41 protein-coding genes and 1 pseudogene (2 of these 42 running past the window's edge) are annotated in these 57,671 nt (G+C 73.8%); 18 read left to right on the top strand and 24 right to left on the bottom strand.

Annotated elements, in window-relative coordinates:
• On the bottom strand, positions 1–124 hold the 5' portion of the coding sequence (locus ACRAS8_RS07785; protein WP_438485137.1) for a pyridoxamine 5'-phosphate oxidase family protein. It extends 332 nt beyond the left edge of the window; only the first 124 of its 456 coding nucleotides appear in the window; it begins with the start codon at positions 122–124; the stop codon falls past the left edge of the window.
• Between the two features lie 73 nt (positions 125–197).
• Positions 198–1,823, bottom strand: a complete 1,626-nt coding sequence (locus tag ACRAS8_RS07780) for an alpha/beta fold hydrolase (protein WP_438485135.1) — start codon at positions 1,821–1,823, stop codon at positions 198–200.
• Positions 1,824–2,069: 246 nt separating this feature from the next.
• Here ACRAS8_RS07780 and ACRAS8_RS07775 point away from each other — a divergent pair, with 246 nt between their 5' ends.
• The gene (locus ACRAS8_RS07775) at positions 2,070–2,936 is read left to right on the top strand and encodes a class I SAM-dependent methyltransferase (protein ID WP_438485133.1); all 867 of its coding nucleotides are present in this window, start codon (positions 2,070–2,072) and stop codon (positions 2,934–2,936) included.
• 79 nt (positions 2,937–3,015) lie between these two features.
• On the opposite strand, the gene ACRAS8_RS07770 is transcribed toward ACRAS8_RS07775, so the two are convergent.
• A complete protein-coding gene (locus ACRAS8_RS07770) occupies positions 3,016–3,837 on the bottom strand; it encodes an alpha/beta fold hydrolase (RefSeq protein ID WP_438485131.1) in 822 nt (273 codons plus the stop codon).
• Positions 3,838–4,050: 213 nt separating this feature from the next.
• Between ACRAS8_RS07770 and ACRAS8_RS07765 the strand changes: the two genes are divergently transcribed.
• Positions 4,051–5,391, top strand: a complete 1,341-nt coding sequence (locus ACRAS8_RS07765) for a PLP-dependent aminotransferase family protein (RefSeq protein ID WP_438485129.1) — start codon at positions 4,051–4,053, stop codon at positions 5,389–5,391.
• A gap of 89 nt (positions 5,392–5,480) precedes the next feature.
• On the opposite strand, the gene ACRAS8_RS07760 is transcribed toward ACRAS8_RS07765, so the two are convergent.
• The 5 genes from ACRAS8_RS07760 to ACRAS8_RS07740 form a co-directional block, all read right to left on the bottom strand.
• Positions 5,481–6,524: a glutathione S-transferase family protein gene (locus tag ACRAS8_RS07760; RefSeq protein WP_438485127.1), complete on the bottom strand. Its 1,044-nt coding sequence runs from the start codon at positions 6,522–6,524 to the stop codon at positions 5,481–5,483.
• A 138-nt stretch (positions 6,525–6,662) separates the two neighbouring features.
• Positions 6,663–7,643, bottom strand: coding sequence for a non-homologous end-joining DNA ligase (gene ligD, locus ACRAS8_RS07755; RefSeq protein ID WP_438485125.1), 981 nt, complete (start codon positions 7,641–7,643; stop codon positions 6,663–6,665).
• Positions 7,644–7,787: 144 nt separating this feature from the next.
• A complete protein-coding gene (locus tag ACRAS8_RS07750; RefSeq protein ID WP_438485124.1) occupies positions 7,788–10,103 on the bottom strand; it encodes an MMPL family transporter in 2,316 nt (771 codons plus the stop codon).
• A gap of 315 nt (positions 10,104–10,418) precedes the next feature.
• Positions 10,419–11,519: a calcium:proton antiporter gene (locus ACRAS8_RS07745; RefSeq protein WP_438485122.1), complete on the bottom strand. Its 1,101-nt coding sequence runs from the start codon at positions 11,517–11,519 to the stop codon at positions 10,419–10,421.
• A gap of 50 nt (positions 11,520–11,569) precedes the next feature.
• Entirely contained in the window at positions 11,570–12,316 is a 747-nt protein-coding gene (locus tag ACRAS8_RS07740; protein WP_438485120.1) for a hypothetical protein, read from the bottom strand.
• 243 nt (positions 12,317–12,559) lie between these two features.
• On the opposite strand from ACRAS8_RS07740, the gene ggt reads away from it, so the two are divergent.
• A complete protein-coding gene (gene ggt, locus ACRAS8_RS07735) occupies positions 12,560–14,371 on the top strand; it encodes a gamma-glutamyltransferase (protein WP_438485118.1) in 1,812 nt (603 codons plus the stop codon).
• Between the two features lie 190 nt (positions 14,372–14,561).
• Entirely contained in the window at positions 14,562–16,082 is a 1,521-nt protein-coding gene (locus tag ACRAS8_RS07730; RefSeq protein ID WP_438485116.1) for an amidase, read from the top strand.
• On the opposite strand, the gene ACRAS8_RS07725 is transcribed toward ACRAS8_RS07730, so the two are convergent.
• The 3 genes from ACRAS8_RS07725 to ACRAS8_RS07715 form a co-directional block, all read right to left on the bottom strand.
• Positions 16,063–16,620: an isochorismatase family protein gene (locus tag ACRAS8_RS07725; protein WP_438485114.1), complete on the bottom strand. Its 558-nt coding sequence runs from the start codon at positions 16,618–16,620 to the stop codon at positions 16,063–16,065. The two genes, ACRAS8_RS07730 and ACRAS8_RS07725, sit on opposite strands and share 20 nt — an antisense overlap.
• Before the next feature lie 85 nt (positions 16,621–16,705).
• Positions 16,706–18,193, bottom strand: coding sequence for an MFS transporter (locus tag ACRAS8_RS07720; protein ID WP_438485112.1), 1,488 nt, complete (start codon positions 18,191–18,193; stop codon positions 16,706–16,708).
• Positions 18,190–18,621 (bottom strand): MarR family winged helix-turn-helix transcriptional regulator, encoded by a 432-nt coding sequence (locus ACRAS8_RS07715; protein WP_438485110.1) that lies wholly within the window; start codon positions 18,619–18,621, stop codon positions 18,190–18,192. The genes ACRAS8_RS07720 and ACRAS8_RS07715 overlap by 4 nt, the downstream gene beginning before the upstream one ends.
• A gap of 292 nt (positions 18,622–18,913) precedes the next feature.
• Here ACRAS8_RS07715 and ACRAS8_RS07710 point away from each other — a divergent pair, with 292 nt between their 5' ends.
• From ACRAS8_RS07710 to ACRAS8_RS07700, 3 genes are all read left to right on the top strand, one after another.
• Entirely contained in the window at positions 18,914–20,410 is a 1,497-nt protein-coding gene (locus ACRAS8_RS07710) for a hypothetical protein (protein ID WP_438485108.1), read from the top strand.
• Between the two features lie 127 nt (positions 20,411–20,537).
• Entirely contained in the window at positions 20,538–21,380 is an 843-nt protein-coding gene (locus ACRAS8_RS07705) for a nitrilase-related carbon-nitrogen hydrolase (RefSeq protein WP_438485106.1), read from the top strand.
• A gap of 41 nt (positions 21,381–21,421) precedes the next feature.
• Complete coding sequence (locus ACRAS8_RS07700; RefSeq protein WP_438490376.1) at positions 21,422–22,690, top strand: aspartate aminotransferase family protein; 1,269 nt, start codon at positions 21,422–21,424, stop codon at positions 22,688–22,690.
• Between the two features lie 119 nt (positions 22,691–22,809).
• Here ACRAS8_RS07700 and ACRAS8_RS07695 read toward each other — a convergent pair whose 3' ends face one another.
• Positions 22,810–23,694, bottom strand: coding sequence for an ABC transporter substrate-binding protein (locus ACRAS8_RS07695; RefSeq protein WP_438485104.1), 885 nt, complete (start codon positions 23,692–23,694; stop codon positions 22,810–22,812).
• Positions 23,695–24,026: 332 nt separating this feature from the next.
• Here ACRAS8_RS07695 and hydA point away from each other — a divergent pair, with 332 nt between their 5' ends.
• The 5 genes from hydA to trpS all read left to right on the top strand — a co-directional run bounded on the left by hydA (position 24,027) and on the right by trpS (position 29,600).
• Entirely contained in the window at positions 24,027–25,418 is a 1,392-nt protein-coding gene (hydA, locus tag ACRAS8_RS07690; RefSeq protein ID WP_438485102.1) for a dihydropyrimidinase, read from the top strand.
• A gap of 11 nt (positions 25,419–25,429) precedes the next feature.
• Positions 25,430–26,446: a TIGR03842 family LLM class F420-dependent oxidoreductase gene (locus ACRAS8_RS07685; protein WP_438485100.1), complete on the top strand. Its 1,017-nt coding sequence runs from the start codon at positions 25,430–25,432 to the stop codon at positions 26,444–26,446.
• A gap of 110 nt (positions 26,447–26,556) precedes the next feature.
• A complete protein-coding gene (locus ACRAS8_RS07680) occupies positions 26,557–27,204 on the top strand; it encodes an endonuclease (protein ID WP_438485098.1) in 648 nt (215 codons plus the stop codon).
• A gap of 159 nt (positions 27,205–27,363) precedes the next feature.
• Positions 27,364–28,290, top strand: coding sequence for an RNA polymerase sigma-70 factor (locus tag ACRAS8_RS07675; RefSeq protein WP_438485096.1), 927 nt, complete (start codon positions 27,364–27,366; stop codon positions 28,288–28,290).
• Positions 28,291–28,457: 167 nt separating this feature from the next.
• Positions 28,458–29,600 (top strand): tryptophan--tRNA ligase, encoded by a 1,143-nt coding sequence (trpS, locus tag ACRAS8_RS07670; protein ID WP_438485094.1) that lies wholly within the window; start codon positions 28,458–28,460, stop codon positions 29,598–29,600.
• A gap of 46 nt (positions 29,601–29,646) precedes the next feature.
• On the opposite strand, the gene ACRAS8_RS07665 is transcribed toward trpS, so the two are convergent.
• Entirely contained in the window at positions 29,647–30,147 is a 501-nt protein-coding gene (locus ACRAS8_RS07665; protein WP_438485092.1) for a hypothetical protein, read from the bottom strand.
• Positions 30,144–32,480, bottom strand: a complete 2,337-nt coding sequence (locus ACRAS8_RS07660; RefSeq protein ID WP_438485090.1) for a molybdopterin oxidoreductase family protein — start codon at positions 32,478–32,480, stop codon at positions 30,144–30,146. Before ACRAS8_RS07660 ends, ACRAS8_RS07665 begins: the two co-directional genes overlap by 4 nt.
• 538 nt (positions 32,481–33,018) lie before the next feature.
• Here ACRAS8_RS07660 and ACRAS8_RS07655 point away from each other — a divergent pair.
• Positions 33,019–33,738 (top strand): DUF5701 family protein, encoded by a 720-nt coding sequence (locus ACRAS8_RS07655; RefSeq protein WP_438485088.1) that lies wholly within the window; start codon positions 33,019–33,021, stop codon positions 33,736–33,738.
• Positions 33,739–33,794: 56 nt separating this feature from the next.
• Here the strand turns inward: ACRAS8_RS07655 and ACRAS8_RS07650 are convergent, their stop codons facing one another.
• Together ACRAS8_RS07650 and ACRAS8_RS07645 are read right to left on the bottom strand one after the other, a co-directional pair.
• Positions 33,795–34,859 (bottom strand): lipoate--protein ligase family protein, encoded by a 1,065-nt coding sequence (locus ACRAS8_RS07650; protein ID WP_438485086.1) that lies wholly within the window; start codon positions 34,857–34,859, stop codon positions 33,795–33,797.
• A gap of 127 nt (positions 34,860–34,986) precedes the next feature.
• Positions 34,987–35,862, bottom strand: coding sequence for a helix-turn-helix transcriptional regulator (locus ACRAS8_RS07645; RefSeq protein ID WP_438485084.1), 876 nt, complete (start codon positions 35,860–35,862; stop codon positions 34,987–34,989).
• A 152-nt stretch (positions 35,863–36,014) separates the two neighbouring features.
• Here ACRAS8_RS07645 and ACRAS8_RS07640 point away from each other — a divergent pair, with 152 nt between their 5' ends.
• Complete coding sequence (locus ACRAS8_RS07640) at positions 36,015–36,776, top strand: SDR family oxidoreductase (RefSeq protein WP_438485083.1); 762 nt, start codon at positions 36,015–36,017, stop codon at positions 36,774–36,776.
• 5 nt (positions 36,777–36,781) lie between these two features.
• Here the strand turns inward: ACRAS8_RS07640 and ACRAS8_RS07635 are convergent, their stop codons facing one another.
• Positions 36,782–37,528 (bottom strand): SIR2 family NAD-dependent protein deacylase, encoded by a 747-nt coding sequence (locus ACRAS8_RS07635; protein WP_438485081.1) that lies wholly within the window; start codon positions 37,526–37,528, stop codon positions 36,782–36,784.
• A 313-nt stretch (positions 37,529–37,841) separates the two neighbouring features.
• Between ACRAS8_RS07635 and ACRAS8_RS07630 the strand changes: the two genes are divergently transcribed.
• The 4 genes from ACRAS8_RS07630 (at position 37,842) to ACRAS8_RS07615 (ending at position 42,928) form a co-directional block, all read left to right on the top strand.
• Positions 37,842–39,707, top strand: coding sequence for a gamma-glutamyltransferase family protein (locus tag ACRAS8_RS07630; protein ID WP_438485079.1), 1,866 nt, complete (start codon positions 37,842–37,844; stop codon positions 39,705–39,707).
• 202 nt (positions 39,708–39,909) lie between these two features.
• Complete coding sequence (locus tag ACRAS8_RS07625) at positions 39,910–40,908, top strand: inositol monophosphatase family protein (protein ID WP_438485077.1); 999 nt, start codon at positions 39,910–39,912, stop codon at positions 40,906–40,908.
• 40 nt (positions 40,909–40,948) lie between these two features.
• Positions 40,949–42,370 (top strand): phytoene desaturase family protein, encoded by a 1,422-nt coding sequence (locus ACRAS8_RS07620; RefSeq protein ID WP_438485075.1) that lies wholly within the window; start codon positions 40,949–40,951, stop codon positions 42,368–42,370.
• Between the two features lie 45 nt (positions 42,371–42,415).
• Positions 42,416–42,928 carry an O-acetyl-ADP-ribose deacetylase gene (locus tag ACRAS8_RS07615; RefSeq protein ID WP_438485073.1) on the top strand — a complete coding sequence of 171 codons (513 nt, stop codon included), beginning with the start codon at positions 42,416–42,418 and terminating at the stop codon, positions 42,926–42,928.
• 158 nt (positions 42,929–43,086) lie between these two features.
• On the opposite strand, the pseudogene ACRAS8_RS07610 reads toward ACRAS8_RS07615, so the two are convergent.
• The 7 genes and pseudogenes from ACRAS8_RS07610 to ACRAS8_RS07580 form a co-directional block, all read right to left on the bottom strand.
• Positions 43,087–43,323 (bottom strand): annotated as a pseudogene (locus ACRAS8_RS07610) (multinuclear nonheme iron-dependent oxidase); the annotation flags it as partial.
• Between the two features lie 161 nt (positions 43,324–43,484).
• The gene (gene valS, locus ACRAS8_RS07605; RefSeq protein WP_438490375.1) at positions 43,485–46,010 is read right to left on the bottom strand and encodes a valine--tRNA ligase; all 2,526 of its coding nucleotides are present in this window, start codon (positions 46,008–46,010) and stop codon (positions 43,485–43,487) included.
• A 204-nt stretch (positions 46,011–46,214) separates the two neighbouring features.
• The gene (locus ACRAS8_RS07600; RefSeq protein ID WP_438490374.1) at positions 46,215–46,724 is read right to left on the bottom strand and encodes a flavin reductase family protein; all 510 of its coding nucleotides are present in this window, start codon (positions 46,722–46,724) and stop codon (positions 46,215–46,217) included.
• Positions 46,725–46,857: 133 nt separating this feature from the next.
• Positions 46,858–48,531: an NAD(P)/FAD-dependent oxidoreductase gene (locus ACRAS8_RS07595; protein ID WP_438485071.1), complete on the bottom strand. Its 1,674-nt coding sequence runs from the start codon at positions 48,529–48,531 to the stop codon at positions 46,858–46,860.
• A complete protein-coding gene (locus ACRAS8_RS07590; protein WP_438485069.1) occupies positions 48,531–49,271 on the bottom strand; it encodes a methyltransferase in 741 nt (246 codons plus the stop codon). The genes ACRAS8_RS07595 and ACRAS8_RS07590 overlap by 1 nt, the downstream gene beginning before the upstream one ends.
• A gap of 85 nt (positions 49,272–49,356) precedes the next feature.
• Positions 49,357–57,642 (bottom strand): SDR family NAD(P)-dependent oxidoreductase, encoded by an 8,286-nt coding sequence (locus tag ACRAS8_RS07585; RefSeq protein WP_438485067.1) that lies wholly within the window; start codon positions 57,640–57,642, stop codon positions 49,357–49,359.
• Positions 57,642–57,671, bottom strand: partial view of an amino acid adenylation domain-containing protein gene (locus tag ACRAS8_RS07580; protein WP_438485065.1) — the end only. 3,222 nt of this gene lie beyond the right edge of the window; the window shows 30 of its 3,252 coding nt (coding positions 3,223–3,252); its start codon lies off the right edge, out of view; the stop codon is at positions 57,642–57,644. The genes ACRAS8_RS07585 and ACRAS8_RS07580 overlap by 1 nt, the downstream gene beginning before the upstream one ends.

Raw genomic sequence — 57,671 nt, 5'->3', positions numbered from 1 at the left:
GCACCAGGGTGGGCGCGCCGTCGGCGGAGGCGGAGGAGACCCAGGCGTCCTCCTCCGTCTCCAGCAGCCGGAGCATGTCCCTTTTGCGTTGCCCGGCGTCGCGGGGCGGGGGGAGAGTCCTCATGGTGGGGAGCGTAACGAGCCTCTCCCGCCTGGCGCTTCGGGCGCGGGCCGTAAGGCGATGGACCTAGGGCGTCTCAGTCGCGGACCGGCACCGACACATACGACGGGTCGTCCGCGGGCGAGGAGAACGACAGCCGGGCGCCAGCGGGGTTCTGGGCGATGTAGAGCGGGTCGACGGTGTCCACGACCACCGCGAGCCGGTGGCCGGCGGGCACGTCGTAGGCGGTGGCGAAGAGGTCCAGGTCCAGGGGGAACGGCTTGCCGGGCGTCCGGCCGTGGAAGGTGACCGGCGCGTGGGTGACCAGTCTGCCCAGGCCCAGCGGGCCGACGTCGTAGAGGTAGGCGACGGCGGTGCCGTCGGCGGCGGTGGGCGTCACGGTGGTGTGCAGCCGGGTGGTGCCGCGCACCCGCTGCCCGCTCTCGTACGGCGCGGACTGCCAGACCGCGGCGGCCGAGCGCGGCAGCAGCGGGATCGACGCCATCGGGGGCAGCCGGAAGAACTGGTCGAGGATGCTGGAGAGGAAGATCAGTCCGCCGTCGGCTCCGGAGTCGGTGCCGGTGCGGATGCGCCGGGTGCCGTTGAGCGCGATCCGGCGGTGTGCGGAGGGGACGTCCCGCCAGCTCTCGTAGCCCTCGTAGGTGCCGGTGGAGCGGGACTTGAGGAGGACCGGCGACTCGCGGTCGATGCCGTTGTCGGTGCCCTTGAGGTAGTGGTCGAGCCACCGTCTGGTGTCGTTCCAGGTGTCGTTGGGCAGGCCGAGCAGGCCCAGTCCCTCGGCGGTGGCGTGGTCGCCGGGGCGGAACTCCAGCCGCTTGGGGCCCTTGAGCTGCTCGAAGAACGCCGCGTACTGGTCGGGCGGGAAGAGGGAGTCGCCCCAGGCGTTGCCGAGCAGGATCGCGGCTCCGTTGGCGTTGATCCGGTCGAGGTAGGTGGCCGGGGAGCGCTTGCGGCCCCAGGCGATCATGTCCTTCTCCTTGGCCATGTTCGCGCTGAGGAAGTCCTTGAGCACCTGCCGGAGTTCGGGGCTGGGCCGGCCGGTCAGCGCGCCGGCGCCGCCGAGCATCGCGGCCGCCTGGAGGTGCGGGGTACGGCCGCTGTAGATCGAGCCGATGAGGTCGGCCCAGCCGCTGAGCGCCGCGACCGCCCTGATCCGTTTGTCGGCGCCGGCGGCCAGCAGGCTGATGCCGGCGCCGTAGGAGACCCCGGCCATGCCGATCTTCCGCGGGTCGGCGGGGGTGTGCGCCAGTGCCCAGTCGATGACCTTGGAGGCGTCGGCGACGTCCGGCGGCCCGGCGGTCTCTATCTGCCCGCCGGACTGCCAGAAGCCGCGCGAGTTGTAGCCGACGACGACATAGCCCGAGGCGGCCAGCTTCCGGGCCTGCGCGAGGTATTCGACCTGCGGCATCGCCCAGCTGGTGGGCAGCACGACGAGCGGGTACCGGCGGGTGCCGTCGGCTCCGGCCGGGGTGAAGACGTTCGCCTTGAGGGTGATTCCGCCGGCTCCGGTGATGTCGACGAACCGCAGGGCGGGGGAGTCCGCGGCGGCGGGCCGGGCGGCGGCCGCGGTGCGGGCCGGGGCCTGCGCGGCCTGGGCCGGGGCGCCGGTGAGGGCCGTGGTGGCGAGCACCGCCGCGGAGACGGTGCCGATGGCGGCGCGCACAGTGGTGCGGGAGGGCACAGTGGTGCGGGGAGGCGTCATCTTCTGCTCCAGATCTCGACGCGAGCCGCACGGGACGCTGTCCCGCGGACCTGGGACAGGAGGGGCGCCCGGCGGCTCGAAGGTGACTGGAGAGTAAGGTCCGTTGCTTACCGTTGGTAACCCATCGGTAGGTTACGGCTGGGTAACGCCGGGGTGTGAGGGGAGAGTTCGGTGCACCCCAGGGCGTTGACGTGGTGAACGTGGCGGAGCGAGGCGTGTGGGACGCATGGGGCGGGAGGGGTGGGCGTGACGAACACCGGAGAGGCGCCGGAAGAGTCATCGGCGCAGGTCGCGGCGGAGACGCCGTTCGACGCCAGTGAACGGCGGGCATGGGCCGGGCGGGCCGCGGCGTACGCGGTGGGCTTCGGGCGGCTGTGCGCGTATACGGTGCCGCGGCTGCTGGACGCCGCCGGCGTCACCGAGGGCAGCCGGGTGCTGGACGCCGGCACCGGGACCGGCACCGCCGCGGCGGCGGCCTGCGTCCGCGGGGCCCGGGTGGCCGCCGTGGACGCCGAACCCGACATGGTGCGCAGCGCCGCGGCCGCCGCCCCCGGGGCCGCCGTCCGGCTCGCCGCCCTCCCGCAACTGCCCTTCGGTGACGGCACGTTCGATGCCGTCGTCGGCAACTTCGTGCTCAACCACGTCGGACGGCCGCGGGCGGCCCTCGCGGAATTGCGCCGGGTGACCCGCCCCGGCGGCCGGATCGCGCTGACCGTCTGGGCGGCGCCGCCCGCGCCGGGTCAGGCGCTGCTCGGCCGCGCGGTGCGGGCGGCCGGCGTGCCCCGGCCGCCGGACCTCCCCACTCTCGCGCCCGAGGAGGACTTCCCGCGCACCGAGCAGGGCCTCGCGGAACTGCTGCGCACCGCGGGCCGCCTGACCGAGGTGACGTGCTCCGCGGTCTCCTGGGAGCACCGCACCACGCCGGAGGAGTGGTGGCACGGCCCGGCGTCCGGCGTGGCCACCATCGGCCGGGTCGTGATCTCGCAAGGTCCGGCGGCGACCGAGCGCATCCGGCGTCATTTCCTGGACCTGGCCGCCGAGTTCACCGCGACGGACGGGCAACTTGTGCTGCCGCACACGGCGTTGATGGCTTCGGGGCAGGTCGCTGGGTAGCCGGGTAGCCGGGTAGCCGGGTGGCCGGGCGCGGGCGGTGCTCGGGCGGTGCTCGGGCGGTGCCCGGACGGTGCTTTGCTCAGCCCTCCGCGGCGGCGGCCGGGGCCGGCAGCGCGGCCAGGAACTCCGTCAGCGCCGCGTTGAACTCCTCCGGGCACTCCAGGTTCGGCATATGGCCGGCGTCCCGGATGATCGTCAACTGCGCGCCGGGCACCGCCTCGTGGATCACCCGGGCGTCGGCGACCGGCGTGAACTCGTCCTCCGTGCCCACCACGACCAGGGTGGGCACGGAGATCCGCGGCAGCATCCCGGTGTAGTCCCGCCGCTCCGCCCGGCCGCGCAGGGCGGCCGCGGCGCCTTCGGGGGAGGTGTTCCGCATCATCCCCAGGACGTGCTCGGCGACCGCCGGCAGCGCCGTGACATGGGCCGGCGCGATCATCTTGGGCAGCACCTCCCGCGCGTACCCGTCCATCCCCTCCGTGAGCAGCCGCTCCGCGGTCCGCAGCCGCACCGACCGGCCCTCGGCGGTGTCCGCCGCCGCGACGGTGTCGGCGAGTAGCAGCGCCCGGATCCGTTCCGGGAACCGGCGGTAGCACTCCATGACGATCTGCCCGCCCATGGACAGCCCGCCCAGTACACACCGCTCGATCCCGAGGTGGTCGAACAGCGCGGCGACGTCCCCGGCGAAGGTCTCCAGCGGGGTCTTGCCGGGCACCACCGTGCTCTCGCCGTAGCCGCGCAGGTCCGGGGTGATCACCCGCATCCCGGCGCGGCTGAAGTGCTCCGCCTGCGGGCGCCACATCGAGCGGTCGAAGGGGTTCCCGTGGATCAGCACCAGCGGCTCGCCGCTGCCCTCGTCCTCGTACGCGAGCGAGACCTCGCCGCATTGCACCGATGCCATGGCACACCTCTCCTGGCCGCATCGCCTGCGGCCTTGCTGTGTGGGGGAGTTGACGGCTCGATGCTATGAGGGGCATTGTCTCGGCACAATAGGAATAATGTGCTCGGTGCAATGTCGGTAGTTGCGAGGTCAACAGGGCAATGCCGATGGCGCAATGCCGGCGGGGCAATGCCGACGGCGCCGGCGGCGCAATGTCAGGGAGGGGAGTGCACAGTGCCGGGGGACGACTACCGCGCCATCGCGGACGAACTGGCCGCGGCCATCGCGGAGGGCCGGCTCCGGCCGGGGGACCGGCTGCCGCCGCTGCGCCGGTTCGCGCGCCGACGGCGGATCGCGGACTCCACCGCGGCCCGGGTCTACCGCGAACTGGGCCGCCGCGGCTTGACGGTGGGCGAGGTCGGCCGCGGCACCTTCGTCCGCACGGCGCCGCCGGCGGCCGAGCCCGCGCTGGCCGAGCCGGGCGGCCACCGGATCGACCTGGAGCTCAACTTCCCCGTCCTGCCCGGGCAGCCCGCGCTGCTCGCCCGCAGCCTCGGCCGGCTGCTCCAGCAGGACGACGCGAGGGCGGCGGCGCTCCGCCCGGGCACCGCGGCCGGCACCCTGGCCGCCCGCCGGGTCGCCGCCGCGCATCTCGCCCGGGCCGGCTGGACGCCCGACGCCGGCCGGCTGCTCTTCGCCGGCAGCGGCCGCCAGGCCCTCGCCGCGGCCTTCGCCGCCCTGGTCCCGCCGGGCGAGCGCCTGGGCGTCGAAGCGCTCACCTTCCCCGTCGTCAAGGGCATCGCGGCCCGTCTCGGCATCACCCTCGTCCCGCTGGCCATGGACGAGCACGGCGTCACTCCCGACGCGCTGCGGGCCGCCGCGCCGCTGCGCGCGGTCTATCTGCAACCCGCGCTGCACAACCCGCTCGGCATCACCATGCCCGACGCCCGCCGGGTCGAACTCGCCGACGTGCTACGGGAGTTGGACCTCTTCGCGGTCGAGGACGCCGTCTACGGTTTCCTCCGCCCCGACCTGCCGCCGCTCGCCGCCCTGGCGCCGGAGCGCACGGTGCTCGTCGACAGCCTCTCCAAACGGCTCGCCCCCGGACTGACGCTCGGCTTCCTGGTGCCCCCGGTCCGCGACGCCGGCCCCGACTTCGCCGCGGCGCTCCGCTCCGGCGCCTGGACCGCGTCCGGCTTCGCGCTGGAGGCGGCGGTCCGCTGGCTGGGCGACGGCACCGCGGCCGCCGTCGAGGCGGAGAAGCGCGCCGACGCGGCGGCCCGCCAGCGGATCGCCGCGGACCGCCTCGCCGGCCAGCGGCTCCGCACCGACCCGCACTCCTACCACTGCTGGTGGGAGCTGCCCGAGCCCTGGCGGGCGGACACCTTCGTGGCCGCGGCGGCCCGCCACGGCATCGCGGTCACCCCGTCCGGCGCCTTCGCCGCTGGCAGCGGGCACGTCCCCAACGCGGTACGGCTGGCGCTGTCCGCCCCGCCCGTCGACGTCCTCGTGGACGCCCTCGACGTGCTGGCCGGACTGGCCCGCCGGGCTCCGGAGGACGCCGGGGCGGAGTAGCGCGCCGGAGCCCGATGTGGCGCAACTCGCCATAGGGCCAATTCGCCGTAGGGTCCATGACTTTGGGCGCCCGCCTCGACCGCGGGTGGTCAGGGGCGCCCGGCCGGCGGGACCTCCTCGGTCCGCGGGACCGAGCCGGGCGGGGTGCCGTCGCCGAACGGGCGGCCGCCCAGCTCCTCGCGGTGGTGCGGGGTCAGCCAGCCGGACAGGTCCGGGCCGAGCGGGACGATGCCGGTGGGGTTGATGCCGGTGTGCACGCGGTAGTAGTGCTGCTTGATGTGGTGGAAGTCCACCGTGTCGCCGAAACCGGGCGTCTGGAACAGGTCCTTGGCGTACGCCCACAGCACCGGGTCCTCGGCCAGTTTGAAGCGGTTGCACTTGAAGTGGCCGTGGTAGACGGCGTCGAAGCGGACCAGCGTGGTGAACAGCCGGATGTCCGCCTCGGTGAGCGTGTCGCCGACCAGGTAGCGGCGCCCCGTCAGCCGGTCGGCGAGCTGGTCCAGCCGCCGGAAGAGCGGGCCGAACGCCGCCTCGTACTCGTCCTGGCCGGTGGCGAAACCGGCCCGGTAGACACCGTTGTTGACGTCCCGGTAGACGTCCGCCATCACCTCGTCGATCTCCGCGCGGTGTGCCTCGGGGTAGAGATCGGGCGCCCCGGGCCGGTGCAGCGCGGTCCACTCGGTCGCGAAGTCCAGGGTGATCTGCTGGAAGTCGTTGGTGACGAGCTGCCCGCTGGGGACGTCGACGATCGCGGGGACGCTGACGCCGCCGGGGTAGCCGGCCTCGCGGGCGTCGTACGCCTCGCTGAGGAAACGGATGCCGAGGACCGGGTCCCGGCCGTCCGGGTCGAGGGTGAAGCGCCAGCTGCGGTCGTCCTGGAGGGGGTCGGCGATCGCCATCGGCAGCGCGTCCTCCAGGCCGAGCAGCCGCCGGGAGATCACCGCGCGGCTCGCCCAGGGGCAGGCGCGGCTGATCACCAGCCGGTAGCGGCCGGCCGCCACCGGCCAGCCGTCGCGGCCGTCGGCGGTGATGCGGTCGGCGAAGTGGCTGCGGGAGCGCCGGAAGGGCCGGTGGCCGTAGGCGCGGTTGGGGTCGTCGCCGGGAGGCGCGGCGGCGGGGTCGGAGTCGGGCATGGCCGTTCCTTCTGTGGGGTGCCGGGTGCGTCCCCGGGAGCCTTCCCGCGGCGGCCGGGAGACGCTGTCGGCGGCCGGGTGGATTCCGGCGGACGGCTCCTTCGGGAAGCCGGTTTCCGCGCGCCGCCCCCGCCCCGGTCAGCCCAGCCGGGTCAGATCGGGCCGCAGTCGGTGCCAGACCGGGTGCCGGAGCCGGCCCGCCGACGTCCAGCCGGTGAAGGCGATCTCGGCCACGAGCCGGGGCTCCGCCCAGTGCACCCCCGTCAGCTCGACGGCGTTGACGAACGGCGAGCGGTCCAGCGGGATCACGCTGAAGTACCGTGCCAGCTCCCGCCGTTCGTGGTCGGAGAGCCCCGAGCCCACCGCGCCCACGAACCGCAGCCCGCCCGGCTCCGCGATCCCCGCCAGCACCGATCCCGGCAGTCCGCCGAGTGCGCCGCGTCCCTCTGTCCAGCCGCCGAGGACGACGTCCAGCGTCTCCAGGTACTTGGTCTTCACCCAGTCGTCCGAGCGCACCCCGGGCAGGTACGGCGAGGACAGCCGCTTGGCCATCACGCCCTCCAGGCCGCCGTGCAGCGCCGCGTCCCAGGCCCGCCGGCCGTGGCCCGCCACATACCCGGGCACCGACCAGTTCGGGCCGGCCAGCCCCAGCCCCTCCAGGACCGCCCGCCGCTCCTGGTACGGCGCGTCCAGCAGCGGCCCGCCCAGATACATCACGTCGAAGAGCAGCAGCTGGACGGGGAGTTCCATCGCCAGCCGGGCGGTGCGGCGCGGGTTGAGCACGCCCATCCGGCGTTGCAGCAGCCCGAAGTCGGGGCGCCCGGCGGGGTCCAGGACCACCACCTCGCCGTCCAGCACCGCGGGCCGGCCGCGCAGCTGCTCGCCGAGCGGGCCCAGCTCGGGGTAGGTCGCGGTGGCGTCGTTGCCGGCCCGGGTGACCAGCCGGACGGTGCCGTCGCCCGGCGTGTTCACGACGCACCGGGCCCCGTCCCACTTGGCCTCGAACCCCCAGGCCGCCTGCTCGTGGTCGGGCGGCAGCGGCCCGAGCACGGCGAGCATCGGCCGGATCACGGGATACGGGTGCGGGGCCGCGGCGCCGCCCCCGGGGGTCGGGGCCATACTCCGATGATCGGCGGAGGCGCGGCTGCCCGCAGGACGGGCGGTGGGGTGGGCAGGGCGCCCGCCCCCGGTGACCGACCCCGGCTCGCGACCACTGGTCCGCCGGCCCCGGCAGCCGGCCGGACCGCGGTCGGTGGCTCGCGGTCAGTGGTCCGCCGCCTCCTGCTGACCCACCGGCTCCGCGGGCGGCAGCGGTTCCGCGGGCGGCACCGGTTCCGCCGGCCGCAGCGGCCGCGGCCACGCCCGCGCCGCCCCCCGGTACGCCGCGTCCAGCCACCAGGGTGCCCACCACGCCCGCCGGCCCAGCAGCGCCAGCATCGCGGGCATCAGCAGGGGCCGCACCACCGCCGCTTCGAGCAGCACGCTCACCGCCAGGCCGAGGCCGAGCATCTTCACCACCACGACGTCGCTGAGCAGGAAGGCGGCGAAGACGCCGGCCGTGATCAGCGCGGCGCAGGTGAGCACCCGGGCGGTGTCGGCCAGGGCGTGCGCCGCGCCCTCCGCCGGGTCGACGTACCGCGGCCGGTTCGCCCGGACCCGGGAGAGCAGGAAGGAGTCGCAGCCGGTGCCCAGCCCGAAGCCGATCGCGCACAGCACCGGCGGCACCCAGCCCTCCACCGGCACCGGGCCCGCGACGCCCAGCGCCGGGCCGCCCCACCCCCACTGGAAGACCGCCACCACCACCCCGTACGACGCCGCGACCGACAGCGTGGTGAGCACCGCGGACTGCACCGCGGCCAGCACGCCCCGGCACACGGCCAGCGCGGTCAGGAACGCGAGGCAGACGAGCAGGGCGATCAGCGACGGCAGACGGTCGGCGACCCGGTCCAGGAAGTCCACCTGGGTCGCGGTGGCGCCGGTGACATAGCCGCGGGCCTCGTAGCCCTCCAGGGCACGGGGGAGCACCGAGTCCGCCAGGCGGTGGACGAGCGCGGTGGTGGCCGCGTCCCGCGGGGCCCGCGCGGGGTAGGCGGTGGCGGTCAGCACCGCGCCGTCCGGGGCGGCCGTGAGCGGGGTGACCGCGGCGGTGCCGGGGATCCGCCCGAGCACCTGCCGGGCCTGCCGCGCCAGCGCCGGGCGGTCCGCCTCCGGTACCGCGCTCCGGTCGACGACCAGCGTCAGCGGCCCGGGCGCGCCGGGGCCGAAGGCCGCCGTCAGCAGGTCGAAGGCGCGCCGTGCGGTGGACGACGGCGGATCCGTGCCGGCGTCGAGGTGCGCCGGCCGCGCCGAGAGGGCCGGGACGGCGAGCACCGTCAGGACCAGCACCCCGCCCGCCAGGAACGGCCCGGGGCGGCGGGTCACCCGCCGGGCACAGCGGAGGCCGCGGCGCGGCCCGGCGGCCGGTTCCGGGCCCGCGTCGGCGGCCGCCGCCCCGCGTACCCGGAACCGGTCGAACCGCCGGCCCAGCAGCCCGAGGAGCGCCGGGACGAGGGTGAGCGCCCCGAGCACCGCGGTGGCCGTGGTGAGCGCGGCAGCGGCGGCCAGTCCGGTGAGGAGGCCGACGCGGGCGGCGGACAGCCCCAGCAGCGCGACGAGCACCGCGGCTCCGGAGACCAGGACGGCCCGGCCGCCGCCGGCCGTGGCCCGGCCCGCGGCGGTGGCCGGGTCCGCGCCGTCCCGCAGCAGCTGCCGGTGACGGACGATCAGGATCGGTGCGTAGGCGATGCCCAGGCCGAGGCCGAGGAGGGTGGCGAGGGTGGGGGAGACGGGGGCGAAGGGGAAGGCGGCGGTCAGCAGGCCCAGGCAGCCCGTCCCGCAGACCACGGCGATCAGCGCGGTCAGCAGCGGCAGGCCGGCCGCCAGTACGCCGCCGAACACGGCCAGCAGCACGGCCGCGGCCACCGCGAACCCGAGCAGCTCGCCGGGCCGGTCGTCGGTCCCCGGCCGCGCCAGGTGGCCCAGCGCGCCGCCGAACTCCACCTGGACGCCGGCCGCGCGCAGCGGCGCCACCGCCCGGTCCGCGCCCGGCAGGACGTCCGGCCCCAGGCGCCCCGGCGGATCCCGGAACCGCACGGTGAGATATCCGGTCCGGCCGTCGGCGGAGAGCGGCCGGGTGGGTGCGGCGCCGGACGGCGGGGACGCGGTCCGGGCTCCCGGCGGCGGCAGCGGCCCCTGCGCGGACAGCGCCGCGGGAAGCTTCGCCAGGGCGGCGGTGGCGCCGTCGATCGGGCCGGCGTAGGCGGTCAGCGGCCGGCCGGCGTGCAGCACGACCTGGCCGGCGTAGCCCCCGGCGGCGGGATGGTGGGCGGTGAGCACCTCCCGGCCCTGGACGGACGGGGCGCCGGGCAGCGAGAAGTCGTCGGCGTAGACCCCGCCGAACGTCCGCTGGAGCACCTGCACGCCGGCCAGTCCCACCAGCCACAGCACCAGGACGAGCACCGCGTGCCGGGCGCACCACTCCCCGAGGCGCCGCAGGGTCCCCTCGGGCCGCCGGCGGACCGGCGCAGATGGCAACGACATGTCTCGCATTCAAGGCGCGTTCGGGCGCGGCGGCATGCGGGAGGAGCGAGACGGGTGGTCCGGCCGCGGGCGTACAGCGCACATCGGGCCGTACCGGGCGGGGAGGGGGAAGCCCCGGCCGGACGGGGGAACCCAGCCGGGGCGGTTCGCGGGGCGCGGCCCATGGGGCACGCTGCCAATTGAACGGTAAACCACTGGCGGGCGCTCCGGCGCACAGGGTGACCACTCTCACGTGCCGGCCACGCTGGGTGAGCCGCCCGTTGCGGGACGGGCCCCGACCGGCCCGGATTCCCCCGCCGGGCGCCGGCCGCACCGTCAGGGACTGACCGCCAGCACCAGGTACGCCGCGAACAGCGTCAGATGGACGCCGCCCTGCAACAGCGTGGCCCGGCCCGGCACCACCGTCAGGGTGCCGACGACGACGGTCAGCGCCAGCAGCACCATGTGGCTGGCGCCCAGCCCCAGGACGAGCGGGCCCTTGAGCCAGATCGTGGCCAGCGCGACCGCCGGAATGGTCAGGCCGATGCTGGCCATCGCCGAGCCCAGGCCGAGGTTGATGCTGGTCTGCATCCGGTCCCGGCGGGCCGCCCGGACCGCCGCGATCGTCTCCGGCAGCAGCACCAGCAGCGCGATCACCACGCCCACCACGGACGACGGCAGGCCGGCCGAGGCCACCGCGGACTCGATGGTGGGCGAGACCGCCTTGGCCAGCCCCACCACCGCGACCAGTGCCACCACCAGCAGCGCCAGGCTGCTCAGCGCGACCCTCAGGGACGGCGGATCGGCGTGGTCCTCGGCGTCGATCACCTCGCCGGCCGTGGTGACCGGCAGGAAGTAGTCCCGGTGCCGGATGGTCTGGGTCGTCACGAACAGCCCGTACAGCGCCAGCGCGGCGATCGCCGCGAAGACCAGCTGCGGTCCTGAGAACCGCGGGCCGGGCGTGGTGGTGGTGAACGTCGGCAGCACCAGGCTGAGCCCGGCCACCGTGGCGACCGAGGCCAGCGCCGCCCCGGTGCCCTCGGCGTTGAAGACCGTCACCCTCCGTTTGAGCGCACCGATCAGGAGGCAGAGGCCGACGATGCCGTTGCAGGTGATCATCACGGCCGCGAAGACCGTGTCCCGGGCCAGCCCGGCGCTCTTCGCCCCGCCGTCCACCATCAGCGTGACGATCAGCGCCACCTCGATGATGGTCACCGCGACCGCCAGCACCAGTGATCCGAACGGCTCGCCCACCCGGTGCGCGATCACCTCCGCGTGGTGCACCGCGGCCAGCACCGCCCCGGCCAGGAACAGCGACACCACCCCCACCAGCGCCGTCGGCAGCGACCGCCCCCATACCAGCACCAGCAGCACCACCGCGAGGACCGGCAGCGCACCGGTCCAGTGCAGCAAGGGCGTACGCGGGCGGGAACTCATGCCCCGAGCCTGACAGAGAAGCCGGGCCCCCGCCCGTCGGTGAGGCCGCCTCAGGCACTCGCCCGGTGCTGCCCCTTGGTCTCCGCCGGCGCCAGCGCAGGCTTGCTGACATCGGCCACCAGCTCCACCACATCGGGGCCGTACGCCTGCGAGTTGACCACCTTCAGCAGCAGTGCGAACTGCCCGTCCGTGCCGTACCGGCGGGCCAGCCGGGCCCGGTTGCGGACCAGATGGCGGACTGCGGCCCGGTGGGTGACCGGCCGCTGACCGGCCGCCAGGAACACCGGCCGGCCGCCCTCCCCGGCCGTCACCCGGGCCAGCAGCACGTACTCCACCGCCCCCGGCTCCATCCGGTACGCCGTCCCGCCGATGGTGAACGTGCCCCGGCCGGCGCCGGTCGCGTCACCCGGGTGGACCGCGACACCCGGCAGCAGGCTCGCCAGATGGGCGGCGAGCCGGCGGTGCGCGGTCGGGTCGCCGACGCAGAACTCGGTGCGCGCCCCGAAGCCCTGGAGCCCGGTGTCGTGCGGGGCGACCTCCGGGTGGGCGCCGCAGTTCTCGATCACCGAGGCCAGCCCCAGCAGCGCCAACGCGTCGTGCCGCGGGATGCTCCACTGCGCCGAGGCGCTGTCCCGGTGGGTGACCAGGACGCACTCGGAACCGTCGGGCAGCCCGAAGAAGCCCTGTTCGCGGGTGAGCTTGCGGCGGCTGACCGCGGAGCGCCCGGCCCAGCCGGCGGCCAGCCCCACAAGAAGGGCCACCGCCGCGGTCAGGAGGAGCAGCAGGGTGTCATTCATGGCGGGCGAGCGTAGCCGCTGTCGGCCGGGTGTTCGGTGGCGGGCCGTCGGACCGTACCCCTTGCCCCGGTCCGTGCGGATAGGACGGCCACGGGCGGCTCGTCCCCGAACCGCCCGGACTCGCACACCGTCCTCGGAGGACGGCAGCCGGCCCCCGAAATACCCCCTGTCGGCGCGCTGTTGGCCCAGGTAGGCTCCGGCCCCTGCCGCCCCCTTTGCACCGCCCTAGGAGGAACTCCAGGTATGACCAACGCCCGACGTCTCACCGTCCTGGGAGTCACGGCCGCACTGGCCGGCTCCCTGATGGCGGTCCCGGCCGCCGCCCGCACCGCGGCGCCCCCGCCCGGCACCGCCGCCCCTGCCAAGACCCCGGTCGCCGTCGGCTACGGCGGGGCGGTCGCCAGCGTCGACGCGGACGCCTCCGCCGCCGGCATCGAGGTGCTCCGCAAGGGCGGCAACGCCGTCGACGCCGCGGTCGCCACCGCCGCCGCCCTCGGCGTCACCGAGCCCTACTCCGCCGGCGTCGGAGGCGGCGGCTACTTCGTCTACTACGACGCCAGATCGAAGACCATCCGCACCCTCGACGGCCGCGAGACCGCCCCCCGCACCGCCACCAAGGACCTCTTCCTGCAGAACGGCAAGCCGATACCGTTCGCCGACGCCGTCACCAGCGGCCTCAGCGTCGGCACCCCCGGCACCCCCGCCACCTGGGACAGCGCCCTGAAGAAGTGGGGCAGCCGCTCCCTGGCACAGGTCCTCAAACCCGCCGAGAAGCTCGCCGCCGACGGCTTCACCGTCGATCCGACCTTCCGCAAGCAGACCGCGGACAACGAGGCCCGCTTCCGCGACTTCCCGGCCAGCGCCGCCCTCTTCCTGCCGGGCGGCAAGCTCCCGGTCGTCGGCTCGACGCTGAAGAACCCCGATCTGGCCCGCACCTACCGCGAGTTGGGCCGGCAGGGCGTCGGCGCCCTCTACCACGGCGCGATCGGCCGGGACGTCGTCCGCGCCGTCCAGCGTCCGCCGGTCCGCCCCGGCAGCACCCGCAAGGTCCGCCCCGGCCGGCTGACCACCGCCGACCTCCGCGCCTACGGCACGATCGGTCACGCGCCGACCCACACCACCTACCGTGGCCTCGACGTCTACGGCATGGCCCCGTCCTCCTCCGGCGGCACCAGCGTCGCCGAGGCGCTCAACATCCTGGAGAAGACCGACCTTTCGCGGCTGACGGAGCAGCAGTACCTGCACCGCTATATCGAGGCCAGCCGGATCGCCTTCGCCGACCGCGGCCGCTGGGTCGGCGACCCGGCCCAGGTGAACGTCCCCGTCAAGGGCCTGACCTCCAAGCGGTTCGCCGCCTCCCGAGAGTGCCTGATCAACGACCACAAGGCCCTCACCAGCCCGCTCGCCCCCGGCGACCCGCGCCACCCGAAGCCCTGCGACACCACCGGCCGGGCCGCCCCCACCACCTACGAGGGCGAGAACACCACCCACCTCACCGTCGCCGACAAGTGGGGCAACATCGTCTCCTACACCCTTACCATCGAGCAGACCGGCGGCAGCGGCATCACCGTCCCCGGCCGCGGCTTCCTGCTCAACAACGAGCTGACCGACTTCTCCTTCGCGCCCGCCGACCCCGCCGTCCCGGACCCGAACCTCCCCGGTCCCGGCAAGCGGCCCCGCTCGTCCATCTCCCCGACCATCGTGCTGCGCCACGGACAGCCCGTGCTGGCGCTGGGCTCGCCCGGCGGCGCCACCATCATCACCACCGTGCTGCAGACCCTCCTCAACCACCTCGACCGCGGCATGCCGCTGGTGGACGCCATCGCCGCCCCACGCGCCAGCCAGCGCAACGCCGCCGCCACCGAGCTCGAACCGGCCCTGTGGAACAGCCCGCTCCGCAGGCAACTCGAAGCCCTCGGCCACACCTTCAAGCTCAACCCGGAGATCGGCGCCGCCACCGGCGTACAGCGGCTGTCGGACGGCCGCTGGCTCGCCGCGGCCGAGAAGGCCCGGCGCGGCGGCGGCTCCGCGATGGTCGTCCGCCCCGCGCGGTGACCATCCCGCGCCGTAACAGCCCCGCGCGGGCGCCCAGTCGGCAACACCGCCGACACCCGGACGGGCCGTGTGTGCCGTCCGTGTGTCGTCGATGTGTCGCGCCGCGCGGCGCCGTTGCCGCTCCCCGCGGTGCCGATTAGCCTCCTGGGACCGCTCGTTCGAATGAGCGGTCCCAGGGAGGGCACGCACCGTGAGCGTCGACGAGAACGAGGAACGCCGGACCGGGCCGTCCCCGGAACGCCCCCGCCGCCCGGGGCCCGCCGCCCCGTCCGGGCGCCTGGACGGACAGTGGGAGGGCCTCGCCGAACAGGCCCGGGCCCTGGCCGAAGGACAGGTCACCGCCGTCGCCCTGGCGCAGCGCTGCCTGGACCGCATCGCGGCCACCCAGGACACCGTCAACGCCTTCCGCCGGATCCGGACCGAGGCGGCGCTCGCCGAGGCCGCCGAGGCGGACCGCCGGCTCGCCGCCGGCGAGCGGCGGCCCCTGCTCGGCGTGCCGGTCGCGGTCAAGGACGACACCGACGTGGCGGGCGAACCCACCGCGTTCGGCTGCGCCGGGGAGTTCCCGCCCAAGCAGCACGACGCGGAGGTGGTCCGGCGGCTGCGCGCGGCCGGCGCGGTCATCGTCGGCAAGACCAACGCCTGCGAACTGGGCCAGTGGCCGTTCACCGAGGGCCCGGCCTTCGGCGCGACCCGCAACCCCTGGAACCTCGCGCACACCCCCGGCGGCTCCTCCGGCGGCTCGGCCGCCGCGGTCGCCGCCGGAATGGTCCCGGCCGCGCTCGGCACCGACGGCGCCGGCTCGGTCCGGATCCCCGCCGCCTGGTCCCACCTCGTCGGCATCAAACCCCAGCGCGGCCGGATCTCCACCTGGCCGGACCCGGAGGCGTTCCAGGGCATCACCGGCATCGGCCCGCTGGCCCGCACCGTCGAGGACGCCGCCCTCCTGCTGGACGCCGCCAGCGGCAACCACGCCGGGGACCTGCACCGGCCCCCGGCCGTCGCGGCCCGGGAGGCGGCCGGCCGCGACCCCGGACGGCTGCGCATTGCCCTCTCCTGGAAGCCCGCCGCCACCTTCACCCGCAAGCCGCTGCACCCCGACGTCCGGGACGCGGTGACCGCGGTGGCCCGCACCCTGGCCGGCCTCGGCCACTTCGTCGAGGAGGCCGAACCGGACTACGGGCTGGTCGGGCTGGCCTTCGTGCCGCGCGCCACGGCCGGCGTCGGCGAATGGGCCGCCCGGGTCCCCGACCCGCGGCTGCTGGACCGCCGCACCCAGGAGGCGGCACGGCTCGGCCGGCTCCTCGGCGGGTCGCCGCTACGCCGCGCCAGAGCCGTGGAGCGACGGCAACAGCGCCGCATCGGCATGCTCTTCGGCCGCTACGACGTCCTGCTGACGCCGACCACCGCGACCCCGCCGCCGCGCATCGGCACCTTCGCCCGGCTCAGCGGCTGGCAGACCGACAAGGCCATGATCGCGGCCTGCCCGTACGCCTGGCCGTGGAACGTGCTGGGCTGGCCGGGGATCAGCGTCCCGGCCGGCTTCAGCACGGACGGGCTGCCGCTGGGCGCCCAGCTGCTCGGCCCGGCGCACGCCGAACCGCGGCTGATCTCGCTGGCCGCCCAGCTCCAGGACGCCCTGCGGTGGCACGAGCGGCGCCCCGACGGGCACCCCGCACCGGCCACCGACGTCAGCCCAGAAGGCCGATGAGCGCCTCCGTGGTCTCGGTCTCGCCCAGCCGGGGGAAGATCCGCTGCACGCTGTTGCGGTGCGCGTCCGCGTCGACGTCGGTCACCGCGTCGATGGCGACGGTGACGTGGTAGCCGTGCTCGTGCGCGGCCCGGGCGCTGGACTCCACCCCGACGCTGGTGGCGATCCCGCCGAACACGAGCTGGGTGACCCCGCGCCGGCGCAGCTCCGCGTCCAGCCCGGTGCCGTGGAAGGCGCCCCACCGCTCCTTGGTGACGAGGATGTCGCCCGGCTGCCGGTCGAGTTCGGGCACCAGCTCGGCCCAGTCGGCCGGCGGGGTGCCGGTGCCGCCGGCCCGCCCGGCCTCGGTGCGGCCCGGCGCGGCGCCGGTGACGTTCACCAGCACCACCGGCAGCCCGCGGGCGCGGAACGCCGCCGCCAGCCGGGCCCCGCGGGCCACGATTTCGTCGGCGGGGTGGACGGTGGGCAGCGCGGTGATGCCCTTCTGAAGGTCGATCAGTACGAGTGCGGAGGTCGGGTCGAGGACAGTGGCGGTCACGATAACTCCTTCTTGTGGGGCGGTAGTTGAGCAAGCGGCGGCAGCTGTGCCACCGTCGGGGAACGGAACAGCCGTCGAGGGATGCTCAGCCGAGGATCCGGTCGCCGGTGGTGCGCAGGCTCCGGTCGGCGAGGGTGAGGACGAGCAGCAGCACGCCGAGTACGGCGCCGGTCAGTGCGATGGCGTGCAGCCCCGCGTCCGTGGCGCGCGGCTCGTATACCAGCCCGATCAGACTGGCCGAGGTGATCGCGCCGAGGTACTGGGCGGTGCGCTGGAGCCCGGCGGCCGCGCCCACGCCGTCGGCCGGCGCCTGGGCGTAGACGGCGGCCTGGTTGCCGGTGGCGGCCAGCCCCTGGGGGATGCCGAACAGCGCCGCGGCGACCAGCAGTACCGGCAGCGCACTGGTGCCGCGCAGCAGCAGGAAGACCGCGCTGCCCGCGATCAGACAGACCGCGGCGACCGCCAGCGGCGCGCGGACGCCCTTCGTCCGGGCCCCGGCCAGCGAGCAGACCGCGGCCGCGCCGGACATCGGCAGCATCACCAGCCCGGCCTGGAAGGACGAGAAGCCGTGCGCCTGCTCCAGCCACTGGCTGAAGCCGTACAGGACGCAGTAGATGAGCAGATAGGCCAGCCCGTGACGCAGATAGGTCAGCACCAGCGCGCGGTTGCGGGCAAGCATCCGCAGGTCGAGGAAGGGCTCCGGGTGGCGCAGCTGCCACCACACCAGGACGGCAGCCAGCACCGCGGTCGGCGCGAGCAGCGGCCAGCGCGGCGCGTCCAGCCGCAGCAGGAAGAACATGGCGCAGGTCAGCGCGGAGGCGAAGAGCGCGATGCCGAACGGGTCGAGGGAGCCCCGGGCCGGGCCGCCGGCCCCGTCGGACGCGGCCGCCGCCCGGGTGTCGCGGTCGGCCGGGAGCCACGCCAGGGCGCCGGCCAGCGCCAGCAGCGCGAGCGGGACGTTGACCGCGAAGACCGCGCGCCAGCCCGCCGTCACGGCGAGCAGCCCGCCGAGGGACGGGCCGACCGCCGCACTGGCCAGCGCGGCCAGCGAGATCCGGCCGAGCACCTTCCGGGGCGTGGGCCGGCCCACCCGCCGCGACTCGGCGCGCAGCATCGCCATCGCCGCCGGATAGGCGGCCGCGGTGCCGGCGCCGAGCACGACTCGGGAGACCACCAGCAGCGCGAAGGTCGGCGCCAGCGCCCCGAGGATGCCCGCCGCGCAGACCGCGAGGGCGCCGCCGACGAAGACCCGCCGCGGCCCGATCCGGTCGGCGACCCGGCCCAGCGACGGCTGCCCCACCGCACTGGCGAGATACATCGCCGAGACCAGCCAGGCGGTGTCGGCGGCGCCGACCCGGAAGTCCCGGCCGATGGCCACCAGCGCGGTGGCGATCATCGTCGAGTTGATGGGGTTGAGGAGCGACCCCAGAAGTAACGGGGTCATCAGACGGGCACCGAAACCTGGCTCGCCCGGCGGGTGTTGGGCGCGCTCGCCGGAGGCGGGTTCACCGGACCCGCCGGCCCGTCCGGCGATGTGGCCGGGGGTCCGGTCCGGGGCGCCGGGGGCGCTCATTCCTCGGTCAGCCGTCGTATCAGCGCGGTCGCCTCGGCCAGCGTCCGCTGTTCGTCGCCGGTCAGCCGGTCGGCGATGGCCACCGCGAGCCAGTCGTGCTTGGCGGCGCGGACGTCCCGGAGCACCCGGCGGCCCTCGTCGGTGAGCGAGAAGACCACCTGGCGGCCGTCGGTGGGGTGCGGGCTGCGGTCGATTATCCGCTGCTCCTCCAGCGCGCCGACGGTCACCCGCATCGACTGCGGGCGCACCAGTTCGGCGCGGGCCAGGGAGGCGATGGTGGACGGCCCGTCGGCGTCGATCCGGGCGAGCACCGCGCGCTGGGTGGGGGTCAGTTCGTCCTGCGGCGACGCGGCGCGCAGCCGGCGCATCAGCAGGGACACGGTCGCGCCGAGGTCGGTGGCGAGCCGTTCCTGGTTCTTGTCGGGCATGCTCAGACCCTAGAAGAACGACAGGGAAACTTGCAAGCAAAACTTGCAAGTTTCCCTGTCGGATGTCGCCCACGTCACCCGCTGCGCAGCCGGACCCCTGCCGGCCGGGGCACCCTCGGAGGAAGCCGGAGACTCGCAAGGCCGGGGCCGGCATGGGACACGCCACCCGTACGTGCGCGAGCAGCTGAGGCTTCGGAAAAGCTCCCGTAGCACGCACGTCACCCTTCCCGAAACATGCCGGGTGTCCAATGCGGGCAGGCAGGAGAAGTCGGTCCGTAGGGGAAGGCACGGTATGACGGACACGCAACTCCTCTCGCCCGCTGAGGAGTTCGCCCGGTATCTGACCGGTCTCGGGCGGTCGCTCGACCCGGCGGCCGGGTGGTACGGGGTCTTCGCGCGGCGGGACCCGGAGGACCTGCGAGCCTGCCTGGAGGGGCGGGAGGTGCCGCCCTGGGACGTGGTGGAGTCGCTGCTGCGCGATCTCGCGGCGCGCCATGGCGAGCGGGCGGTACGCACCGCGGAGCCGCGCGCCAGACTGCTGCACGCCCGTGCGGTCGCCGACCACGACGCCCGGCCCGGCAGCCGGCCTGCCCTCCGGGAGCGGCTGGAGCTGATGCTCCGCGAGCAACAGCGGGCCGCCGGGCGCGTCCGCGAACTGGAGGCCGTCGCCCGGACTGCCGCCGGCCCGCCCGAGGGGACGCAGCTCTCCCGGGAACTGGCCTGGGCCCGGGACGACCTGGCCCGCGCGCAGGCCCGGGTGCGGGAACTGCGGGCCCGCCTGGCGGCGCTGCCGGACCGGCCGGGCCCGGCGTCCGCCGCCGCGGCGGCAGTCCCGGGACCACCCGCGGGAACCCTTCCGGGAGCGCCCGCCGAAGCCTCCCCCGGACCACCCGTCGAAGCCCTACCAGGACCACCGGCCGAAGCCGTCCCGGACTTACCCGCCGAGGCCGCCCCCGAGCCACCCGCCGAAGCCGTCCCGGACTTACCCGTCGACGCCGGCCCCGAGCCGCCCGCCGCGGCCGTCCGCCCCCGGGCCGGGGCGCGGACGACCCGCCCACGGGGTGCGCGGTTCGCCGGGCTGGAGCTGTCGGACGGGCCGTCGTACGCCGACCCGGTGACCGTCGAGCCACCCACGGCGCAGCCCGCCGCCGCGTCCCGGCCGGCCCCGCGCGGCGCCCGCTTCGCCGGGGCGTACGCCACGCCGGACGCGGAGAGTGCCGCACCCGACGACGCCCCGCCCGCCGACCCCGGACCCGAGGCCCGTCGCGTCGCCACCGCCACCGCGCACCGCCTCGCCCGGCTCCGCGCGACCGGCGCGACCGGCCCCGCACACGCCGAACTCTGCGCCGCCGCGACCCGCCCGGCCCCCGAACTCCCCCTCCTTCTCGCCGCGTTGGAGGATGTCGGCCTCGCCTCCGACGTCCCGGTCCTGCTCTGGGAGGCGGCCGGTCTGCCGCCCGCCGGGCTCGCCGCCGCCGCCGACGCACTGGTCGCCGCCGGCCGCCCCGCCGACGGTACGACGCTGCTCCGGCAGAGCGTGGCCCGCCCCGTGGCCGAGGTCGCGGCGACCGCGCTGGCCCTGCTCGGCCTGGGTCGCCCGGGCCAGGCCGAGGAGCTGCTGGCCGGGGTGGCCCGGTCCCGCACCCCCGACGAGGCGGCCGCGCTGGCCGCGGCGGACCCCGGCGCCCTCGGGCCGCTGCTGCTGGCCGCCGCCCGCGCCGTCTCCCGGGACCGCCACCGCGACCTCGCGCACTCCCTGCGCGCCGCCGGCCTGCCCACCGCGCCCTGACCGGCTCCACCCCGCCGCGCCGCTCCGCGAGATGGTCTTGCCACGGTCCGTGACGCGGCTTACGGTCGCCTCGACACGCGTAGACATCCACGCGCGGCAGGCCGACGCAGCGACAAAGGAGCAGCCCATGGCCGATGTTGTGCGTGCCGCACTGGTCCAGGCGACCTGGACCGGCGACACCGAATCGATGATCGCGAAGCATGAGGAGCACGCCCGGGCGGCGGCCGCGCAGGGCGCGCGGGTGATCGGTTTCCAGGAGGTCTTCAACGCCCCGTACTTCTGCCAGGTCCAGGAGCCGGAGCACTACCGCTGGGCCGAGCCGGTGCCGGACGGCCCGACCGTGCGCCGGATGCAGGACCTCGCCCGGGAGACCGGGATGGTGATCGTCGTCCCGGTCTTCGAGGTCGAGCAGTCCGGCTTCTACTACAACACCGCGGCCGTCATCGACGCCGACGGCACCGTCCTCGGCAAGTACCGCAAGCACCACATCCCGCAGGTCAAGGGCTTCTGGGAGAAGTACTACTTCCGTCCGGGCAACGCCGGCTGGCCGGTCTTCGACACCGCCGTCGGCCGGATCGGCGTCTACATCTGCTACGACCGCCACTTCCCCGAGGGCTGGCGCCAACTGGGTCTCAACGGCGCCCAGCTCGTCTACAACCCCTCCGCCACCTCACGCGGCCTGTCCGGCTACCTGTGGAAGCTGGAGCAGCCCGCCGCGGCCGTCGCCAACGAGTACTTCGTCGCCGCCATCAACCGCGTCGGCGTGGAGGAGTACGGCGACAACGAGTTCTACGGCTCCAGCTACTTCGTCGACCCGCGCGGACAGTTCGTCGGCGAGCCCGCCAGTGACACCAAGGAGGAACTGCTCGTCCGCGACCTGGACTTCGGCCTGATCGACGAGGTTCGGCAGCAGTGGGCGTTCTACCGCGACCGCCGCCCCGACGCGTACGAGGGGCTGGTCCAGCCGTGACGGCCGGCCCCGGAAGCCTGCACGCCCGCCACCGGGCCGTGATGCCGTCCTGGCTGAGCCTCTACTACGAGCACCCGCTGGAGCTCACCCACGGCGAGGGCAGGCACGTCTGGGACGCCGAGGGCAACGGCTACCTCGACTTCTTCGGCGGCATCCTCACCACCATGACCGCGCACGCCCTGCCCGAGGTGACCAAGGCCGTCGCCGAGCAGGCCGGCCGGATCCTGCACACCTCCACGCTCTATCTCTCCCGCCCCATGGTCGAGTTGGCGGAGCGGATCGCCGCGCTCTCCGGCATCCCCGACGCCCGGGTCTTCTTCACCACCTCCGGCACCGAGGCCAACGACGCCGCGCTGCTGCTGGCCACCACCCATCGCCGCTCCAACCAGGTCCTGGCGATGCGCAACAGCTACCACGGCCGATCCTTCTCCACCATCGGCATCACCGGCAACCAGAGCTGGTCGCCCACCAGCCTCTCGCCGCTGCAGACCCTCTACGTCCACGGCGGGGTGCGCTCCCGCGGCCCGTACGCGCACCTCGGCGACGCGGAGTACATCGCGGCGTGCGTCGCGGACCTGGAGGACATGCTCCAGCAGACCGCGGGCGGCGTCGCCGCGCTGATCGCCGAACCGGTGCAGGGCGTCGGCGGGTTCACCGCCCCGCCGGACGGGCTGTACGCGGCGTTCCGCGAGGTGCTGGCCCGTGAGGGCATCCTGTGGATCAGCGACGAGGTGCAGACCGGCTGGGGACGCACCGGCGACCACTTCTGGGGCTGGCAGGCGCACGCCGGGAACGGCCCGCCCGACGTGCTCACCTTCGCCAAGGGCATCGGCAACGGCATGTCCCTCGGCGGGGTGGTGGCCCGCGCCGAGATCATGGACTGCCTGCCGGCCAACTCCATCTCGACCTTCGGCGGCAGCCCGATCACCATGGCCGCGGGCCTGGCCAACCTCGGCTACCTCCTCGAACACGACCTCCAGGGCAACGCCCGGCGGGTCGGCGGCCTGCTCATCGAGCGGCTGCGGGCCGTGGCGGCGGGCCTGGACGTGGTGCGGGAGGTCCGCGGGCGGGGCCTGATGATCGGGATCGAGCTGGTCCGGCCGGGCACCGACGAGCCCTCGCCGGAGGCCGCCACGCTGGTGCTGGAGGCGGCCCGGGAGCGCGGCCTGCTGATCGGCAAGGGCGGCCAGGGCGGCGCCGCGCTCCGCATCGCCCCGCCACTGACGCTCACCGTCGCCGAGGCCGAGCAGGGAGCGGAACTGCTCGCCGACGCCCTGCGGTGGACGCAGCATCAGCTCGCGGGAGTTTGACGGGAGGGCCTGGGGTCGCCGGGCGCGGGCCCCGACCGTCGCGTGGCGCGGCTCGGTGCCACCGGGCAGGTGGGGGCGGGCGGGTGCCCGCCGCCCGGCGCACCGCGGGCCTCCCGGCGCTATCTCCGGGCGGCGGCCGCGCGCACCGCGTCGGCCACCGCGGTGAAGAAGCGGGTGTGCGCGCGCCGGCTGACCGGGGCCTCCGGGTTCCACGGCAGCAGCCGCACGCGGGCCTCGATCGCCCGCCAGTTCTCGTCCGTCCGCAGCGCCTCGACCCGGGCGGCGTTGGCCCGTACGTCGATCAGGACGACGTCCGGGGCGAGCGCGGCGGCCTCCGCCCAGCCGACCGTCGACCAGTTGCTGCCGGCGCCGGCCACCGGCTCGGGCAGCTCGACGCCGTGCTCGGCCAGCGCCCGCAGGTCCGGCCAGGTGCCCGGCCGGGCCAGGTGCACCTTGTCCGGCCCGGAGGGCGAGAGTGCCACCACCCGCGGGCGCGCCGGGCCGGCGGCCGCCTGCCGCAGCGCGTCCTCGGCGGCGTCCAACTCCCGTGCCATGGTGAGCGGTTCGCCGTGTCCCAGGGAGCCGGCCAGCGCCGCGAAGCGCTCGCGGACCTCGGCCAGGCTGCGGCCCGGGCCCACCGCGACGGTGGCCACCGGGACCTGTTCCTCCACTTCCCGTGCGGTCCTCGCCTCCAGGCCGTAGACCTGTTCGCCGTCGTAGGTCACCGCCACCACGAGGTCCGGGCGGGCCTTCAGCAGGGTGTCCGGGTGCAGTGCGGTGCCCGAGCCGAGGTAGCCGATCTCGGCCGGCGGCAGGTCGCCGGCCTTGGCCGGGTCGGCCGCCACCCCGTCGTGCTGGGAGCCGAACACGCCCACCGGACGGATGCCGTGGTCCCACAGCGTGGCTCCCGCCTGTATGTACGCCACGATCCGTTCCGGCCGTGCTCCGGCCACCACCAGGCGCCCGCGGTCGTCGGAGAACTCCCACGGTGTGTTCTGCTCCATGACGCATCGCCTTTCTGACATCATCTGTGCGCTTTTCGACGTCCTTGGTGCTGATTGTGAAGGTGTGGTTCCTCAATGACTTTCGAAGTTGTGGGTTCCGGAGTCTGTTACCTGCCCATCCGGCCGCCCCCGCACCCCTCCCGGGACCGGCCCCCGACCCCTCGCGCGCCCCGTTCAACCACCCGGCTGACCGCCGTCCCGACATCCGGCCGGCGGCTGATCCTTCGTCACGGTATTGCCACCTTGGGTGACATGCTTCTACGGTGTCTCCTTCCCGTCCGGAATCTACGGGTGTAGACCAGCTTTGACGTGCCGTCAGGTAGGGAGCCGAGATGAGCCGTACGGTCGTCCGGGGCGGACTGGTGATCACCGCCGCCGAGGAAATGCACGCGGACGTCCTGATCGAGGACAGTCGTATCGTGGCCGTCGCCTCCTCCGGCACACAGGAATGGAGCGCCGACCGTGTCATCGACGCGTCCGGCAAGTACGTCATCCCGGGCGGCGTCGACGTCCACACGCACATCGAGATGCCGTTCGGCGGGACGATCTCGTCCGACACCTTCGAGTCCGCGACCCGGGCGGCGGCCTGGGGCGGCACCACCAGCATCATCGACTTCGCCATCCAGTCCGTCGGCCAGTCGCTGCGCGAGGGGCTGGACCTCTGGCATGCCAAGGCCGACGCCCAGTGCGCCATCGACTACGGCTTCCACATGATCCTCTCCGACGTCAACGCCTCGACGCTGCGGGAGATGGACGGGCTGGTGAGCGAGGGCGTGACCTCGTTCAAGCTCTTCACCGCCTACCCGGGCGTCTTCTACAGCGACGACGGGCAGATCCTGCGGGCGATGCAACGCGCCGCCGACAACGGCGGGTTGATCATGATGCACGCCGAGAACGGCATCGCCATCGACGTACTGGTCCGGCAGGCCCTGGAGCGGGGCGAGAGGGCACCCCGCTATCACGGCGAGGTACGCAGGGCGCTGCTGGAGGCCGAGGCGACACACCGCACGATCCAGCTCGCGCGGGTGGCCGGCGCCCCGCTGTACGTGGTCCACGTCGCGGCGCAGGAGGCCGTCGCGGAGCTGACGGCCGCCCGCGACATGGGACTTCCCATCTTCGGGGAGACCTGCCCGCAGTACCTCTACCTCTCCACGGACAACCTCGCCGAGCCCGGCTTCGAAGGCGCCAAGTACGTGTGCAGCACCCCGCTGCGGCCCCAGGAGCACCAGGCGGCACTGTGGCGCGCCCTGCGCACCGACGACCTCCAGGTGGTCTCCACCGACCACTGCCCGTTCTGCTTCGCCGGCCAGAAGGAGTTGGGCCGCGACGACTTCTCCAAGATCCCCAACGGACTGCCCGGCGTGGAGAACCGCATGGACCTGCTCCACCAGGCGGTCGTCGACGGGCACCTCACCCGCCGCCGCTGGATCGAGATCGCCTGCGCCACCCCGGCCCGCATGTTCGGCCTGTACGGCAAGAAGGGCACCATCGCCCCCGGCGCCGACGCGGACGTGGTGGTCTACGACCCGACCGCCGAGCAGGTCCTCTCGGCGGCCACCCACCACATGAACGTCGACTACTCCGCATACGAGGGCAAGCGCGTCACCGGCCGGGTGGAGACCGTCCTGTCGCGCGGCCAACTCGTCATCGACCAGCGCAAGTTCACCGGACGCGCCGGCCATGGCCAGTACATGCCGCGCGCCACCTGCCAGTACCTGCACTAGGAGGCCCCACCGTGGATTTCGGAATCGTCCTGCAGACGGACCCGCCCGCGTCGACGGTCGTCGAGCTGATGCGGCGCGCGGAGAGCAAGGGCTTTCGCTACGGCTGGACCTTCGACTCGTCGGTGCTCTGGCAGGAGCCCTTCGTCATCTACAGCCAGATCCTGGAACACACCACCGACCTGATCGTGGGCCCCATGGTGACGAACCCGGGCACCCGCACCTGGGAGGTGACCGCCTCGACCTTCGCGACGCTCAACGACATGTTCGGCAACCGCACGGTGTGCGGCATCGGCCGCGGCGACTCGGCGATGCGGGTGGCCGGCCGGAAGCCCAACACGCTGGCCACGCTGGGGGAGGCGAGCCGCGTCATCCGCGAGCTGGCGGAGGGCCGGGAGGCCGAGGTGGACGGGCGCACCCTGCGGATCCCCTGGGTGCGGGACGGCCGCCTGCCGGTGTGGATGGCGGCGTACGGCCCCAAGGCGCTCGCCCTGGCCGGCCGGCAGGCCGACGGCTTCATCCTCCAGCTCGCCGACCCGTATCTGACGGAGTGGATGGTCAAGGCGGTCCGGGACGCCGCGACCGCTGCCGGCCGCGACCCGTCGTCGCTGACGATCTGCGTGGCCGCACCCGCCTACCTCACCGACGACGCCTCGCCCGCCGCGCTGGCCCACGCCCGTGAGCAGTGCCGCTGGTTCGGCGGCATGGTCGGCAACCACGTCGCGGACCTCGTCGCCCGCTACGGCGAGCACTCCGCCGCCGTCCCCGAGGCCCTCACCGCCTACATCAAGGAACGCGACGGATACGACTACGCCCACCACGGCCGCGCCGGGAACCCGGACACCGCCTTCGTCCCCGACGAGATCGTCGACCGGTTCTGCGTCCTCGGCACCGCGGAGCAGCACATCGACAAGCTGCGCCGGCTGAAGGCCCTGGGCGTCGACCAGTTCGCGCTCTACGCCATGCACGACGCCCGCGAGCAGGTCATCGACGGCTACGGGGCGAGCGTCGTCCCCGCCCTGCGGGACTGAACCGGGCCGGGCGGCGCCCTGCGCGGGAGCGGGGCGCCCGTCCGGCGCCCGCCCGACGCGAGGTGCACCATGAAGACAGTGGTGCACCATGAAGACGGAGGTGGTGCACCATGAAGCCCACCGAGATCGTCTCCGAGCTGCTGTCCGACCACGGCCGGACCTTCGCCGAGGAAGCCGGCATCACGCTCCGCGACAAGCCCGCACCGCTGTACCAGCTGCTGGTCCTCACGGTGCTGTGCTCGATCCGGATCAAGGCCGAGATCGCCACCGACGCCGCCCGCGAGCTGTTCGCCGCGGGCTGGCGCACCCCACGGGCGATGGCCGACTCCACCTGGCAGGACCGGGTCGACGCCCTGGGCCGGGCCCACTACGTCCGCTACGACGAGAGCACCGCGACCGCCCTGGCCAAAGGGGCGGACCTGGTGCTCGACCGCTGGCACGGCGACCTCCGGCGGATGTGGGAGGAGGCCGGCGGCGACCGGGCGAAGCTCCAGCAACTGCTCAGGGAGGTCCCCCGGATCGGGCCGGTCGGCGCGGACATCTTCTGCCGCGAGGCCCAGGCGGTCTGGCCGCCGCTGCGCCCCTTCTTCGACGAGCGGACCTGCGGGACCGCGAAGGAACTGGGCCTGCCGCACACCCCGCGCGGCCTCGGCGACCTGGTGCGGCCCGAGGACCACGCCCGGCTGGCCGCGGCCCTGACCCGCGTCGGGCTGTCCAAGCAGGCCAAGCAGGCGGTCAGGGAGCTGCAGTCCGCGTAGCTCGTAGCGCGTAGCGAGCCCCGGGCTGAGACCCGGGGCGGTCCGCTGCGCCCCGCGCCCTGGCGCTACTGTGACCTGCCGACGACCCGGACGATCACCGGGCCGTGGCCGCGTCGGCACCCGCCGCCGGGCGGCCGGGCCTCAGGGGGAGGGTGCGCCATGAGCAAGGTCGAGGAATTCGAGGAGCTGCGGCCGCTGCTGTTCTCGATCGCCTACCGGATTCTGGGCAGTGTGGGCGAGGCCGAGGACGCGGTACAGGAGACCTGGCTGCGCTTCGACGCCTCGCCGACCCGGCCCGACTCGACCAGGGCCTTCCTGTCGACCGCGGTGACCCGGATCTCGATCGACGTGCTGCGCTCCGCCCGGGTGCGGCGCGAGGAGTACGTGGGCCCGTGGTTCCCCGAGCCGCTGCTGAGCGATCCCTACCAGGACCCGGTGCGCTCGGCGGAGCTGACCGACTCGGTGTCCATGGCGGCGCTGTTGCTGCTGGAACGGCTCAGTCCGCTGGAGCGGGCGGTGTTCGTGCTGCGGGACGTCTTCGGCTTCCGCTTCGACGAGGTCGCCGCGGCGGTGGGGCGTTCGGAGGCGGCGTGCCGCCAGCTGCTGGTGCGCGCCCGGCGCCATATGGCGGACGGACGGCCGCGGTTCGCGGCGGACCGGCAGCAACGCCAGGAGCTGGCGACCCGGTTCGTCGACGCGCTGCGCGAGGGCGACCTCGACGGCCTCCGGGAACTGCTCGCCGCCGAGGTGTCGATGGCCGGCGACGGCGGCGGCCGGGCCCCACAGTTGGCCCGGGCCGTCGTCGGCGCCGAGAACGTGGCCCGGCTGCTGGCCGCCGTCTTCCCCTGGCTGGCCCGGATCGAGGTGACCTCCGAGCCGCGGGAGATCAACGGCCAGCCGGGCGCCCTCTTCCGCGACCGGGACGGCAGGGTGCTCCAGGCCCTGACCCTCGATGTGCTCGACGGCCGCATCCAGGACATCCGCATCGTGCTCAACCCCGACAAGCTCGACCACCTCGGGCCGGTCGCCGACGCCTGGGCCCTCGACCGTGAGCTCAAGCAGGCGCGCCGGCAGCGGCCCCTATGATGGGCCCATGCAGCTGTCGTCGTGCCTGAGCTGGTGGCGCTCCTCGTAGGAGCGGCCGCCTCTCACGCATGACCAAGGGCCGTTCGGACGGACGGCCCTTTTCGTGTCCCTGGAAAAACAGGGGTGGTGCCGTCCCGACGGGCACCACCGACCACCAGGAGACCCACATGAACACGACTGCACCGATCGCGGACTTCGACGCCCCTGCCACTCCCGCATCCGCACCCGCCCCCACTTCCCTGGCATCCTCGGCCGACCGGCTGGGGACCTCGGCAGCGCAGGAACGCACCGCGGTGCTGGAAGAGCTGATCCGCACCGACCCCGGGCGGTTCCGGGTCCTGACCGGCGACCGCCCCACCGGACGGCTGCACCTGGGCCACTACTTCGGCACGCTCCACAACCGGGTACGGCTGCAGAACCTGGGCGTGGAGCTGTTCGTGATCATCGCGGACTACCAGGTGCTCACCGACCGCGAGGTGGCCGACAACCTGACCACGCACGTCGAGGAACTGGTCCTGGACCACCTCGCCATCGGCGTGGACCCGGCGCGCAGCACGATCTTCACGCACAGCGCCGTCCCCGCCCTCAACCAGCTGCTGCTGCCCTTCCTCAGCCTGGTCTCCGTCGCCGAACTCCACCGCAACCCCACCGTCAAGGACGAGATCAGCCACTCCCGCCAATCGGCCGTCAGCGGCCTGATGTTCACCTACCCCGTCCACCAGGCCGCCGACATCCTCTTCTGCAAGGCCAACCTCGTCCCGGTCGGCCAGGACCAGCTTCCGCACCTCGAACTCACCCGCACCGTCGCCCGCCGCTTCAACGACCGCTACGGCAACGGCTCCACGGTCTTCCCCCGGCCCGACGCCCTGCTGTCGGCCGCGCCGCTGCTGCTCGGCACCGACGGCACCAAGATGAGCAAGAGCCGCGGCAACGCCCTCGCCCTGGCCGCCGACGCCGATGAGACCGCCCGGCTGATCAAGGGGGCGAAGACCGACGCCGAGCGCCACATCACCTACGACCCGGCCACCCGCCCCGAGGTGTCCTCGCTGCTCCTGCTGGCGGCCCTCTGCCAGGGCCGGACACCCGAGCAGGTCGCCGCCGACATCGGCTCCGCGGGCGCCGCCGCGCTGAAGCGGACCGTGACCGAGGCGGTCAACGAGCACCTGGCGCCGATCCGGGCCCGCCGCAGCGTGTACGCACAGGACCGCGCCCAGCTCCGCCGGATCCTGCGCGAGGGCAACGAGCGGGCCAACGCCGTGGCCGACGCCACCCTCGCCGAGGTACGTGCCGCGATGAACAGCGACTACTGAGGGCACGCCCGGCGGCGACTCGGGGGCGCACCCCGCAGGTGTCAGGTCAGTCGGCGACCACGACGGCCTGCGGGGCCGCCTCCCTGATCCGGGTGGTGATCCACTTGATCTGGGTGCGGGTCTCCCCGTGCAGGGCGGCCGCCTCGGCGAGCAGCTCGCGCTCGCGCAGCGCCCGGGCGACCTGGCCGAGCATCACCCAGTGGATGTGGACGCGCTGCGCCTTCTCGTGGAGGTGGCAGAGGTCGTGGAGCAGGGCCACGCCGGCCTCCGGGCGGTCGCCGCGGAACGCCGCGGACGTGTGGCGGACCGCGTCCCGTACCGCGGCCAGCGGCTCGGGCGCGGCCGCCGGGGCGTGCAGGCGCACCTCGAAACGCTCGCCCCAGGCCCGGACGCGCGCGGCGTGCCGGTCGCACTGCGCGGCGACGGTGTGGGCCGGGTGGTACGTGCCGCGGTCGGCCGCCTGGCGTTCGGCGACGCCCCGGCAGGTCTTCGCCAAGTCCGTCACGGCGTCGTGGAGTTCCCGCAGGAGGGCACCGGTCCCGTTCATCGTCGCGGCCCCGGCTCCGTGGCATCGGCGACCTTGGTCAGCCGCACCGGAGTGGTCTTGTAGACGGGTTGTCTGGACACCGGGTCCCATGCGGTGTGGGTGAGTTCGTTGGCGGCCCGGTTGCGCCGGTCGGGGTCGGTCCGGTCGAAGTAGCCGTAGTGGAACGGGACGAACACCAGGCCGGGGCGGCTGCCGCGCAGCACGGCGGGGGCCTCGACCTCGCCCTGCGGGGAGGACACCCGCACCAGGTCGCCCTCGGCGATGTCCCGGCCGTGCGCGTCGTCGGGATGCAGCTCCACCCACACCTCCGGTGCCGCGTCGTCGAGTTCGGGGACGCGGGCGGTCTTGGTGCGGGTGTGCCAGTGGTAGACGCAGCGGCCGGTGGTCAGCTGCAACGGGTGGTCCTCGTCCGGGAGTTCGTGCGGCGGCAGGTAGTGCGCCGCCTTCAGGACGGCCCGTCCCGCGGGATCGTGGAGCCGGTACTCGTCGGGCTCGTGCTGGGCGCCGGTGGCGAGGTCGTGCCCGTAGTCCTCGCAGCGGTCGGCGGCGGTGGGGAAGACATGGTCGGTGTAGAGGCGCTCGGTGCCGTCGGGGGCGGACTCCGTACAGGGCCACTGCACACCGTCGCTGCTGCGCAGCCGCTCGTAGGTGAGGGCGGACTGGTCGCAGGGCCGCCCCCTGGTCAGAGCGATGAAGTCGTGCCAGGCGTCCTCCGGCTGGTGCCAGCGCAGCAGCGGGCCGCCGTCGCGGTCGGTCAGCCGCATCCGCCGGGCGTAGTCGAGCAGGACGGCGAAGTCGCTGCGGGCCTCTCCGGGCGGTTCGACGGCCTTGTGGGACAGGTGGACGGTGCGGTCGGCGTTGGTGACGCAGCCGGTCTTCTCGCCCCACATGGCGGCGGGCAGCACCACGTCCGCCAGGGCGGTGGTCTCGGTCGGGAAGGCGTCGGAGACGACCAGGAAGAGGCGTTCGGATCCGAGGACGGCGCGGATGCGGTGCAGGTCGGGGAGGGAGACGGCGGGGTTGGCCCCGGTGATCCAGAGGAACCTGATCGAACCGGTCTCGCAGTGCCGGAAGATGTCCATGGCGTGCGTGGGCGGCGACCAGTGGGGGATGCGCAGCGGGTCGACGTTCCAGTGCTCGGCCAGGTGCCGGACGTGGGCGTCGTTCTGCCAGTTGAGGAAGGCGGGCAGCGAGCCGTCGGCGCCGGCCTCCCGGGCGTTCTCGGCGCTGGGCTGGCCGTTCATCTGGAAGACCGTGGCCCCGGGCCGCCCGATCATGCCGCGTACGAGGTTGATGTTGTTGACCTGTACGGCGGCCGCGGCGGCCTGGTGCGACTGGTAGACGCCCTGCTGGACGGTCGACACCAGGTGGTGGGCGGTCCCGATGAGGCGCGCCGCCCGCCGGACGAGGTGTGCCGGGACGCCGCAGATCTCGGCGGCCCGCTCCGCGGGATAGTCGGCGACGGTCGCGGCCAGCTCGGCGAAGCCGGTGGTGCGGGCGTCGACGAAGGCCCGGTCGATCCAGTCGTTCCGGATCAGTTCGTGCAACAGCGCGTTGAGCAGGGCGACGTTGGTGCCCGGCCGGACGGGCAGGTGCACGTCGGCGGCGCGGGCGGTCGGGGTCAGCCGCGGATCGACGACGATCAGCCGCGGGCGGTCCGGACCGTGCAACCGGTCGAGCATCCGCGCCCACAGCACCGTCTGGCTCTCGGCGACGTTGTGGCCGACGAGGAACAGCGTGTCGCAGTGGTCGATGTCGGTGTACGAGCCGGGGTCCCCGTCGCTGCCGAAGCTCTCGATCAGCGCCCACTGCGCGGTCGCGGTGCACAGTCTGGTGCTGGCGTCCAGATGGGGTGTGCCGATCCCGCCGCGGGCGATCAGCGCCTGGGCGTAGTGCTCCTCCGCGAAGAGCTGGCCGCTGGTGTAGAACGCCATGGCCAGCGGGCCGTGCCGGGAGAGCACGGCCTGCGAACGCTCGACCACGGCCGTCATGGCCGTCTCCCAGCCGACCTGCCGCAGGGCACCGTCGATCCGCATCTGCGGGTGCAGCAGCCGGTCCCGCGAGTGGCCGGCCTGCCAGCCGAACAGTCCCTTCGGTCCGAGCCGACCGTGGTTGACGCGGTCCTGGGCGCGGCCCCGCACCCCCACGATGCGGCCGTCGGAGACGGCGATGTCCAGCCCGCAGCCGTTGGAACACAGGACGCAGACCGACGGCACCCACCGTTCGACGTGGTCGTGCGGAATCGCCAGGCACGCGTCGACGCGGAGCGGCCAGCTGCCGCCGGCGGGATAGGGGGTCCGTTTGCCCCACACATCGCCGATCCGGTCAGCCATCGCGTGCTCCCTTCCCTGACTGGTTCGCCGGAACCGGACGCCGCGCTCCGCCGCGACCGCCGGACGCCGCCGCACCAGCGGCATCCGTCGGACAGGGAACGCGCGGACCACGACCGGCCGGCCACTCCCGACCTTACGCTGCGTGATCGCTCAACTCCGGCTGCGAATCCCGGCGCACCCGCGCGTCCGGCCGCCGCGCGCCCGGCCGAGGGGCGCCCCGGGCCGCCGGGCCCGCGGCGCTGAGCTGAGGCTTCGCCAGGTGCGGCCGTGTGCACGGCAGATGACCGGCCGGAACGAAAACCGCCCGTCTGGAGGCGCCGGACGCACCGTCAGCCTTGCCGTGCGGGAGCCCATCCGGGCGAACGCCCTATCGCGGTCGGTCGGCGTCTGCCGCCCCCGGTGACCGGCGATCACGGACGCCTGGCGCCGCCGGCCGGGCGGGAACATTCCGTCCCCGTAGGTCGTTGAGCCAGGGTCACCGGCCCTTCCGCTCGTCGCTCTTTCCGCTCTCCGAATCGCCGAACCCTGGGGGACTTCCGTGCCCGAAAGCGCACCCGCCATCACCACCCACGACCTCACCCTCCCCTCCCTCAGCGCCCAGGCCGAGCGCCTGATCGCACTCGACGTGCACACGATCGCCGGGCTGTCCGCCGACGCACTGCGCGCCTTCGCCGAAGCCGCCGAGGCCGTCGCCGAAGCTGCCGGCGAGGGCGGCGACGCGGCCGGGCGCGCGGACGGCGCCCTGCTCGCGGTCCACCCCGACCGGGCCCCCGCCTCCGCCCTCGCCCCGCTGCTCCGCCGGGACGGCAAGCCCGGCTTCGTCGTCACCGACATGGCCGACGTCGACCGGTTCGCCCCGCTCGACGCCCTCGACGTCCCCGACGCGCCCCTCTACGTCCTGACCGGCCTCGACCGTGGCGACCACATGGCCAACTGGAGCCCGAACGAGGCGCTGCCGGCCCTCACCGCGGAGGCCCGCACCCCGCTGCTGCTCACCGAGGGCATCCACTGGCTGCTGCAGCAGCCCGCCGCCCTGGAGCCCAACCACTGCTTCATGACGATCGGCTCCCGCCTGCGCAAGCCGAACGGCACCCTTGACGCCCGCACCCCGGCGCTCTGGATCAGCGGCGGCACCGGCCGGGACGGCCGCGAGCGCCGCAACGCCCCCAAGGTCGGCTGGTGTTGGGCCGGCAACCGTCACACCTGGCTGGGCTTCGCCTCGGCGACGGGCCGGAGGTGTCGACCCGCGAGCTTCTGAGCGGCGCCGACGCACCGCCCGCGCAACCGCCCGAGCGGTTGCGCGGGAAGGGGAATTCAGGGAATCCGCGCGGTCCACTCGTCGTTCTGGAATTTGCTGAGGACGAGGTCCTGGGCGCGGGCGAGTTCCTCGGGGGTGACCTCGCCGCGGGTGAGGCCGTAGCGCGAGCGGAAGGAGTCGATCATCTTCTCGATGACCGCTTCGCGGGGGAGTCCGGTCTGGCGGCGCAGCGGATCGACGCGCTTCTTGGCGCTTCTGGTCCCCTTGTCGGAGAGCTTTTCCTTGCCGATGCGCAGCACGTCGAGCATTTTGTCGGCGTCGATGTCGTAGGACATGGTGACGTGGTGCAGCACCGCACCGGGACCGCCGCCCGGGCCGACCATCCTTTTCTGCGCGGCGCCGGCCACTTTCCCCAGTTCGGTGGCGATGTCGTTCAGCGGCTGGTACCAAGCCTTGATTCCCATGTCGCCGAGTGCGGCGAGCACCCAGTCGTCGAGATAGGCGTAGGAATCCGCGAAGGACAGTCCGGAAACCAGGGCCTCGGGCACCGCGAGGGAATAGGTGATGGTGCTCCGCGGCTCGGCGAACATCGCCCCGCCGCCGGAGATCCGCCGCACCACCGTGACGCCGTGGCGGGCCGCGCCCGCGGCGTCGACCTCGTTGCGCAGGGACTGGAAGCTGCCGATGATGACGGCCGGGGCGTCCCATTCCCAGACCCGGAGCGTGGGCGGCCGGCGGCCCGCCGCCACCTCCGTGGTGATGACTTCGTCGAGCGCCATGTGGAGCGCCGGCGGCTGGGGCGCGGCGTGAATGAGCTGCCAGTCGTAATCGCTCCAGTCGGTGGCCTGGGCGAGGGCGCGGCGCACCGCGACGGCGACGCTCTCACTGGTGAAACCGAAGAGCACCGCCGATTCGGGGAGCGCGACATCGATACGGTTCTTCAGGCCCGCGGTATCGGTGTCGGCCGGCGCGCCTTCCAATGCGGAATTGATGTCCAGGATCGCCTCGTCGGGTTCCAGGAAAAAGTCACCGGCCACCCGGACGTTTCTCAGCCGGCCGTCCTGGACATCCAGATCGACGACCACCAGCTTGCCACCCGGGACTTTGTATTCGCCGTGCACTCCACACTCTCCGCCTCGTAAAGCACCGTGCTCCGATGGATACGGTGCCGGACTTCTCCTGACACGGTAACCGCACGGCGGGTGCATACGGTCCACGGCGGGTGCATGGTGCATACGGTGCGCGCCGTCACGCCTGGGGGGCCGCCGGCGTCGCCGCCCAGCTCGCCAGCAGCTGCAACCGCTCCTCCGTCCGCGACCCCGGCTCGGGTGTGTAGACCACCAGCATCTGGTCCGGCTCGCCCGGCACCGTCAACGTCTCGTAGGGCAGGGTCAGTTCACCGGCCACAGGGTGCACCAGACGCTTGGTGCCGTGGGACTTCTCCCGGACCTGGTGGTCCGCCCACAGGCGGCGGAAGTCCTCACTCGCGAGCGACAACTCACCCACGAGCGTGGCGAGTTGTGGGTCCTGCGGATGGTTTCCGGCGTCCAGACGCAGATGCGCGACGGTCTCCGCGGCCACCGCCGGCCAGTCCGGGTACGTCTCGCGGGCCCGCGGGTCGAGGAACACCTGGCGCGGCATGTTGCGGTCCCGGGGCGCCATCCGCGAGAAGCCGACGACGGCGTCACCCAGGTCGTTCCAGGCGAGCACGTCCATCCGGCGGCCGAGGACGAACGCCGGGGCCCGGTCGAGGGTGTCCAGGAGCAGCCGCAGGCCGGGGCGGACCTTCTGGGGCGCGGGACGGGCGGCGGCCGCCCGGGGCCCCGCGGACGGACGGCGCGCGGCCGGCCGGGCCACCTTGCGCAGGTACTCCTGCTCGGTGTCGTCCAGGCGCAGCACCCGCCCGATCGCGTCGAGCACGGCGTCCGAGACCGACGGTCCGCGGCCCTGCTCCAGCCGGATGTAGTAGTCGACACTGACACCCGCGAGCTGGGCCACCTCCTCCCGGCGCAGCCCCGGCACCCGCCGCCTGCCGTGGCCGGGCAGCCCGACCTCCTCCGGCCGGATGCGGGCGCGCCGCGAGCGCAGAAAGTCGCCGATCTCCGGGCCTATGGGTGTGTCCATGGTGGCGATCCTAGGACGTGTCCCCTGCGCCTTTCCTGGTACTGCCGGACCCAGGAAAACGGTGGCCCTGGATCGCCGCGTCGGCCGCCCCCAAAGTGGTGGACGTCGCCGGGAGACACCCGGCGGCGACCATCGCGAAACCAGGAGCCATCATGTCGTACGACGCCCTCGCCGGCCGCACCGCCGTCGTCACCGGAGCCGCCAGCGGCATGGGCGAGGCCACCGCCCGGCTGCTCGCCTCGTACGGCGTGCGGGTGGCGCTGCTCGCCCGCCGGGCCGAGCGGCTGACCGACCTGGCCGCCAAGATCGAGGCGGACGGCGGCCAGGCCCTCGCCGTCCCCACCGACATCACCGACGCGGCCTCCGTGGACGCCGCGGTGCGGCAGGTGCACACCGCGTACGGCGCCGTCGACCTCGTCGTCAACGCCGCGGGCGTGATGCTGCCCAACCCCGTCACGGCGGGCCGCGCCGACGAGTGGCAGCGCATGCTCGACACCAACGTGGCCGGCGCGCTGCGCGTCATCCGCGCCTTCACCCCCGACCTGATCGCGGCCGCCGCGGCGGGCCGGACCGCGGACCTGGTCAACATCTCCTCGATCGGCGCCCACGTCCCCTTCCCCCACTACGCGGTCTACGGCGCGACCAAGGCCGCGCTGACCTACCTCTCGCAGTCCCTGCGCACCGAACTGGGCCCGCGCGACGTCCGCGTCACCAACATCGAACCGGGCCTGACCGACACCGAGCTGGCCGACCACGTCGACAACGCGGAACTCTCCGGCCAACTGGACGGCATGTTCGACGCGCTGATCGGACTCTCCGCCGACGACATCGCGGACCTGATCGCCTTCACGACCAGCCGCGCCCGCCACGTCAACCTGCGCCAGGCGATCGTGCTGCCGACCCGGCAGGCGTGACCGCGTCAGCCGAGCGCGGCCAGCAGCCGGGGGAGGGCCGTGCCGATCGGCTCGCGCACCACCTCGGCGGCCAGCTCGTCGTACGGGGTCGGCTCGGCGTTGACGATCACCAGGCGCGCACCGTGCTCCACGGCCATCCCGGCGAGCGAGGCCGCCGGCTGCACCTGGAGCGTGGTGCCCACCGCGAAGAACAGCTCGGCGGCCTTCGCCACCGCCACCGCCTCGCCGAGCACCCGCGGATCCAGCCGCTCGCCGAACATCACCGTCGCCGATTTGAGGATCCCGCCGCACGCCCGGCACGCCGGATCGGGCTCGCCGGCCGCCACCCGCTCCAGTGCCTGCGCCATCGACGTCCGGGCATGACAGCCGGTGCACGTCACCTCGCGGGCGGTGCCGTGGAGTTCCAGCACCTTGCGGGCCGGCATTCCGGCGAGCTGGTGCAGCCCGTCGACGTTCTGGGTGAGCACCCGCACCGGCGTCCCGGACCGCTCCAGCCGGGCCACCGCCTCGTGCGCGGCGTTCGGCCGGGCCCGGAACACCGGGCTCTCCCGCCGCATCCGCCACGACCGCCGCCGGATCTCCGGATCCGTCATGTAGGCGTCGTAGGTGACCAGCTTCTCGGCCGCCGGATCGCGCCGCCACAGCCCGTCCGGACCGCGGTAGTCGGGGATCCCGGAGTCGGTGGAGATCCCGGCGCCGCTCAGGATCGCGACCAGGGGGCGGTGCGCGGGCCGGCCGTCGGTGCTGCTCATGGGCCGAGCGTACGGAAGGTGGTGGGGGAGGGCGAATGGTTTGGGGGTTTGGGGCGGGGAACGGTTTGTCGGGCGGCTGGGCGGCTGGGCGGCTGGGCGGCTGGGCGGCTGGGCGGTCGCGGACGGGTACCGGCCCGTCCGGGGGAGTGGCGGAACCGGTCGGTCCGAGGGGCGGACGAGCCCGCCCGCGTGGGGAGGGGTGAGAAGTCGGGCCGGCCGGGGAGGTTACGGGTGACTCGTACGCCCCGCCGGCCCGCCATCGGCCGCCACGCCCCACAAGAGCCGCCACGCCCCACGACGACGAGGAGCCACCGTGTTCACCACCCGCCCCACCCTCCACGGCACCTTCGGTATGGCCGCCACCACCCACTGGCTGGCGTCCCAGTCCGCGATGGCCGTACTGGAGGACGGCGGCAACGCCTTCGACGCCGCCGTCGCCGCCGGATTCGTGCTGCACGTCGTCGAACCGCACCTGAACGGGCCGGCGGGCGAGGTGCCCGTCATCCTGGCCCCGGCGGACGGACCGGTGCGGGTGCTGTGCGGACAGGGTCCCGCCCCCGCCGGCGCGACCGTGGCCCACTACACCTCCCTCGGCCTCGACCTCGTCCCCGGCACCGGACCGCTCGCCGCCGCCGTCCCCGGCGCGTTCGACGCCTGGATGCTGCTGCTGCGCGACCACGGCACCAAGTCCCTGGCCGAGGTGCTCCGTTACGCCATCGGATACGCCGAGCACGGCCACCCCGCCGTCGAAGGGATCGGGCAGGCCGTGGACACCGTCCGCACGCTCTTCGAGGCCGAGTGGACCTCCTCGGCCGAGCTCTACCTCCGCGGCGGCCGCGCCGTCCGCCCCGGCGAACTCCTCACCAACCGCCCCCTGGCCGCCACCTGGCGCCGCCTCCTCACCGAGGCCGAGGCCGCCTCCGCCGACCGGGAGGCACAGATCGAGGCCGCCCGCCGCATCTGGCGCGAGGGCTTCGTCGGCGAGGCGCTCGCCGACTTCGCCGCCCGCCCCGCCATGGACACCTCCGGCGAACGCCACGCCGGCACCCTCACCGGCGACGACCTCGCCGCCTACACCGCCACCTACGAGGACCCGGTCACCCACGACTGGCACGGCTGGACCGTCGCCAAGGCCGGCGGCTGGAGCCAGGGCCCTGTCTTCCTCCAGCAACTCGCCCTGCTGCCCGAGGTGTTGCCCGCATACGGAAGCCCGGAATACGTCCACCTCCTCATCGAGGGCAGCAAACTCGCGATGGCCGACCGCGAGGCGTGGTACGGCGACGCCGCCGACGTCCCGCTCGCCACCCTGCTCGGCGACGACTACAACACCGCCCGCCGCGCCCTCATCGGCGACCGCGCCTCGTACGCGCTGCGGCCCGGCAGCCCCGACGGCCGCAGCCCGCGGCTGAGCAAGCACGCCCTGGCGGTGGCCACCGGCGCCGGCAGGTTCGACGCGGCGGGCGCCCTGGCCGGCGGCGCGGGGGAGCCGACCGTGGCCCAGGGCCCCGGCACCGCCGCACCCGGCCGCGGCGAACCACCCGCCGACGCCCCCGAGATCGACCACGACGGCACCACCCGCGGCGACACCTGCCACATCGACATCGCCGACCGCTGGGGCAACCTCGTCTCCGCCACCCCCTCCGGCGGCTGGCTCCAGTCCAATCCCGTCGTCCCCGGCCTCGGCTTCCCGCTCGGCACCCGCCTCCAGATGGCCTGGCTGGAGGAGGGCCTGCCCAACTCCCTCACCCCCGGGCGCCGCCCCCGCACCACCCTCACCCCGTCCCTCGCCCTGCGCGACGGCGTCCCCGTCATGGCGTTCGGCACCCCCGGCGGCGACCAACAGGACCAGTGGCAGCTGCACTTCTTCCTGGCGGTGGCGCTGCGCCCGCAGGTCCGCGGCGGCCTCGACCTCCAGGGCGCCATCGACGCCCCGAACTGGCACCACGACTCCTTCCCCGGCTCCTTCTTCCCGCGCGTCATGCGGCCCGGCGGCGTCACCGTCGAATCCCGGATCGGCGACGCGGTGATCGACGGGCTGCGGCGGCGCGGCCACGACGTCACGGTGGGCGGTGCCTGGTCGGAGGGACGGCTGTGCGCGGTGGCCCGCGACCCGCGGACCGGGGTGCTGTCGGCCGCGGCCAACCCGCGCGGCATGCAGGGGTACGCGGTCGGGCGGTGACCGGCGGTCGGCCGTCTCGGGACACCGCTCCCGGGGCGGCCTCAAGACGGCATCAAGGCGCTGACCTGGGATGATGCCGGTGGGGCGGGGGTGACCGGCGCCCGTGGAGGGTGGCCGGCGACACCCGCCCGTGGCCCCTACGGCACCCGGAGTTCACCCGGAGTCCGGCCGGAGTGTCAGTGGCCCATGGTTCGATGGATACATGATCGAAGCACTGGACAACCGCACTCCGGGAGACACCACGGACACGACAGACACCACGGACGTGAGGGATATGGGGGACATGGTGGACGCCACGGACCTCGCAGACGCCGTCCCCCGCACCCCGGCCGCCGCCCCCGCCGCCGCGCCCTTTCCCACCACCGCACCCACCGCCGAGCCCGCTCTCTCCGGGCTGGACTGGGACGCCGTGGAGGCTGCCATCCGGCAGGCCGCGGCCGACGAGATCATGCCCCGCTTCCGGCAGCTCGCCGCCGAGGAGATCGTCGAGAAGAACGGCCCGCACGACCTCGTCACCATCGCCGACCGGCGCGCCGAAGAGCACCTCACCGCCGCCCTCACCGCCCTGCTGCCCGGCTCCCGGGTGGTCGGCGAGGAGGCCGTGCACGCCGACCCCACCGTCCTCGGCGCCCTCCACGGCGACGCCCCCGTCTGGATCGTCGACCCGGTCGACGGCACCCGCCAGTTCGTCCACGGCGATCCCGGCTTCGCCACCCTGGTCGCCCTCGCCCACCACGGCGAGGTGCTCGCCTCCTGGACGTACGCCCCCGCCCTCGGCCAGCTGGCCGTCGCCCGCCGCGGCGCCGGCGCCTGGCTCAACGGCGAACGGCTCACCGCCGGCCACCCCGCACCCGGTGCCGACCTCGAAGTCGCCACCTCCCACCCCGACTTCACCACCGACGACCAGAAGCGCGTCCTGGCCGCCCTGAAGACCCCCGGCGTCGCCCCCCGCCCCTGCGGCTCCGCCGGCCTGGAGTACCTCCACATAGCCCTCGGCCGGCTCGACGCCACCGCCTTCAGCTGGGAGAACTCCTGGGACCACGCCGCCGGCCTGCTCCTCGTCCACGAAGCGGGCGGCGCCAGCGGCACCGTCGCCGGCCGGCCCTTCCGCATCGAAGGCGGCAACGCGCTGCCCTTCACCGCGGCACGGGACACCGAAACGGCGCGGCGTATCCTCGGACTGCTGGCTGCCGCCAACTGACCCTCACCGACGAGGGTCGGACACGAGGGGAGTGGCGCAGGTGCCGACGATGCTCGATGCCGTCGTGATCGGATCGGGGCCCAACGGCCTGACAGCGGCGGTCGAACTCGCCCGCCGCGGCATGTCCGTCGAGGTCTTCGAAGCCCGCGACACCATCGGCGGCGGCGCCCGCACCGAGGAGCTGACCCTCCCCGGCTTCCGCCACGACCCCTGCTCCGCGGTGCACCCGCTCGCCGCGGGATCCCCCGCCTTCCGCGCCATGCCCCTGGAGCGCCACGGCCTGGAATGGCTCCACCCCGACCTCCCCATGGCGCACCCCTTCCCCGACGGCACCGCAGCGGTCCTGGCGCACTCCGTCGGCGAGACCGCCATGTCGTTCGGACCGCGCGACGCCGGCACCTACCGCCGGCTCGTCGCCCCGTTCACCGGCAGGTGGGACACCCTGGCCCACGACTTCCTGCGCACCCAGTGGCTGGGTCTGCCCCAGGACCCGGTCACCTACGCCCGCTTCGGCCTGGTCGCCATGCAGCCGGTCACCTTCCTCAACCGCCGCTTCCAGGACGAGAAGGCCCGCGCCCTGCTGGCCGGCCTCGCCGCCCACGCCATCGCCCCGCTCCGCGGCTTCGGCACCAGCGGACTGGCCCTGATGTTCGCCCTCGCCGCCCACGCCAACGGCTGGCCGGTGCCCCGCGGCGGTTCCCAGGCCATCTCCGACGCCCTCGCCGGCCTCCTCCGCGCCCACGGCGGCGCTGTCCACACCGACTTCGAGGTCAAGCGCCTGGACGACCTCCCGCCCGCCCGCGCCTACGTCTTCGACACCTCCCCGACCGCCCTCGCCCGCATCGCCGGCCTCGGCAACGCCTACCGCGACGTCATCTACGGCCCCAGCGTCTTCAAGATCGATTATGCGCTGTCCGGCCCCGTCCCCTGGACCGCCCGGGAAGCCCACCACGCCGGCACCGTCCACATCGGCCCCACCAGCGGCGAGATCTCCGCCGCCCTCGACGCCGCCGTCCAGGGCCGCGACCCCTCCGTCCCCTTCCTCATCACCGCTCAGCCCAGCCTCATCGACCCCACCCGCGCCCCCGAGGGCCACCACACCTTCTGGGCCTACGGCCACGTCCCCAACGGCTGGACGGGCGACGCCACCGACGCCGTGGAGCGCCAGATCGAACGCTTCGCCCCCGGCTTCCGCGACCTCGTCCTCGCCCGCGCCGTCGCCGGCCCCCCGCAACTCGCCGCCCGCAACGCCAACTACGTCGGCGGCGACACCGCCACCGGCTCCGCCGCCGGCCTCCGCCTCCTCATCCGCCCCAAGCTCACCCGCGTCCCGTACGAAACCGCCCACCCCGCCGTCTACCTCTGCTCCCAGGCCACCCCACCCGGCCCCGGCGTCCACGGCATGTCCGGCCACCACGCCGCCCGAGCCGTCTGGCACCGCCTCCGGGGGAGCGGCCGCTAGGCCGTGTACCACGGGTCAGGGTCGGGCACGGCCTAGGCTCACCACATGACCACCACCCTCACCCTCGTCCAGGGCGACATCACCGAACAGGCCGTCGACGCCGTGGTCAACGCGGCCAACTCCTCCCTGCTCGGCGGCGGAGGCGTGGACGGCGCGATCCACCGCCGTGGCGGGCCCGACATCCTCGCCGAGTGCCGCGCCCTCCGCGCCGGCCGGTACGGCCGCGGCCTGCCCACCGGCCAGGCCGTCGCCACCACCGCCGGCCGACTGCCCGCCCGCTGGGCGATCCACACCGTCGGCCCGCGTTTCACTCACGAGGAGGACCGGTCGGAGCTGCTGGCCTCCTGCTATCGCGAGTCGCTGCGGGTTGCTGACGAGCTGGGCGCCCGTACGGTGGCGTTTCCAGCCGTCTCCGCCGGGATCTACGGGTGGCCGATGGAGGACGCCGCCCGGATCGCGGTGGAGACTGTGCGGGGCATGCAGACCGCGGTCGAGGAGGTCCGGTTCGTGCTCTTCGACGACCGGGCGTACGAGGCGTTCGCCGCACAACTCCGATAGCGAGCCACGATTCGGTTTGCTTGGGGTGCCTGAGTCCCCCACCTTGCAGCGCCCGGGGTACGGCTGTCCCTTCTGGGGCGCCCGTCCACCGGGCGTGGATGTCCGGATTGATGGGCGCGTTTCCGATGGCGCCTCCTGTGGAATGTGTCGCCATCGTCCAGCACGGTGGCCCGTTCGGAGAGGGCTGCCATCGGCCCGGCATCCGGACAGTCCGTGCCGCTGAGCCCGAGCGAGACCCCGCGCGGCACCACCGTCGTGTCGCGCTCCAGCAACTCCCTCAGGGCGTCCGGAGATGGCCCGAGCAGACGTTCTCGGCCACCACCTCCACCCAGTCCGCTCCCCGCAGGGGCGACGATCTCCGGCCGCCAGCCGATGCCGAGCCTCAGGTGCCGCACTGGGAGCAGGGGCCATCAGGCCGGGGGCTGTCCGGCGGATCGTGCCGGGGATGCGCTGGATGCGCTCTATCGGAGGTCGTACACGTAGAAGCGGTCGTTCTCGAAACTGCGCCAGGCAGGGAGCCCGCCGGAACCGCGCCCGCGGTTCCGGCGGATGTGCCCTATGCCTGGGCCAGGACGACCTCGAAGCGCATCCCGTCTTCGGCCGGTGTGAGGTCGAGCCCGCCGATGTTGCCCGCCGCCATGAGGTCCGTCGCGATGGCGGAGACCGCGTCCAGCTCGTCGGCGCTGCCGTGGACGCGGAGCTCGGCGACCGGGGAGCGCATGGGGCGCTTGGCGTCGCTCTTGGCCTTGCGGACCGCGCCGATCGCCTTCCCCGCCAGGGAGATCAGCGCCTCACCGTCGGCCGCCCCCTCGCCGGAGGGGCGCGGCCAGTCGCTGGTGTGCACGGAGTCCGTGTGCCACCACGACCACGCCTCCTCGGTGCAGTACGGCATGAAGGGGGCGAACAGCCTGAGCAGGGTCGACAGTGCCTGCCGCAGGGCGAGCCTGGCGGACTGCGTGGCGGCGCTGCCGTCCTCGTCGTAGGCGCGCCGTTTGACCAGTTCCAGGTAGTCGTCGCAGAAGAACCAGAAGAACCGCTCGACGCGCTCCAGTGCCGTGGTGTACTCGAAGTCGGCCAGCGCGTCGGTCGCGTGCCGGACCACGTTGTCCAGAGCCGCCAGCATCGCCCGGTCCAGCGGCTCCGTGACCGTGGCCCCGGCGTCCGGCTCGGGGAAGGACAGGACGAACTTGCCGGCGTTGAGCAGCTTGGTGGCGAGGCGGCGGCCGACCTTCATCTGGCCCTGGTCGAAGGCGGTGTCGGTACCGGGGCGACCGCTCGCCGCCCAGTAGCGGACCCCGTCCGGGCTGAACTGTTCCAGCAGCCCCATGGGCGTGACGACGTTGCCCTTGGACTTGCTCATCTTCTTGCGGTCGGGGTCGAGGATCCAGCCCGAGAGCGCGGCGTGCCGCCAGGGCAGGGTGTGTGCGTCCAGCTCGGCCCGCAGCACGGTCGAGAACAGCCAGGTGCGGATGATGTCGTGGCCCTGGGGGCGCAGGTCCATCGGGTACACCTGGGCGTACAGCTCGGTGTCCGTCTCCCAGCAGCAGGCGATCTGCGGGGTCAGTGACGAGGTGGCCCAGGTGTCCATGACGTCCGGGTCGCCGATGAAGCCGCCGGGTGCGCCGCGCCGGCTCTCGGTGTAGCCGGGAGGTGTGTCGGACGACGGGTCCACGGGCAGCGTGTCCTCGCCCGGCAGGATCGGCGCGTCGTACCGCGGCTGCCCCACGTCGTCCAGCGGGTACCACACCGGGAACGGCACGCCGAAGAACCGCTGGCGGCTGACCAGCCAGTCGCTGTTCAGACCGCGCACCCAGTCGTCGTAGCGCCCCTTCATGTAGGCGGGATGCCACTGCAGCTCCTTGCCGCGGCGGAGTAGCACGTCCTGGTGGGGCAGGGAGCGGATGAACCACTGCCGGCTGGAGACGATCTCCAGCGGCTTGTCGCCCTTCTCGTAGAACTTGACCGGGCGGACGGTCTTGCGCGGCTCGCCGTCGAGGTCGCCGGACTCCCGCAGCATGGTCACGACCCGCTCCCGTGCGGTGTGCACCGTCGCCCCCGCCAGTTCGGCATGAGCCTTGCGCCCCTTGGGATCGTCCAGGCCCGCGGGCGGGTCCGGCAGGACGCGGCCGTCACGGCCGATGACGGTGCGGGCCGGCAGCCGGAGTTCGCGCCACCACTGGACGTCCTTGAGGTCACCGAAGGTGCAGCACATGGCGATGCCGGTGCCGCGCTCGGGCTCCGCGGCCGGGTGCGCCAGCACCGGGACGTTCACGCCGAAGACCGGCGAGGCGACCGTGGTGCCGAACAACGGCTGGTAACGCTCGTCGTCCGGGTGCGCGATCAGCGCCACGCAAGCCGGCAGCAGCTCGGGGCGGGTGGTCTCGACGAGCACCCGCTGGTCGTCCGGGCCGTGGAAGGCGATGCGGTGCCAGGCCCCGGCGAGTTCACGGTCTTCCAGCTCGGCCTGGGCCACCGCGGTGCGGAAGCCCACGTCCCAGAGGGTGGGGGCCTCCGCCTGGTAGGCCCCGCCCGATGCCAGGAGCCGCAGGAAGGCCCGCTGGGAGACCCGCTGGGCGTGGCGGCCGATCGTCGTGTACGTCCTCGACCAGTCCACGGACAGCCCCAGCCGCCGCCACAGCTCTTCGAACGCCTTCTCGTCCTGGGCGGTCAGGTGCTCGCACAGCTCGACGAAGTTGCGCCGTGACACGTCCAGAACGGGCCGCTCGCCCTTCTTCATCACCGGCTCGGGCACCGCGAATTCGGGGTCGTACGGCAGTGACGGGTCGCAGCGGACGCCGAAGAAGTTCTGCACCCGCCGTTCCGTGGGCAGTCCGTTGTCGTCCCAGCCCATCGGATAGAAGACGTGCTTTCCCCGCATGCGCTGGAATCGGGCGACGATGTCGGTGTGCGTATAGGAGAACACGTGTCCTACGTGCAGTGACCCGCTTACGGTAGGGGGTGGGGTGTCGATGGAGAACACCTCGGCGCGTGTCCCGGGGGCCTGGAACCGGTAGATCCCGGATTCCTCCCACCGATCCGCCCACCGGGCGTCCAGCCCATCGAGCTGCGGACGTTCGGGCACGTTCGGCCTGCTTTCGGCCACGCGCTCACCACCTCATCTACACGACACGGATCACGGGACCGACAACAGCGGCCCAACAACGCCAAGTTACCTCTCGCTGGCGCGTAACAGCCCGCAGGTTAACCCAGTTGAGCTGCGTACCGATCGTTCTCCGTCACCTGCGGTGCCGGAAATCCGGCAGCTTCGCGCGGGTCCGCGCGCGGATCACCGGCGCAGTACGTTGAACTGGCCCGCGTGGTAAAGCAGCGGCGCCTTTCCCTCTTTCACGGAGGCATCGAGCACCCGTGCGAGGAAAAGGGTGTGATCGCCGGCCGGGACCTCGGTCACCACGTCGCACACCAGGAAGGCGAGGGCGGCGTCGAGTTCGGGCAGCCCGTACGGGCCCTCACGCCAGGCCGTGGGGGCGGCGAAGCGGTCAGCCGCCCTGCGGGCGAAGACGGCCGCCAGTTCCTCCTGGTCGTCGGCGAGCAGGTGGATCCCGACCCGGGGCGCCGCCCTGAAGGCCGGCCAGGACGAGGAGCGGACGCTCAGGCCGAAACTCACCAGCGGCGGCTCGGCGGACACCGACGTGAGCGAAGTGGCCGTGAAGCCGACGGGGCGGCGGTCCGTGGACGACGTCGTGGTGATGACGGCGACGCCCGCCGCGTGATGGCGGAACACCTCGCGGAACCGCTGTGCGCTGATGCCCGTACTGTCCGCGGTGCCGGTCACCATCTCCTCCTTGTCCGTCTTGTCTGCGTACGTGCCCTCGTTGCCCTCCGCCGGGGCGGCGGCAGGGCGCTGGGGGCGGGGCGGGGACTGGATCCCCGCCCCGCCTGCTTCCCGGCCGATCACCGAGCGGGCCAGGTCATCCCAGGACGCCCTTGAGCATCTCCGTCAGCGGCTGGTGCCCGTCCCAGTCCGGGTTGAACACGCGCTGGAACCGCTCCTCGTCCCACTCCGCGCCCGCCATGCCGACGAGGCGCTGGACCAGCGTGCGGCAGAAGATCTGATAGCTGCGCTCGTCCGCCGGCCCCTCCAACGTCCAGTCCCGCGGCTCGTACACCTTCGCCATCAGGGTCTCGTCCTGGTCGAACTCGGCGGAGTCCAAGTAGATGTCCGTGTTACGGGCGGAGAACATTCCGTCGCGGTCGAGCAGTTCGACGAACTCCTCGGTGAGTCGGTCGGCCGACTTCAGCAGGCGGGACAGCTTTCCGCCCATGACCGTGGCGTCGCAGGAGCAGTCCGTGCCGTGGGTGCGGGAGAACTTGAGCAGAATACGATGGTCCTCCAGCGCGTCCGGGACGATGCGGTTGTAGTAGACGCGGTTGCGCAGCGCCACCCAGGCCGACCAGGCGTCGAAAGAGCCCCGGAAGACATAGTGGCCCGTCGTGTTGAGCAGTTTCTCGTAACGGCTGCGCACGCGGATGTCGTAGTGGTGGACATAGGCCGGCAGGTCGGACTGCTTCCCGGTGCGGTCGGCCTTGATGAACTCGCCGATGAGTTTGTTGTTCTCCGTGAAGAGCCAGGAAGAGGTGGCGAACATGGGGTCGAGTACGGTGCCCGCGTTGCCGGTCAGGAACCACCGCTGCTCGGAGAACTGCTGGGTCGCCAGGCGGGCGAGCCGGTCCCGGGTGCCGAAGGAGCGCACCACCGGTTCCGGCCCGAGGAGGTCCCGCAGCGCCCGGTGCTCGCGCAGGAAGGCCAGCAGTTCCGCGCCCGTGCCGACGGACGGTTCGGTGTGGCGCCGGTCGAAGACCACGCCGATGCTGCACTGCGATTCCGACAGCGGCAGCAGCCATATCCAGTACCCGCGGTACATGAAGTACGTCGTCGAGGACGCGCGGCCCCAGTGTGGAACGCGCTGCCGCCAGGCCTCGTCCCCCAGTTCGTCCAGGGATCGGCAGCCCTCGAAGCGCCCCCAGCTCGCCGCGATCGGGTTGCGGTCCTCCTCGGGGACGAGGTCGAGCATGCGGGCGACGGGTGACGCCTCGCCGGCGGCGTCCACGAGCCAGGTGCAGCGGATGACTCCCGCGGAGGTCCGCACGGTGTGCCCGTGCTCGCCGTCCAGGGTGATCGCCTCGGCCGGTGACTCGTCCGGGCCGCAGTTCAGCACGGTGGTGCCGAGCAGGACCCGGATTCCGGCGGCGCGGTTCAGCTCACACAGGTCGCGTTCCACGACGGGCCGGTCGATCAGATAGGTGGGGATCGGGTGGGGGCGTCGTCCTCCGATCTCCGACATCCGCTCGATCGGCAGGTCCCGCTCGGGCGAGTCGAAGAAGAAGCGCGTGCCGGAACACACATGGTGGTGCTTGCGCAGGTACGGGCCCAACTTCAGGATGCGGTTGGCATAGTTGGTGAACTCCTCGCCCGATGACTCGTCCAGGCCCGGCGGGAACTCGGTGACCTTGTCGATCACGATGATGTCGAGATCCGGCTGCTCCAGGCGCAGTTGGCGCGCGAGCGTGCCGCCGGCCAGCCCGGCACCGATGATCAGGACATCGCAGACGAGGTCACTGCGCGTGTCCGCGTTGGCGTTCATCACTTGTCTCCGTTCGTGTGTGAGGGCCGCGCTGCCGTCGTGGCGCCGGCCGCGGTGGCCGCGCCGGTGGTGGTGGCCGCGTCGACCGGCTTGCGGGCGTGGAAGAGCGCCACCGATCCCACGCGCTCGATGCCGACCTCCTGGAAGCGGCTGCGCAGGGCGTCTTCGAGCCCTCGCAGCGTGTCCGACGCGTTGTGGAAGTGGCCGCGTTCGTTGTAGGCCCGCTGCAGCCACCGGGCGATGGCGTTGTGCCGGCCGTCCGCCACCACCGTCGCGCCGAACAGCACACCGTCCTCGTTCAGCAGCGGCGCGAGGTGGTCGAAGACGACGCTCTTCTCCGCGATCGTGCCGGGCAGGCAGTGCAGCAGGTAGGTCACACCGATGGAGTCGAACTTCTCCGGGACGCCGGTGATCGGCTCCAGCACGTTCCGCCGGTACGTTTCCGGACGGTGCGCGCGGGCCGCGGCCGCGGCGTAGGCCAGGCTGTTCTCGTTGAGGTCCATCAGTGCCAGCCGCGGACTGCCGCCCGGATAGCGGCAGTTCGCCACGTAGTAGCCGGTGCCCACCCCGACGTCCAGGTGGTTGGCCGACACATGCCGGTTGTACGACCGCAGCAGCCGGGGCGTCGAGCAGCGCCAGCCGAGGCGGTTGCTGAAGCCGAGGACGAAGAACCGGTAGTAGGTGAGCCCCCATCGCGTGTACGCCGACTGCCCTTCGTGGACTTCCTTGGTCAATTCCATAGCGCTCCTCTTTCTCGGCTCATCTCGGCATTGCTCGGCTCTTCTCGGCGGACGTGAAGAGTGGGTGGTGACGGGAGTTCGGGGGTCAGGGGAGCCGGCCCGCGACGATCCGGGCGAGCGGCGCCACATGCTCCGGCGCCAGCATCGTCACGTGATTCCCGGGGACGCGGTGCGTGGTCAGCCCGCCGCGCGCCAACGGCACCCAGGCCGAGTCGGGACGCTCCGGATCGATCACGTCCCGGCGCTCCTCGGCCAGGAAGTAGAGGATCGAACCGGGATAGGGCCGGGGCCGGTATGCATGGAGGGCTTCCTCGTTGGCCCGGTGGACGTCGCGGACCCGGCGGGCATAGGCGGCGGTCGGCTCCTCCGCGCCCTCCGGTACGAATGCCGAGAGGTCCGCCTCCGGTTGGTCCGTGGGGGGCATCTGTCCGGGGCCCGGCGTGTCGAACAGGGTCAGCAGGCGCACGTCCTCACCGGCGGCGGTCAGCCGCTGGGCCATCTCCAGTGCGACCAAGCCGCCGAAGGAGGCGCCGCCCAGGGCGTAGGGGCCGGCGGGCTGTGCCGCGCGCAGCTCCGCCAGGTAGCGGGCGGCCATCTCCTCGATGGTGCGCAGCGGTGCGGTGCCCGCGGCCAGCCCCGTGGACTGGAAGCCGTAGACGGGCCGCTCCGGGGGAAGGCGGTGGGCCAGTTCCCGGTAGAAGTAGACGTTCCCGCCGACGGGGTGGACGAGGAAGAGCGGTGTGCTGCTGCTGTCACCGCGGTTGAGGCAGACCAGGGAACGCGGGCCGTCCTCCGCCGGTGGCGCGGCCGGGGTGTCGGGGGCCGGTGCCGCGGCGGCGTCGATCAGTTCGGCGAGCCGTGCCGCGGTCGGCGCGTCCAGCACGGCGTGGCCGGCAAGCTCCACTCCGAAGTCCGCACCGGCCCGGGCGACGACCTGGAGGGCGAGCAGTGAGCTTCCTCCCAGCTCGAAGAAGTCGTCGTGGATGCCGACCGGGCGCACCCCCAGGGCCTCTTCGAGCGCCGCGACGACGCGCGTCTCGGTCGCCGAGCGGGGTGCCGCGTACGCGGTGCGCAGGTCCGGGCGCGGATGCGCCTTCCCGGTCCTCGGCTGCGCGGCTGGTGCCGTCGCGGACCGGGGCGCCGGCTGCGCGGCGGCCGGGGCGGCGGGGCGGCCGGGCGCCTCGATCCAGTAGCGCCGGGTGTCGAAGGCGTATGTGGGGAGCGGGACGCGGCGGGGAGCGCGGCCCTCGTGCAGCGCCGGCCAGTTCACCCGGGCGCCGCCGACCCACAGCCGGGCCAGCGCCTCCCGGGCCACCTGGGCGTCGCCGCGCATGTCCTTCCGGTGCCGCATCGAGGCGATCAGTACGCGCCCCCGGGCCTGCCGCTGCTCTCCCACGAGTGCGCCGGCGGCCGTGCCGGGGCCGACTTCCAGCAGCAGCGCCTCGGGTTCGTCCGCCAGCAGCCGGGCCGCGCCGTCGGAGAACCGCACGGCGGCCCGCACATGTCCCGCCCAGTACGCGGGACCGGTCGCCTGTTCCGCGGTGATCCAGTCACCCGTGACGTTCGACAGGAACGGGATCCGCGGCGCCCTCATCTCCACACCGGCAAGACGGCTTTCGAACTCGGCCAGCATCGGTTCCATCAACGGCGAGTGGAACGCGTGCGAGACCGCCAGCCGGCGGTGCCGCACGCTCCGCTCAGCCAGCGCACGCGCCACCCGCCCGATCGCGTCCTCCGGACCCGAAAGCACCGTCCGATGCGGCGAGTTGACCGCCGCGACCACGCACCCCTCGGCTTCGGCAAGTCCCGCGGCCTCCGTCTCGCCGAGGGACACGGTCAGCATCGCGCCGCGTTCCTGACGTTGCATCAGTTCGCCGCGTGCGCACACCAGCCGCATCGCGTCCGGCAGCGACCACACACCCGCCACCGTCGCCGCCACGTACTCGCCCAGGCTGTGCCCCAGCATCGCGCAGGGCTCCACGCCCCAGGCGCGCCACTGCTCGGCCATCGCCACCTGCACGGCGAACAGCGCCGGCTGCTGCGATCGCGTCTGCGCCAGTCGCCTCGCGGCCTCGTCCTCGGGCTCCCCGTACAGCAGCGCGCACAGGTCCTCGCCCAGCTCTTCCTTCACGACGTGCGCGCACTCGTCGACGACCTCGCGGAAGACCCGCTCGCGCTCGTACAACTCCCATCCCATGCCCGGGAACTGGGAGCCCTGTCCGGCGAAGAGGAACGCCGCTGGAGCATTGGTGCCCGCCACTCCGGTCAGCAGGCCGTCCTCGTCGGCGAAGGCCCCGGCGCCTTCGGCGGCGGTGCGCACCACGGCCGCGGCCCGGTGTGCGTACTGCCCTCGTCCTGTCTGGAGGGTGAACGCCACGTCGGACAGCGGGTGTTCGGGATCGCGCGCCAGATGAGTGGCGAGGCGTGTCCGCTGGCCGGACAGCGCCGCCGCCGACTTCCCGGAGGCGATCAGCACCTGCCAGGCGTCCGCTTCCGCTCCGGACGACCCGGACGACCCGGACGGCTCGGATGACTTGGACGACTCCGTCTCCGGCGCCGGTGGCTGTTCCACGATCACATGGGCGTTGGTGCCGCCCATCCCGAAGGAGCTGACCCCGGCCCGCCGCGGCGCCTCCCCCGGCGTCCCCGGCCACTCCCGCACCTCGGCGTTCACGAAGAACGGCCCGGACGCGAAGTCGATCTCCGGATTCGGGTTGCGGAAATGCAGGCTCGGTGGAATCACCCCCCGTTCGACACTCAGCACCGCCTTGATGAACCCCGCGATCCCCGCCGCGCTGTCCAGGTGGCCCACGTTGGACTTCACCGACCCCAGCGCGCAGAACCCGCGCCGCGATGTGGACGCGGCGAACGCCTCCGTCAGCGCCGCGACCTCGATCGGATCACCGAGCGGCGTCCCGGTGCCGTGCGCCTCCACATAGCCGATGGAGTCGGCCGGGACGCCCGCGAGCCGCTGCGCCTCGGCGATCACGTCCGCCTGGCCGCGGACGCTCGGCGCGGTGAAGCCCACCTTGTCCGCGCCGTCGTTGTTCACCGCCGACCCGCGGATCACCGCGCGGACCGTGTCCCCGTCCCGCAACGCGTCCGACAGACGCTTGAGCACCACCATGCCGGCGCCGCTGGAGAACACGGTCCCGCGCGCGTCCGCGTCGAAGGGGCGGCAGTGTCCGTCGGGCGAGAGGATGCCGCCCTCCTGGTGCCAGTAGCCGCTGCGTTCCGGGGCGCGCACCTTCGCGCCGCCGGCGAGGGCCATGTCGCACTCGCCCGTGGTCAGGGTGCGGCAGGCGTGTGCGATGGCGACCAGCGAGGTCGAGCACGCCGTGCTGACGCTGACGCTCGGGCCGCGCAGGTTGAGCCGGTAGGAGATCATCGAGCTGGCGAAGTCCTTGTCGTTGCCCAGCCCGACGAGCGTCGGGTCGATCCGCTCCCCGCTGCGGTGCGGGACGAGGTTGTTCAGCAGGTAGCTGCTCATCGAGACCCCGGCGTAGACGGCGACCTGGCCCGGTTGGTCGTGCGGCGCGTACCCGGCGTCCTCCAGCGCTTCGTACGCGCACATGAGCAGCAGCCGCTGCTGCGGGTCCATCAGCTCCGCCTCGCGCGGGGTGAACCCGAAGAAGGCGGGGTCGAAGAGGTCGACGCCGTCCGGGGTGCCGGCCACCGCCACGTAGCGGCTGCCGACGCCCGCCGCGGACTCGGGGGGTTCGTCGGTGGGGAGGAGCGACTCGCGCGCGTTGACGAGGTTCTCCCAGAACTCCTCGACGGTCCGCGCCCCGGGGAGCCGGGCGGCCATGCCGATGACGGCGACGGCGTCGTCCGCCGAGCCGCTGACCGCCGCCGGGGCCCCGGTGCGCTGCGGAGCGGCCGGTGCGGGGGCGAGATGCGCCGCGAGCCGGGCGATCGTCGGGTAGGTGAACAGGTCCGCGACGGAGAGTGAGGCGTGCAGCCGTTCCTTGATCTGCCGTCCGGCCTCGATGAGGAGGAGGGAGTCCCCGCCCATTTCGAAGAAGTTGGCGTGCGGGTCGATCTGCGCGCGCCCGAAGAGGTTCCGCCAGATGTCGGTGAGGGTGTCCTCGATCTCCGTGCGCGACCGGGCCTCGGGGGCGGTGGGGGCTTCCTGCGCCTGTTCCGGATGCCGGTTGCGGTGGCGCTTCGTACCGCGCTCCACACGGCCGGGCAGGCTCTCGGTGGAGACGACGACGCGCGGGTGGCCGCCGAAGAGCGCCGGCTCGACGGCGGCGAGCGCGTCCGCCGCGGTGAAGCCGGACGGCTCGTGGTGGGCGTGGGCCTCCAGCACCGCGGCGGGGAGCCGTTCGGCCGAGGCCATGCCCACGCCCCGCCAGGTGTCCCAGGCGATGGCCACCGCGTGCTCCGGGGCGTCGGCCGACTCCGCCCACGCATCGAGGAACGCATTCGCTGCGCAGTAGTCGACCTGGCCGAGGCTGCCCAGCAGCGCGCCGGTGGAGGAGAAGACGGCGAAGAACGCAAGGGAACGGTCGCGGAAGACAGACGCCAGGGCGAGCGTCCCGTCGACCTTGGGGACCAGCACCCGCCGCATCGCCTCGGCTTGCTGGAACTGAGCGAGCCCGCCGCCCGCCACGCCGGCCGCGTGCAGGACGCCCTCGATCGGCCCGAACCGGCGCTCCGCCCGTGCGACGGCCTCGGCGAGGGCCGCGGGGTCGGCCACGTCGAACGCCTCGACGTGCACCTCGGCACCGGCGGCTTCCAGCTCGCGGACGGCGGCCACCCGGCGCCGCAGCTCGGCGTCGGCGGCGGGGTCGTCCGCGAGAGCCGCCCACTGCTCGCGCGGCGGCAGCGGGGTCCGGGCGGTGAGCACCAGGCGCGCCGCGTAGGCGCGCGCCAGCCAGGCCGCCACCGCGCGGCCGATGCCGCCCAGGCCGCCGGTGATCAGATAGACCCCCTGCCGCCGCAGGCTCCTGCCGGGCTCGTGCGTGCCTTCCGGTATGCGCTCCGGTGTGCCGTCCGGCGCGCCGGACGACGCCGTGCGCTCGACGCGTTCGGCATGGCGGAGCCCGTCCCGGTACGCGACGAAGGCGTCCGGGAGGGCGGCGGCCAGCTCGTCGACGGCCGGGCGGACGTCGGCCTCGGCGTCCTCGATGTCGAGGGCGGCGGCGGTCAGCGACGGGTACTCCAGCGGCAGGGTCTTGACCGGGCCGAGGACCAGGGCGCGGGTGGGCGGCGCCGCCTGCCGGCCGTCCCGCTCGCGGCCGGCCACGCGGGCGAGGCCGTGGGTGATCACGGCGAGGCGGGTGGGGTGGTCCGGCCGGTGCAGGCCGAGGGCGCGGGCGAGGTGGACGGGCGCGTCGAGGGCGACCACCCGGGCCTCGTCGACGTCGGGCGCGGTGTCGACAGCCCAGAGGTACAGGATGTTCCAGGTGTCCGCCGCCTCAAACGTCCCCCGGGTGTCAGGAGGCGTCTGGAGGGCGCCGACCAGCGCGTCGAAGTCCTCGGGCGCCTCCGGCCGGATCCGGAACGCGTCCGGCGTGGTCCGGGCGTACGAGCTGCCGGCCGCCACCGAGACGACCTGCGCGCCGAGTTCCCGCAGGCGCGCGGTCCAGCGGTCGCCGATGCCGCTCCGGTCGGTGAAGACGAGCCAGCGCCCGCCGGTCCGGACCGCGTCCCGAGTGGGCAGCGGCGCGGGCCGGAAGACCGGTCGGAAGAGCCGGACGGTGCGGGGAGCGGCTCCTTCAGCCTTCCGCTCGATCCAGTGCCGCTGGGTGTCGAAGGCGTACGTGGGCAGGGGCACGCGGCGCGGAGTACGACCGTGGTGCAGGGCCGGCCAGTTCACCGGGGCACCGTGCACCCACAGCCGGGCCAGCGCCTCCCGGGCCGCCTCCATCTCGCTCCGGGGGTCCTTCGCATGCCGCATCGAGGCGACCACGACGCGCTCCCGGGCCAGCTTCTGGGCACCGACGAGTGCGCCGGCGGCCGTGCCGGGGCCGACTTCCAGCAGCAGCGTCTCGGGTTCGTCCGCCAGCAGCCGGGCCGCGCCGTCGGAGAACCGCACGGCGGCCCGCACATGTCCCGCCCAGTACGCGGGGCTGGTCGCCTGTTCCGCGGTGATCCAGTCACCCGTCACGTTCGACAGGAACGGGATCCGCGGCGCCCTCATCTCCACATCGGCAAGACGGCTTTCGAACTCGGCCAGCATCGGTTCCATCAACGGCGAGTGGAACGCGTGCGACGTGACCAGCCGGCGGTGCCGCACCCCGCGTTCCGCCAGCGCGCCCGCCGCCCGGTCGACGGCGTCCTGGGTGCCGGACAACACCACCTGACCGGGGGAGTTCACCGCCGCGACCACGCAGCCCTCGGCCGCGGCGAGCCGCTCCGCCTCCGCCTCGTCCAGCGACGCGGCCAGCATGGCCCCGCGTTCCTGGCGTTGCATCAGTTCGCCGCGTGCGCACACCAGCCGCATCGCGTCCGGCAGCGACCACACACCCGCCACCGTCGCCGCCACGTACTCGCCCAGGCTGTGCCCCAGCATCGCGCAGGGCTCCACGCCCCAGGCGCGCCACTGCTCGGCCATCGCCACCTGCACGGCGAACAACGCCGGCTGCTGCGCGCGCGTCTCCCGCAGCCGTTCCGCCGCCTCGGCGGAGTCCCCGTACACCAGCGAGCCGAGGTCCTCACCCAGTTCGTCCGCCGCGACCCGCGCGCACTCCTCGAAGACCTCCCTGAACACCTCTTCGCGGGCGTGGAGTTCCCGCCCCATGCCCGGGAACTGCGAACCCTGGCCGGCGAAGAGGAACGCCACCGGAACGTCCGCGTCCGCCACCCCGGTCAGCACGCCGTGTCCCGGGCCGAGGGCGGCTGCCCCGTCCTCGGCGGTACGGACCACGGCCGCGGCGCGGTGCGCGAACTGCCCCCGGCCCGTCTGCAAGGTGAACGCCACGTCCGACAACGGCTGTTCGGGTTCCCGCCGCAGATGTTCGGCCAGCCGTGCCCGCTGCCCCGACAGCGCCGCCGCCGACTTCCCCGAGGTGACCAGAACCTCCCAGCCGGGCTCCGCGGGCGGCTCCGTCTCCGCCACCGCGGGCGGCTGCTCCACGATCACATGCACATTGGTCCCGCCCATGCCGAACGAGCTGACCCCGGCCCGCCGCGGGCCGCCGTCCGGCGCCTCCGGCCACTCCTGCACCTCGGCGTTGACGAAGAACGGCCCGGACGCGAAGTCGATCTCCGGATTGGGCTTCCGGAAGTACGGGCTCGGCGGAATCAGCCCCCGCTCGACGCACAGCACCGCCTTGATGAACCCCGCGATCCCCGCCGCGCTGTCCAGGTGCCCGACACTGGACTTCACCGACCCCAGCGCACAGAACCCGCGCCGCGAGGTGGTCGCGGCGAACGCCTCGGTCAGCGCCGCGACCTCGATCGGATCCCCCAGCCGCGTACCGGTCCCGTGCGCCTCCACATAGCCGATCGAATCGGCGGAGACACCCGCCAACTGCTGGGCCTCGTACACCACGTTCGCCTGGCCCCGGACACTCGGCGCGGTGAAGCCCACCTTGTCCGCGCCGTCGTTGTTCACCGCCGACCCGCGGATCACCGCACGGATCGCGTCCCCGTCCCGCACCGCGTCCGACAGACGCTTGAGCACCACGAGCCCGACGCCGCTGCCGCCCACGGTCCCGCGCGCGTCGGCGTCGAAGGGCCGGCAGTGCCCGTCGGGGGAGAAGATGCCGCCTTCCTGGTACGTGTATCCGCCGCGCTGAAGGACGTTGATCGTCGCCCCGCCGGCGAGCGCCACATCGCACTCGAAGTCGGACAGGCTCCGGCACGCCTGGTGGACCGAGACCAACGAGGTCGAGCACGCCGTGCCGATGGTCATGCTCGGCCCGGTCAGTCCGAGGCGGTGGGAGATCTGGGTGGCGGCGAAGTCCTTGTCGTTGAACAGCGAGATCTGCCGGGCGAAGGAGGTCAGCAGGTCGGTGCGGGGCAGCAGGTGGTGGAGGAAGTATCCGCTGCGGCCGATGCCGAGGAACACGCCGATCGCGTCCTCGCAGCGGGCCGGATCGCAGCCCGCGTTCTCCAGGGCCTCGACGGCCACTTCGAGGAGGAACCGCTGTTGCGGGTCCATCAGCTCCGCCTCACGGGGCGTGAAGCCGAAGTAGGCCGCGTCGAACTCCTCGATGCCGTCCAGGATTCCGCCGGCGCGGACGAGGTCCGGATCGGCGAGCGCCGCGGCATCGCCGTGCGCGGCGAGGACGTCGTCGTCGCCGAGGGCGGAGACGGACTCGGTTCCGGCGAGGAGGTTTCGCCAGAACTCCTCGGTGCCGGTGGCGCCGGGAGCCCGAAGTCCCAGGCCGACGACGGCTATGGCGCGCTCGTCGCTCATCACTTTCCCCCGTCCCGCGCCGCGCGGCG

Source organism: Streptomyces sp. S186 (genome assembly GCF_051603415.1).
Taxonomy (GTDB): domain Bacteria; phylum Actinomycetota; class Actinomycetes; order Streptomycetales; family Streptomycetaceae; genus Streptomyces.
The sequence above is the reverse complement of the archived record's forward strand: the minus strand, read 5'-3'. Positions and strand labels throughout refer to the sequence as shown.

Bases quoted from the DNA above. Each gene is read 5' to 3' on its own strand.
- ACRAS8_RS07595 (WP_438485071.1), bottom strand. From the start codon at position 48,531: ATGAACGCCAACGCGGACACGCGCAGTGACCTCGTCTGCGATGTCCTG.
- hydA (WP_438485102.1), top strand. From the start codon at position 24,027: ATGAGCCGTACGGTCGTCCGGGGCGGACTGGTGATCACCGCCGCCGAG.
- ACRAS8_RS07700 (WP_438490376.1), top strand. From the start codon at position 21,422: ATGCCGTCCTGGCTGAGCCTCTACTACGAGCACCCGCTGGAGCTCACC.
- ACRAS8_RS07660 (WP_438485090.1), bottom strand. From the start codon at position 32,480: ATGGCTGACCGGATCGGCGATGTGTGGGGCAAACGGACCCCCTATCCC.
- ACRAS8_RS07750 (WP_438485124.1), bottom strand. From the start codon at position 10,103: ATGTCGTTGCCATCTGCGCCGGTCCGCCGGCGGCCCGAGGGGACCCTG.
- ACRAS8_RS07645 (WP_438485084.1), bottom strand. From the start codon at position 35,862: ATGGACACACCCATAGGCCCGGAGATCGGCGACTTTCTGCGCTCGCGG.
- ACRAS8_RS07715 (WP_438485110.1), bottom strand. From the start codon at position 18,621: ATGCCCGACAAGAACCAGGAACGGCTCGCCACCGACCTCGGCGCGACC.
- ggt (WP_438485118.1), top strand. From the start codon at position 12,560: ATGACCAACGCCCGACGTCTCACCGTCCTGGGAGTCACGGCCGCACTG.
- ACRAS8_RS07740 (WP_438485120.1), bottom strand. From the start codon at position 12,316: ATGAATGACACCCTGCTGCTCCTCCTGACCGCGGCGGTGGCCCTTCTT.
- ACRAS8_RS07635 (WP_438485081.1), bottom strand. From the start codon at position 37,528: ATGAGCAGCACCGACGGCCGGCCCGCGCACCGCCCCCTGGTCGCGATC.
- ACRAS8_RS07745 (WP_438485122.1), bottom strand. From the start codon at position 11,519: ATGAGTTCCCGCCCGCGTACGCCCTTGCTGCACTGGACCGGTGCGCTG.
- ACRAS8_RS07695 (WP_438485104.1), bottom strand. From the start codon at position 23,694: ATGGAGCAGAACACACCGTGGGAGTTCTCCGACGACCGCGGGCGCCTG.
- ACRAS8_RS07590 (WP_438485069.1), bottom strand. From the start codon at position 49,271: ATGGAATTGACCAAGGAAGTCCACGAAGGGCAGTCGGCGTACACGCGA.
- ACRAS8_RS07710 (WP_438485108.1), top strand. From the start codon at position 18,914: ATGACGGACACGCAACTCCTCTCGCCCGCTGAGGAGTTCGCCCGGTAT.
- ACRAS8_RS07680 (WP_438485098.1), top strand. From the start codon at position 26,557: ATGAAGCCCACCGAGATCGTCTCCGAGCTGCTGTCCGACCACGGCCGG.
- ACRAS8_RS07770 (WP_438485131.1), bottom strand. From the start codon at position 3,837: ATGGCATCGGTGCAATGCGGCGAGGTCTCGCTCGCGTACGAGGACGAG.
- ACRAS8_RS07665 (WP_438485092.1), bottom strand. From the start codon at position 30,147: ATGAACGGGACCGGTGCCCTCCTGCGGGAACTCCACGACGCCGTGACG.
- ACRAS8_RS07615 (WP_438485073.1), top strand. From the start codon at position 42,416: ATGACCACCACCCTCACCCTCGTCCAGGGCGACATCACCGAACAGGCC.
- ACRAS8_RS07760 (WP_438485127.1), bottom strand. From the start codon at position 6,524: ATGCCCGACTCCGACCCCGCCGCCGCGCCTCCCGGCGACGACCCCAAC.
- ACRAS8_RS07780 (WP_438485135.1), bottom strand. From the start codon at position 1,823: ATGACGCCTCCCCGCACCACTGTGCCCTCCCGCACCACTGTGCGCGCC.
- ACRAS8_RS07675 (WP_438485096.1), top strand. From the start codon at position 27,364: ATGAGCAAGGTCGAGGAATTCGAGGAGCTGCGGCCGCTGCTGTTCTCG.
- ligD (WP_438485125.1), bottom strand. From the start codon at position 7,643: ATGGCCCCGACCCCCGGGGGCGGCGCCGCGGCCCCGCACCCGTATCCC.
- ACRAS8_RS07625 (WP_438485077.1), top strand. From the start codon at position 39,910: ATGATCGAAGCACTGGACAACCGCACTCCGGGAGACACCACGGACACG.
- ACRAS8_RS07640 (WP_438485083.1), top strand. From the start codon at position 36,015: ATGTCGTACGACGCCCTCGCCGGCCGCACCGCCGTCGTCACCGGAGCC.
- trpS (WP_438485094.1), top strand. From the start codon at position 28,458: ATGAACACGACTGCACCGATCGCGGACTTCGACGCCCCTGCCACTCCC.
- ACRAS8_RS07600 (WP_438490374.1), bottom strand. From the start codon at position 46,724: ATGGTGACCGGCACCGCGGACAGTACGGGCATCAGCGCACAGCGGTTC.
- ACRAS8_RS07720 (WP_438485112.1), bottom strand. From the start codon at position 18,193: ATGAGCGCCCCCGGCGCCCCGGACCGGACCCCCGGCCACATCGCCGGA.
- ACRAS8_RS07705 (WP_438485106.1), top strand. From the start codon at position 20,538: ATGGCCGATGTTGTGCGTGCCGCACTGGTCCAGGCGACCTGGACCGGC.
- ACRAS8_RS07585 (WP_438485067.1), bottom strand. From the start codon at position 57,642: ATGAGCGACGAGCGCGCCATAGCCGTCGTCGGCCTGGGACTTCGGGCT.